Origin of the sequence: Streptomyces sp. YIM 121038 (assembly GCF_006088715.1) — a bacterium.
Classification (GTDB): Bacteria; Actinomycetota; Actinomycetes; order Streptomycetales; family Streptomycetaceae; genus Streptomyces.
The window spans coordinates 9,386,317-9,442,369 of the sequence record NZ_CP030771.1; the positions used below are offsets into that span (position 1 = coordinate 9,386,317).

Here is a 56,053-nt window from a genome sequence, read left to right on the forward strand (position 1 = left end):
GGGACAGCGTCAGCACGATGGGGTCGTTGTCGACGTACACGACCCGGGACGCCGGAGCGACCGACTGGGCGATCTCGTGGAGGTTCGGCGAGGTCGGGATGCCGGTCCCGATGTCGAGGAACTGCCGGATGCCCGCCTCCCGCGCCAGATACGTCACGGCGCGGTCCATGAAGTCGCGGTTGGCCCGCATGTGGATGGGCAGGGCGGGCCACTCCTGGGCCATCACGTCCCCTGCCTCCTTGTCGGCGGGGTAGTAGTCCTTGCCGCCGAGGATGTAGTCGTAGATGCGCGCCGAGTGCGCGCTGGCGGTGTCGATCCGGTCGGCCGGCCATCCGTCGTCGTGCGACACGGCCCCTCCTGTCAGTCGTGATCTCGCTGTGCGATGAGCGGTGCGGTGAGCGGTGCGGTGAGATACGCGGTGTGCCTGTGTGGTGAACCGTTTCGCGGGAGCGGCCCGGGCCGTGCGCGGAACGAGGGAACAGCTCGGCCCCGAGGGACCGCCGTGCTAGCAGAGGAAGTCGGCGTCGCCGGCCTTCACGCTCGCGAGGAAGCGGGCCACTTCACGAGGCGTGAGGATCAGCGCGGGCCCGCCGGGGTCGGTCGACTGGCGGAAGGCCACCCGCCCGTCGACGAGCTTCTTCGCCTCGAGGCAGGCGCCTCCGGCGTCGTCGCTCCAGGGCTTGCGCCAACCGTGGGCGCCGAGCTCACGGGAAGGCATGCCGTTGCGTATGGGGTGCACTCACAGCTCCTTACGGATCGCGCCGAGCAGGGCTTCGGTCTTCCGGGCGGGCGCCGCCTGGGCGCCCAATCGGTCCAGGGCCTCGCGGTAGACCACCACGTCGTCGCCCTTGTCGAGATAGACGGCCCCGACCAGGCCGTTGACGTAGACGATGTCCGGTAGCTCCGGGGCCTTGAACCGGAAGATGTGGAACGCTCCCGCCCGCATGGCCGGGTGGGGGCCGTTCTTGAAGGGCATGATCTGCAAGGTCACGTGGGGCTGCGCCGTCACCGCGATCAGATGGTCGATCTGCGCGCGCATCACGGCGCCGCCGCCGACCGGCCAGCGCAGGACGGTCTCGTCCATCACGACCCACAGGTGCGGGGGAGCGGCGCGGGTCAGCAGTTCCTGACGCTCCATGCGCAGGGCGACCTGGCGCTCCGTGACGTCGGCCGGGGCGTGCGGATTGCCCGCGCTCAGCAGCGCGCGGGCGTAGTCCTCCGTCTGCAGCAGGCCGTGGACGAACTGCGACTCGTAGGCGCGGATCTGGTGGGCGGCCTGCTCCAGGCTGAGGTAGGCGGCGAACCAGTCGGGCATCACGTCGCGGTACGAGTGCCACCAGCCGCGCTGGTTGGCCTCGCGGACCGACTGAAGGAAGGTGTCGATCTCGCGCTGGTCCGCGACGCCGTACGTCCGAAGGAGCTTCTCGACGTCGGAGAGGCGCAGCCGCGCCACCTTGGCGGCTTCGAGCCGGCGGATCGTCGAGTGGCTGACGCCGATGGCCTCGCCCGCCTGCTCGTACGTGAGACCGGCGCGCGTGCGCAGGTCCTCAAGCCGCTTGCCGAGGATCATGCGCAGGACCGAGGGGGCGCCGCCCCACGCCGTTTGCGCTGTCATGCCCCACCTCCCCGCACCTGTACCGCCTCCCCGCACCTGTACCGCGGTCGTGCCCGCCCAGGGCGTCTCACCGGTGCCTCGATCGCAGTCTGTCACGATCATCGGCTGATGTGAGCAGCTTGCGCGTGACGAATTGAAAATTTCAACTCAGCGGTTGCAGTTCGCTCTTCACAGGTGTCACAGTGGATGTGCTGTCAGGAACGCCAAGAGCCCGTGATGATCACGGAGTTGACAGTCCGTCATGACAGAACGGGCCAGGACGGGCCCAGGCCATGACTCGCCCGCGGCGGTGCCGGTCCGGCGCCACCGCCTCGGCGGCCCGACGACGGGCGGAGGGCGAGCACGTACGCGTCGTCACGCCGTGGTGCGTGGCCGACACCGTCGGTGAGGCGACGGCGAACGAAAGGCGACCCACGTGGTTTCCCCCACCCACCCCACGCCTTCGGATCTCGTGCCGGGGCCCCTGCCCGCGCACCGGTCGACCGTGTTCCGTTTACCGGCCGTCGCCGCCTCCGTACGGGCGGCTCGTCTGCACGTACGCGAGCGGATGACCGAGTGGAACCTCGCTCCGGAAGTCGGTGACGACGCGGTCCTGTTGGTCTCCGAGCTCGTCACCAACGCGATCGCGCACGCCTTCGGCGACCACGTGGTGTGCCGGTTGTGCGTGACCGGACAGCGGCTGCGCATCGAGGTCGAGGACCAGGCCCGAGGGGACACGGTGCCCGCGCAGCGCCCACCGGACCTCGACCGGGAGAGCGGGCGCGGCCTCGCGCTGGTGGACGCACTGGCGCGGGACTGGGGCGTCACGCCGACCGGCGGCGGCTCCGGCCAGATCGTCTGGGCCGAGCTGGCGCCGGTGGCACCGGACTTCGGCGGCGCGGACGCCTGACGGTGCCTCCGGGCGCCCGGGCGGTCCGTTCGGCACCGGCACGTGCCTGACAGACGCGTGCCGGTGCCCCTAGGTTTTCCCCGTGGACGCGCTCACGTGGATCTCGGCGGCCGTGGCGTTGGCCAGTGCCGCGACGACGGCGTTCCTGGGCTACTGGCAGCAGCGCCGGACGGCCGCGGCCGAGCGGCTCAACTACATGAACCAGTACGGGGCGTCGCTCGCGTGGGCGGCCTTCGACCTCCAGAGCCGCCTGTACAACATCCTCCGCGGCAGATACCTGGCCTTCTTCCTGCTCCACGGCACCGAGCAGGACGCGGAACTGGCCCGGCGCAGCACCGTCTACGTCATCGCCGAGTACCTGGGCTGGGTCGAAATCCTCCGGCGGGACGTCCAGTTCCTCGACCTCGGCGGCAGCGGCCCCAACCGCGGCGTCATGAACCAGCTGTCCCGGATCGCCGAGACCCTCAACAGGTCCACCGCCCACCACGACGAGCTGCGCCTGTTCCGCATCCAGCAGCGCGCCATCGGCAGCCTCATGATCCACCCCGACAGCGAGCCCGGCCGCAGACGCTGCCTCGACTACGCGGAGTTCTGCGAACGCCTCGACGCCGACGAGCGCTTCAGGGGGTGGTTCTCCGCGGCGCTGGCCGACGTGGACGCGATCGCCGCGGACGGCGCGCCCTCCGCGCCCCGCCTGCGGGCGTTACAGCGCCAGCTGGTCGAACTCGTCGACCTGCTCGACCCGGACGCCGTACGGTTTCCGCAGTTCCACCTCCAGAGGTTCGGGGACGGCGAGGAGGGCCCGGCCCCCGCGGACGTCTGGTGACCGGCTCACCCCGGCACGACGCACCGGAAGACCTGCCGCGAGCCGCCCTCCGGTCCCGGCTCCGCGGCCTCGGCCGGGGTGAAGCCGAGGCGGGCGTAGAAGTCGCGCGCGCCGCTGGTGACGGCGCCCGGGTGGTCGGCCCCGAAGGTGATCACCTCGATGGTGCCCGGCCCCGGGCCGAACCGGCGCCCGGCCTCCGCCATCAGCGCCTGCCCCACGCCCTGGCCGCGGGCCTGGGCGGAGACGACGAGCCAGTGGACGTGGTGCGTCGGGGCGCTCCCGCCGAACAGGAGCCCGCCCAGCAGGCCCGTCCCGGAGGGCGCGGCGGCGACCAGGGCCGAGGATCCGGCGATGTGTTCCCGTACGGCGCGGTGGAAGCCGGGCTCCTCCACCATCGGGCCGAACCAGTGCTCCACCTGGGCCGCCAGGCTCAGGAAGCCGGGGAAGTCGTTCTCAGTCGCGAGTCTGACGATCATCGGGACAGTCTCACAGGAGTGCGGGCGGCCTGTGCCCCGTGGGGGGCCTCAGCTGTCGAGCAGCCGCCACGCCGTGAGGGCGAGGGTGGCGCGGATCAGGCCCGCGGGCGTGGTGAGTTCGATGCCCAGGGCCTTGCCGATCAGATCGAGGCGACGGGCGACGCTGCTGTGGTGCAGATGGAGCCGGTCGGCGGCGCGGCGCAGTGAGCCCGTGGCGCAGTAGGCCTCCAGCGTCTCCAAGTCCTCGGGGGCGCCGGCGACGAGGCCGATCGCGGCCACGTCGGCGTTGCCGCGCGCGGCGTCCTGCGGCACCTGCGCGAGGAGCGCGAGCGCGCCCAGGCCGTCGTAGCGGACGACCGGCCTCCGCTCGGTGGCGAAGCGCAGTGCGGTCCGGGCCTCGCCCCAGGACCGTTCGGGACTGTCGGCGGTGCCGATGCCCGCGCGCACGCCCGCCGGGAGGCGGTCCACGGCCACGGCACTGGCCAGGACGACGCCCACGTCACCGAGCGGGGCCGCCTTCACCGGGCGGTCCGGGCAGAGCGCGGCGCTGATCCGGTCGAGCGGAACGGACGAGCGTACGGCGACGACGCGCAGCGGCACACCGGTGGCGAACCCCAGCAGGCGCAGCGCGCGGGCCCTGGCCGCCGCGTCGCTGTCGCCGCTGATGGCGAGCTCGACGAGGGCGGGGTCGGCCATGGTGGTACGGGCCGGACCGTACCGCTCGACCACCGCCGCGGCGGCGATGGCGAGCCGGTCGAGGAGGACCTCGTCGAGCGGTCCCGCCGGGCCGGTGCGCTCCAGCCACACCGCGCCGATCTCCTCCTCGTCGAGCGTGATCGGCGCCGTGGAGGACGCGGTCGGCGCAGGGGCGCTCGCCGCGGTGCCGTCGGGCGAGAAGTGGATCGGGCGCCCCGCGCCGTGCAGCCGGATCCCGGCCGGGCACTCGGCGAGGCCCGCCGACGCCCGCGCGAGCGCCGGGAGGTCGACCCGCCGCCGCATCAGCGTGTCGTAGAACATCACGACGCGGATCGCGCCCTCGACATGCGAATCCAGCTGCGAAAGACGTGCGGCCAGTGCCTCCATGAACAGGAGAATAAGCGCCGGTCGGGGCACGGCCCCCGGCGGAGCGCGCGCCGCGTCCGGGGGCGGCGGCCCGGAGTTCGGCGGCCGTACGGCCCGCTGCGGGAAAGGATCGCGGCACGGACAGCGCGACCAGGCCGTTCTCGCCCCGCAGGGACGCCCGGGACGGCCGGAGATCGTAAGATCAACTTCCGGTAAGTGGCATACGGGATTCCGGCGAGGGGCAGTGCGATACCCGATGATCTACGACGGGCGCACGCGCTCAACACGCGGCAGACGAGCGGTCGCTGAGCGCTGCCGGAGCCTGACCGAGGCCCGCTGGTTCGGCCTGGCGGTCTTCGTCCTCATCCTCGCCAACGCCGCCGTCCTGGGCGTGGAGACGTACACCGGGGTCGTGCACCACTGGCACGAGGAGCTGAAGCTCGTCGAACACGGCTTCCTCGTGCTCTTCACCGCGGAGGTCCTCCTGCGGCTCGGCGCGCACGCCGACCGGCCCCGCGCCTTCTTCCGCGACCCGTGGAACCTCTTCGACCTCGCCGTCGTCCTCTGCGCCTTCCTGCCGTTCGCGCGCGAGAACACCACGGTGCTGCGGCTGCTGCGCCTGGCCCGGGTGCTGCGCACCGCCCGGTTCCTGCCGCAACTGCGCATCGTGCTGGTCGCGGTGGGCCGCAGTCTGCCCGGCACGGTGAGCTTCCTGCTCGTCGGCACGCTCGTGCTCTACGTGTACGCGATGGTCGGCTGGGTCTTCTTCGCCGACGCCGACCCCGAGCACTTCGGCTCCATCGGCCGCGCCGTGCTCACCCTGTTCCTCCTGATGACCCTCGACGGCCTCGGCGACGCGGTCCGTGCGGGCCTGGAGATCTCCCGCTGGAGCATCGTCTACTACGCGACGTACGTCCTGATCGCTTCCTTCGTCCTGGTCAACGTCCTCATCGGCGTGGTGATCACCTCCCTCGACGAGGCACGCACGATGGAGGAGCAGCACGAGGCACGGCAGCGGCGGGACGCGGACGCGCCGCCGGACGAGGCAGCGGACGCCGAGCACGAGCTGCGCTCCCGCATCGCCACCGCACGCCGGGCGCTGGACGAACTGGAGGAGAGCCTCGAACGCCTGCCGGGGGCGCGCCGCTGAGCCCGTACGGGGCTCACGCCGGTTGCGGCACGACGGCGACCGGGCAGACGGAGTGGTGCAGGAGCGTGTGGGCGACCCGGCCGAGGTGCGGGCCGTGCCCTCGCCGGGCGCCGATGACGAGCAGGTCGGCGCGGGTCGAGGCGTCGAGGAGCACCAGGTGCGCGGCGCCTTCGACGACTTGCTCGAGCACCTCGACGGAGGGGCGGTCGGCCACGGCGTCGCGCACGGCCGAGGCGAGGCCGTCCGCCGCGCGCCGCTCGTGGCCGTCGGCGTGCTCCCCGGGCCCGTGACCGGCGGCGCCGGACCCGTGCAGCGGACGGCGCCACACCCGTACGGCCTCCAGGACGACGTGGCGCCGCTCGGCCTCGTCGACGGCGAACCGGACGGCCGCCGGGAGCCGCTGCTCGGGCACGCCGACCACGACGCGCTGCCGCGTCCCGGCCCTGGCCTGGTTGTCGTGACGGCCGCGGAGCACGATCACCGGGCAGCCGGCCTGAGCGGCGACGCCGAGGCTGACCGAACCGAGCAGCAGTTCCACGAGGCGGCCGCGCCCGCGCGAGGCCAGCACCAGCGCCACGGCGTCGTGGGCCTCGCGCAGCAGCGCGGGGACCGGATCCCCGTCGCTGATCCGGACGGAGAGCTTGAGGTTCCCGTCGCGCCGGTGGGCCCGCCGCGCGGCGATGTCGACGACGCTGTCGGCCGGTTCCCCGGCCGACGGCCCGCCCCGTACGTCCGCGCGCGGGAGGTCGTCGCCCTCCCGTGACGCGGCGTGCACGAGGCGCAGCGGTACTCCGCGCACGGCGGCCTCGTCGGCGGCCCAGTCGACGGCGCGCAGGCTGTGCTCGGACCCGTCGATGCCTACGACGAGGGGGAGTTCCATGCACCTCACCTCTTCCGAGGACGCTCAGTGGCGCGTTCCTGTGGGCATCGAGCGGTGCGGAACGGGCTCCGGGGCGCTGACGGGACGGTGCCCCACGGGGCCCCTTCTCGTGTCAGTGTCGCGTGTCATCCGCCGTCCGGACAGGGGGCGCAGGTCCCTGCGGTCGGGGGAGACATACGGTGTCACGAGTCACGTCGCTCCACCAAGATGCTCAGATTCCGTACGCCGGTCACGCACGGTGCTGCGGCCCGCGCGGCGCGGTGGGACGCTTTCGGCAGGCAGCGTACCCACGGCTGTCCAGGGGGATGCGATGCGGATGATGCGACGCCTCAGGGGTGCGGGCGCGGTGGGCCTCGTGGTGGCTCTCGTGGTCTGCGGCGCGGCGGGCTGCGGCGGTGGCGGCCGGACTCCGTCGGATCAGCGAGGTGGCACCGACGGACCGGCGTCCCCGCCCACCTCGGCGCGGTCCGGCGGTTCGAGCGCGGAGGCGCCCGGCGACCGAGGAGGCGGCACCGGCGATCACGGCGGAGTCGGGGACGCAGGGGGAGCGGGCGGTGGCGACGGCGGCGGCGAAGGCGGGGACGACATCCCGCCGGCCTCCGCGCCACCCGTCGCGCCCGGCGAAGGTGAGATCAGCGGTATCGGGGTGTACCCCGGCGAAGACATCGGCGGCGTCGACAGCAGCAGCCCCTCCGTCGACGGGACGGCGGGCAGCACCTCCAGCTCGCCGCCGCAGCCGTGCGGCGACTCCGGCGGCGGAGGCGGTTCGTGCGCCCCGTCGGCCGCACCCGGGTCTTCCGCGATAGCGCCACCCACGGCGGGCGGGGAATCCTGAAGGGGGTTCCTGACGCCGGTTTTTGGGGCGGCGGGCATGCCCTCGTCGTGATGTCGGGCCGCGGAGGCGGTCGGCCCGCGGACTGTGCCTCCGGCACGTTTGGAGATGGAGGTCGATTGCTGGATAGAGTTGTTCCCTCTTGATTCATCACCGCTGGTCGAGGGGGCGATCGGCGGTCGGTGGACGACTGACGTCCTGGGGAGGGCTTGCCGCGCATGAGTCGTCGCTCTAGTGGTCTGGTCGGTGTCTGGGCCGAGGCGCAGCGCCAGCAACAGCGCCAGAGGGAAGCCGAAGCCAGGCTGCGGAGGGAGCGGGAGCGGGAGGCTCGTGCCCAGCAGCGCCAGCAGGCCCGCGACTACCGGGAGTACCGCCAGGCGGAGGCCAGGCGGCGGACCGAGGAACTGGACTCCGAAGTCGATGCGCTTCAGGGCCTGTTGGCGTCGGGGTGTCGCGGCCCCGCCTTCAGGGCGGCCATGCTCCTGCGGGCCGAGGAGGTCGAGCCGTTCTCGCCGGGGCACCTGGCCGTGCCGGTCACCATGCCGGACCCGAACCAGTACCAGGCCCAGGGCGGTTGGACGGCCGGCCGCCGCGCACAGGCACAGGCCGAGGCGCGGGCCAGGTTCGAACACGACTGGCAGGCCGCGCAGGCGGCGGAGACCCGGCGGCAGCAACAACTCGCCGCACTCCACCACCAGTACGCGCAGTGGGCCGAGAGCCAGCTCGCGGAGGTGCGCGGCTACAACGCGAGCATCGCCGAGGTGTCCGCGGGAGTGCGGCGCGGCGACCCCGAGTCCGTGGTGGAGTACTTCTCCGCCGCCCTCTACGCCTCCACCGCCTGGCCCGAGAGCTTCCCGCGCCGGATCTCCGCGGCCTACGATCCGGCGGCACGACAGCTGGTCCTCGACTGGGAGCTCCCGGGCTTCGACGTCGTCCCCGAGACGAAGTCCGTGCGGTACATGGTCACCGCCGACGAGGAGAAGGAGACACCGCGCCCGGTCAGCCAGCGCCGGTCCCTGTACCGCGACGTCCTCGCGCAGTGCCTGCTGCTCGTCCTGCACGACCTCTTCGCCGCGGACGAGCACGGAGCCCTCGAGTCGGTGGCGCTGAACGGATTCGTGGACGACCACGACCCGGCGACGGGCAGGCAGACGCAGATCTTCCTGGCCACCGTGATGGCGCCGCGCTCCACGTTCACGCAGATGCATCTGGAGCAGGTGGACGCGGTGAGCTGCCTGGCCGACGGGCTCAGGGGCCAGCTGACGGCACGGCCCGACCAACTGGTGCCCGTGCGCCTCGGGCGCAGGCCCGACGACGTGGGCAACCACGTCGTGACCCACGGCGGTGCCGGTGACGAACCGGATCTGTACGACATGGATCCGATCGTGTTCGAGTCGCTCGTCGCGGACCTCTTCCGCGCCATGGGCATGCAGGCCGTGATGACGCAGCGCTCGAACGACGGCGGGGTGGACGTCGACGCCCTGGACCCCGCCCCGATCCGCGGCGGCAAGATCGTCGTACAGGTGAAGCGCTACCGCAACACCGTGCCGCCCACGGCGGTGCGCGACCTGTACGGCACGGTCCAGGACCAGGGCGCCAACAAGGGCGTGCTGGTCACCACGTCGGGATTCGGTCCCGGCTCCCACACCTTCGCCAACGGCAAGCCCCTTGAGCTGATATCGGGCAGCGAGCTCGTCGACCTGCTGCACCGGCACGGACTGCACGGCCGCCTCGGCGAGCGCACCGCGCCCGCACCGGCTCCGGCCCCCGCGCCGCAGCCGGAGGACCACAACGTCCTGGGCATGTCCTGGTCCGGCGCCGTGGCCCTCGACGTGTGCGCGCTCGTCTGCTCGGGCCACCGCGTCCTCAGCGACGACCACTTCGTGTTCTTCAACAACCCCCGGACGCCGGACGGGGCGGTCCGCGCCCACCCCGCCACGCCGCCCGACAAGGCCGCCCTCCGCGTCTCCTTCGAAGCGCTGCCCGAAGCGGCGGACCGGCTGGCCCTCGTGGCCGCGATCGACCCCGAGACCAATCCCGACGCGGACCTCTCGGGCTTCACGGACGCCCGCATCCGCCTGCTGGATCCCGCCCTGACCGAACTCGGGCAGCTCGAGGTCTCCGACGGCCGCGCGGGCGAGACGGCCCTGGTCCTGGGGTCCTTCCGCCGCCGGGCGAGCGGCGACTGGGACTTCGTCGTGGGAGGCAAGGGATACCCGGGCGGCCTGGAACAGCTGCTGCCGGACTTCGGGATCGCCGTGGAGTAGGGCTGCCGCGACGGCCCGCCCGCGTCCGGAAGCCGCCGCTCGGGGCATGATCGAGGCGGCGGCATCCGGCCGCGCACCACCAGACGCGCCGGGTCTCACGCGGTGCCGACAGGTCCGTCCCATAACCTCGTGCGGGGAGACGTTCGTGCAGGGAGACGTCAGCTCCCACGTGTCACCCCTGGGAGGAGGCGATGGTGCTCGGAAGGGGCATGCGGTTGCTCGTGGGCGCCCTGGTCGTGGCCTGCCTGGTGCTCATCGGCCCCAGTACGCCGAGCGGTGCCGTCTTCGGCGGGTCCCAGCCCGTCGAAGCCGTCCGGGACGTCGTGCCGAACCGGGTCATGACCTGGAACATCTGCAACCCCTGCGGCGAGCAGAACAACGTCGGCCGGGCAGCGGAGATCGCCGCCCACGCGCCCCAGGTCATCGGCATGCAAGAGGCGTGCGTACGGGACGTCGAGAGGATCCGCGACTATCTGGAGGACCTCCACGGGCTCGTCTACCACGTCGAGTACGGTTCGGTGCTCCGCAAGCGCGGCCGCTGCGGGGGATGGCCGTGGAGCCCGGGGGCCTTCGGCCAGGCCATCCTCTCCGCGGCACCGATGACGGACCGCGTGAACGTGGAGTACCCCGACGGCGGCTCCGAGGACCGCGGCTACATGGCCGTCACCACCCAGGTGGGCGGCGAGTCCGTCCGGGTCTTCAACACGCACCTCGCCCAGCGCAGCCAGGAAGCGGTCCGGGCGGACCAGGCCGGTGTGCTCGCCACGGAGGTGGCCCGGCACGACCGCGCGATCGTCCTCGGTGACTTCAACGCCGTGCCGGGCGCTCCCGAGCTCCACCGGATGTGGGCACTGGCCACGGACACGGATCCCCAGTGCCACCCCTCGCTGGTCGGCGCCTGCAAGCCGACCACGGACTGGAACCTCAAGTTCGACTACGTCTTCCTCCGGGGCATCGCCCCGCTCGCACATCGTGTGCACCCCAGTGCGTACTCCGACCACCACCTGGTGCAGAGCGACCTGGACCTGACCTAGCGCCCCGGGCCGCGGCCGTGCGTCGGGGGCGCGTGGCAGAGGACGGCATGAGCGGGGCGTGCGCCGGTAGTGCGCTGCCCTGCTGAGTGTGCGGTCGCACCACGCTGCGCCCCCCTGGCCGGAAACGGCTGAGGGCCGGTCGTTCGTCTCAGGAGTGGGAGCCGAGGGGGCGCGGCCGGGGGCCGTGCGGGCGTGGGGGGACACGGCCATGAAGCGGACGGGACGAGTACGGAACTGGCGACTATGGGGGGCGCTCCTGGGAGCGGTGCTCCTCGTCGTCACAGCGGCGATGCCCTGCGTGGCCCTGGTGGGCGGCGATACGGACCGGGCCGTGGCCGCCACCGGGACGGATCCCACTCCGGGGCCCTCCGGCACGGCCGCGTCCCCCTCGGGGCCGCAGCCCGATCCACAGCCCACGGACACCGAGTCCGGCGACCCGGAGCCACCGCCCGATCCCGTGGACCCGACCCTGGGCCCGCAGGGCGAACAGGTGCCGCAGGGCGGGTCGTTCACGGCGACGGGCAGCGACTTCGACTGCTCCGACGGGGAAGGCCTCGCGGGCCCGCTGACGTTCACCGTGCAGGGACGGACGCCGGTGAGCGTGACGGTCGACGACAGCGGAGGATTCGCACAGCAGGTCTCCGTGCCGACGGACGCCGCCCCGGGACAGTACGAGATGACGGCGTTCTGCTCGGCCGTGGCCGACGGACCCACCGCCGAAGCCGTGTTCACTGTCGTGGCGGCGGCCCGGCCCGACCCGCGGCTCTCCCTGTCGTCCGACGCCGGAGAACCGGGCGACCACCTGACCGTCAGGGGTACGGGCTTCCTGTGTGACGCGGGAGCCGGGGTGGACGTCCTGTGGGACGGGCAGTCCGTCGCGGGCGGCACGCCCTCCGGGAGCGGAGGCTTCGCCGTCCCGTTCCACGTCCCGGCCTCCGCCGCGGAAGGGGGCCACGAGGTGACCGCGACCTGTCGCACCCCGCAAGACGTCCGGGCCTCGGCGACCTACAGGGTGAACCGACCGGTCGCCACACCCTCGGAGGACCCGCGGGAGGTCACGATCCACATGTCCGACTACCCGGCCGCCTGCGTCAAAGGGGCCATCGTCATCGGCGGCCGCCGACTGGACACCTGGCTGGACTCCGACTCGACCGAGGGCACGGCCGAGCGGGGCCGTTGGGAACTGATCGACCTCCACGCCCGGATCCCCGCTGCCATGACGGGCCGCCGGGACGTGAGCCTCGACTGCCCGGGACGGGAGCGGGAGAAGGCCGGAGAGATCACCCTTCCCGCACGGGACCCGCTGACGCTCTTCCAACTGCCCCTGGGATCCACCCGCTTCCCCGAAGGGAAGACAGGGCCGATCACGCCGACGCCGTCGAACAGCCCCACGCGCACGCCGGGCGGCGGCTCGGGCACGCCGGACGAGGACAAGGGCCATGACCACCCCGGTGGCTCGGGTTCCCCGCACGACCACGACAAGAAGGACCCGAAGGGCGAGGACGGGCACGGCTCGACCAGCAAGGATCCGGACCTCGGGCTCGTCGGCGCCCTGCGCACCCCGGCCGACGTCTCCTGGGCCCTGAAGGACCTGGCCGGATCGGTCGGCATGGCCGCCTGGTTCCTGGTGGTGGTCCTCCTGCTGGAGAGGGCCTTCCCCTCCCAGCTGGCCGACAACGCGCTGGGCCGCTGGTGGCTCCGCCGCCAGGAGCAGCGGCGGGCCCGGCCGCCGCGACTGCCCGGGTGGCTCAGGGCGTGCGGCTTCGCGCTCCTCGGCGGCTCCCTGGCCGTCTGGGCCGACACGGACACCACGGTGAGTCCGTCGACCGCGATCAAGATCGCCGGTGCGGCCGTGGGCATGCTGGTCATCCTGGTGGCCTACGAGAAGACCAAGGACTCCCTCCAGCACCCGCGCAGGGACGGCATCCGCTCCGAGCTGCGGGTGGTCCCCGCGGGCCTGCTGCTCGCGGGCCTGATGACGGCGATGTCCCGCTTCCTGGAGTTCCCGGTCCCCTACGTCTACGGCCTGGTCGCGGTCTATATGGCCCTCAGGTCGCCCCGCCGAAGGCCCGACGACCCCGACGACGGCCTGCCCAAGGGACAGGCGATCCTGATCGGCGGGATCTGCGTACTGTTCGCCGTGGTCCTCATCTGGGTCCTCGGCGCCCCCTTGCTGGAAGCCGCGCAGAAGGAGCACGCCGGGCCCGGAAGCATCCGGTACGTGCTCGCCTACGCCGTGGGGCTCGCGGTCGTCGCCGGCATAGAGGTCGTGGTGTTCGGTCTGCTCCCGCTGTCCGGCATGGACGGGCGCAGCCTGAAGGAATGGAGCAAGCCCGCCTGGTACGCCCTCTATTTGGTCGGCCTGACCTTCTTCTTCCACGTGCTGCTGCACAGCCTGCACCCGGGGGTGGGCAGCGAGCTGGCCGTCGACGGGGACCTGCGCTGGTGGACGCTCGGCATAGCCACCGCCCTGTTCCTGGCCTTCGGGGCCGTCTCCACGGCCTTGCGGTGGTACGTGGGGCGTGTCGAGCGGCGGCCCCGGACGGCCTGACGCCGATGGCGCCCGGCGGGCCCGCGGCCCGCCGGGCGCCCATGCGACCATGGCGTGTCATGACCACAGACGGGGGCCCCACCGAAGGCGAGCACGGGGCGGGCGGTTGGCCCGACACGGCCGGTGACACGGCGCTCACCATCAAGGTTCCCCAGGCCGATCCGCTGGTCCGGGCCGGGTTCCCCGCCCATGTGACCGTGCTCTACCCGTTCCTGCACGAGAGCCGCATCGACGCGCCGCTCCAGCGGGAACTCTCCGCGCTCTTCGCCGGGCACGACGCCTTCACCCTGACGTTCGCCGAGTTCGGCCGCTATCCGGGAGTGCTCTATCTGGAGCCGTGGCCGCGCGACCCGGTCCAGGCACTCACCAAGGACCTCACCCAGCGGTGGCCCGAAGCGGTCCCCTACCGGGGGATCTTCGGCACCGGACTCGACCCGCACCTGACGATCGCCACCAGCGAGGCGCCTGCCGCGCAAGAGGCCGCGTACGACGAGCTGGAGCGCGAACTCGCCCCCGCGCTGCCGCTGGTCTGCCCCGTACGCGCGGTCGAGCTCATCGCGTGGGACGGCGTGCGGTGGCAGGGCCGGGCCCGGTACCGGCTGGGGTGACGGCTCACTTGGGCGCGCGCCCCGTGCGCAGCATGCGCAGGACGGCTCGCTCGACGGGCCCCCGCGTCGCCGGGATCCCGTACGTGCCGGTGGCGCCGAGGCGCGGCAGGACGGCGGCCACGGTGACGCCCTCCTCGTACAGCTCGATGACCCGGGGGTTGATGTACGAGGCACGGCAGACGGCCGGAGTGTTGCCGAGGTAGGCGGCGACCTCCTGGACCGACCGGCTGATGGCGCGCTTGCGGGCCCGCTCGCTGTGCGCGGCGCCCTGGGACACGGCGAGGGCCACGGCCGCCATGACGGTCGCGTGCCAGGTCCTGAAGTCCTTGGCGGTGATCTCCAGACCGGCCAACTCCTTCAGGTAGGCGTTGACTTCGTCGCTGCTGAGCTCGTGCCAGTCGGGGCGCTCCCAGTAGGCGAACAGCCGGTCGCCGCCGCTGCGGCGGTGTGCCAGCGCGCTGAGACTGCGGCACGCGGGCGGGTCCGCGACCGCTTGCACCTGCTCCTTGCCCTGCTTGGAGGGGTAGGTGAACACCACCTCGCCGCGCTCGCGGCGGGTGTGCTCGCGCAGCAGCGTGGTGAGGCCGTAGGTGTCGTTCAGATCGGCGTAGCGGTCGCTGCCGATCCGGAAGAACCCCAGGTCGAGAAGGCGTACGGCGGTGGCGAGGACTCTCTGCCGGGTGAGCCCGCGGTCATCCAGGTGTGCCTCCACGGCCTGCCGCACCTTCGGCAGGCGGGCCGCGACGTCGAGGACGTGCTCGTGCTTGGCCCGCTCCTGTTCGGCGCGGAACCGCGGGTGGTACAGATACTGGCGGCGCCCGGCGGCGTCGGTGCCGACGGCCTGGAGGTGGCCGTTCGCCTTGGCGCAGATCCAGACGTCCTGCCACGCCGGAGGGATCACCAGTGCCTTGACGCGCTCCAGCTCGGCGCGGTCGCGTACGGGACGGCCGTGCGGATCGAGGTACCGGAAGCCGCGCCCGTGCCGTTTGCGGGCGTAGCCCGGCTCGGTGGGGCGGCTGTGGGAGAGGCGCACACGTACCTCCAGGACCTCGCGGCGGGCGGCCGTCGGCGCGCTTCAGCCCGCCGCGTTGTCGACGCGCAGGCGCACCTGCTCCGCCAGGCGCCGCAGGCTGTCGTCCAGCGCGGCGTCGACGGCCTCCTGGCCCGGGTCGTGGCTCTCGTCGAGGAAGGTGAGGTGCACCGTCGCCTCGCCGGAGCCGCCCTCGCCTCCGGTGACCTGGAGCCAGCCGGTGTAGCTGTCCTGGTCGCGGGTGCCCCATTCGAGCCGCATCTGCTCGCGTCGGACGCGCAGCTCGGCGGCGGTGTCCTCGTCCGTGCGGTCCTCGTGCACGGTCACGTCGGGGAGGTGCCCGGCCCGCACGTGGAGGGCACCCGGCAGCCAGCTGTCGAGCCCGTCGACGTTGGCGGCCTGGTCGAAGACGTACTCGGGCGGCGCGGGCATCGTGCGCGAACGCTCGTACTCGGTCATGGCGGTCCCGTCCTCGGGTGGCGGCCGTACGGCGGGACGGGTACCCGCCGTACGCGAACATGACCCCCTGGGGAGCCTCAGTGGCCGAGGGCCCGCTTGAGTTCCTTCTTGTTCATCGACGAGCGGCCCTCGATGTTCTTCTTCTTGGCCTCCTCGTACAGCTGGTCACGGGTGGGGCCCTGGGAGCCGCTGTGCGAGCGCTCGCCGCCGCGCTGGTACGCGGACTTCTTGTCCTGCGTCGAGGTCTTGCTCGCGGTCTTGGACTCGCCGGAGCGCGCCCGCTCCTTGTTGACCGTCCGGGCGGCGATTTCCTTCGCGCGCTTCGTGGACTCCCCGCGCTGCTCCGCGCTCTCCTTGATGTGCTCGTACTGGCGCTCACGCTTCTTGCTGGATCCAGCAGGCATGGGACGACCTCTCTCGGGTTTCTGTCTCCTGCGCGGTGACTCCCGTGTCCGGTCACTCGCTCGGGTCCGCGTGCGGTGCCGCGCTCGGGCTCGTGGCGGTCGACGGCCTTGCGGTCGACGGCCTTGACCAGGCCCCGTCGACCGCGCGGACGCGGCGCGCGGCGGTGCGGCGCGAGGTGCGGGCGGCTGCCGGCGGACGCATCCCTGGGCAGCGGTGCCGCTTCGCTGACGCGCCTCCTGTCCGAAGCACGCTGACCGTCTGCCCTTCCACTCTCCGGGCAAACGGACAAGGCCGCCTCTCGAGACGTCGAGAGGCGGCCCCGGGGGACACCGGTGACACGTGGCGCGGCCCGCTATCCGAGGCCACCGCCTCCGAAGCTGCTGCCGCGCCCCTTCCTGTGGTCCTTGGGGTCCTGTGAGGGGCTGGGGTGCGTGCTCGACTGGCCGTAGCCCTCTTTCAGCTCGTGCGGGGTGAGCCAACCGCCGTCGTGCGGTACCTCGTCCGGGTCCCGGTACTCCCGGACCTCCCTGACGGGCCCGTCCTCGGGGAGGTGCGGCTGTTCGTCCGGACGCGGCCGCCTGGCCTCCCGCGTCTGGACGCGGCGGCCCCAGATGAAGGCGGCGATGAGAACGCCGACCACGGCAAGACCGGCAATCCACATCAGCAGCGCCGTGCCGGAGGAAGCAGCGAGTTCCCACTCCATGGTCTTCATATGAGTGTTGTACCCGCCCCCGTCCGAAAAATAGCCAGTCATTTATGCCTCCCATATATTCGGGCGGAGATCCGCTGTTTCGTACTACGCGGCTTCGGATTTCCGTACTATGCGGCTTCGGAATAGGTATTCACTTTCCAGAGGCCGGGTGCCCGGGCCCGCTGAGTTCCGGGGCGGCCCGCATGCGCCGGACGGGATGGAGTTGCGGTCGTCGGGTGAGGGACCTCGGCGTGCTGGAGTAGCCCAGAGAGCGCCGCTCGGCCGCTCTCCTCTTCGGTCGGGCCCGGCCCGGTGCCCCCTTGGGTCAGCCGAGTGATTCCTCGGGGTGGGCCTGCGTCTGGAGCCGCCAGTACTCGCCCGGGCAGCCCGCGGGGAACGGCGGGAAACGATGGCCCTTCACATCGGTGCTCCAGTGGTGCCCGCCGCCGCAGTCGCATTCGTAGATCCCGCTGGAAGGCACGATCTCACCGGGATGCCATGTCCTCTTCTCCTCGCTCATGACTCCAGGTCTACGTCGGCCGTCCGCACTCCGCGACCCGGGCACGGGGGAGCGTCTTGCGGCCACGGCGGGCCGCACCGGCTCAGCGCAGCACGGCCGCCAGCAAGTCCGTGCCCAGCGCCGACAGGTCCGGCACGTTGAGGGCGTGGCGGACGTAGCGACCGTGCCGCCGGGAGGTGAGCAGGCCCGCGCGGCGCAGGACGGCGAGGTGGCGGGAGACCTCTGGGCGGGAGAGCTCCCAGGCGTGGGCCAGCTCGCCGGTGGTGTGGGGCCCGCGGGCCAGGGTGCGCAGCAGCCGCAGGCGCAGCGGATGGGCGAGGGCGTCGAGGCGCAGGGTGACCGTTTCCAGCGATACGGGCTCCGCCGGGCTCGGCCCGGCCACGGGGTACTGCACCACCGGCTGCCACCCGGGCGCGTGCACCACGACCAGGTGCGGGCTGCCGAAGACGCTGGGGATGAAGGTGACGCCCGTGCCGTGGGCGGAGGTCGCCTTGTCCTGGAGCTTGTCCACGACGATGCAGCCGCCGTCCGGCGCCAGGGCGACCGCGCCCGAGGCCGACGCGAGGGCCGCTCCGACGCCCTGGCGCCGCAGCAGGTCGTGCTTGAGGCGCAGGTCGGTGGCGAGCCGCACGGCGACACCGGTCCAGGCGGCGTCGAAGAACGCCTCGGCGCACAGTTCGAGGGTGTGGCGCACCCGGGCCCGCACGGCGTCCGGGTCGGCGAGCAGCCGCTCCGCGAAGGCCTCCTGCCGTGCGCCGCGGGCCTGGGCCAGGTCGAGGGCCCGCTCGCGCGCCCTCGCGTCGGTGAGGGGCGACGGCGCGGCGGAGCGCAGCCGGTCGCTGCCGCACGTGGTGACGAGCGCGGCGGTCACATAGGCCTCGTCGTCGATCCGGTCCACGTCGTCCAGCTCCTCGGCGAGGGTCGGCCGGGGCCGGGCGGGGAGCAGGAAGTCGGCCTGGGAGGAACGCCAGAGGAACTCCGCCTCCCGCAACCGCTCGGCCAGCTCCGGACGCAGCCCGGCCCGGACGTCCCCGGCCCAGGCGGCGAACTGCGGATGGTGCCCCGGCTCGGCCAGCACGTGCAGCATCGCGGTCAGTTCGGCCAGCGGGGAGGCGGCGAACCGCAGTCGCTCGGGCGGCAGACCGCTGATGTCGATCCTCAGCGTCATCCGCTCATCATCACCGGCCGGGTCATCCGCCATCATCACCGGCCGGGCCATCCGCTCATCATCACCGACCGGCCGACGGGCGACGGCGTCGGTTGACGGTGTCCGTCAACCGACGAGGTCAGCGGGGTCGCCGTACCCACCGTTGGCGCCATGGCAACCACCACCAAGATCGATCCTCGCGCCCTCGTCCGCGCCTTGGGCGGTCCGCGCTACGCCGTCGCCCTGGCCGTGGACGCGCTCGGCACCGGCCTGCTGCGGCCCTTCCTCCTGCTCTACGGCGTGACGGTCCTGAAGCTTTCCGCACCGGCCACCGGCATGGCCATGACGGCCGGAGTCGTCGTGGGCCTGGTGTGCATGCCGGGAGTGGGCCGCTGGCTGGACCGGGGCGCACGCAGCACGGTCGTGGCGGCCTCGATGCTGGTACGGGTCCTTGGCGTGGCGCTGCTCCTGGCCACCCCGGCGGGGCACGGGTGGCTGTTCGCGACGGCCGCGCTCTTCCTCGGCGCGGGCAACCAGGCCTGGCCCGCCGCGCACGCGGCGCTCGTGGCCACGGTCGCCCGGGGCCGGGACCGCGACGCGGCCCTCGCCGCGGGCCGTGCCCTGCGCAACGCCGCCCTGGGCGTGGGCGCGCTCATCGCCACCGCCTGCCTCGCGGGCGGCACCGCCGCGCTCCAGGCGCTCGCGGCCGTCACCGGCCTCGCCTACCTCGCCGCGGCGGCCTTGGCGTGGTCGGTGCGCCTCCAGGCGCGCCCGGCGACCGCCGACGACGCGCACGAGCACGACGGTCCCGCACCCCGGATGCGCGCGCTCCTCGCCGCCAACGTGATCTACGTCTTCTGCCTCAACGTCCCCGAAATCGCGCTCCCTCTGGTCCTGGTGACGCAGTTGCACGCCTCCCCGGTCTGGTCGGCGGCCATCTTCGTGGCCAACACGGTGCTGGTGGTCACCCTTCAGGTGCCGCTCACCGTCCTGCTGTCCCGCTACTCCCGGCGGGCCGTGCTGGCCGGTGCCGGTGCCGTCCTCGCCGTCTCCTACGTCGGCTTCCTCGCGGCCACCTCCCTGGGGCGCGGCTGGGGAGCCCCGGCCGTCGCCGCGGTCTCGGTGGTCTGCACCCTCGGCGAGATCATCTACGCGGGCAGCGCCACCGCCCTCGTCACCCATCTCGCCCCGGCCCGCGCCCTCGGCCGTGCGCTGGCCCGCTTCGAACTGTCCACGGGCTTCGGCCTCGCCGTCTCGCCCATGGCCATCACCGCGCTGGCGCCCCACGGCCCGACGGCTCTGTGGGGCGGTCTCACCGCCGCGACGCTCGTCTCGGCCGCGGCCGTCGCCACGGAGAAGGACGGCGGAACGCGCCCGAGGGGCCGCGCGGGAGCCAGCTCATGAACCGAGGGGCCACAAGCGATGCCGCCGGCCTGCGGACTGGTGCCAGTGCGGTGCCACGGCGGGCCCATGCGCCCCCGCGAGAGCTGTGGCATATGCCGCACTCCCGAGGTGGGGTGTCCCAGGCGGAGTGCCCTGACCTGCGCACTTGTGATTCTGTCGCGAGGTGGCGCCACGGATGATGGCCATGGCGCCATAAATGGCTCGCCATGGCGCCACGGGTGTGCCATGATGGCGGCATGAGGGGGCGCCCCTCGGTCTCACCGGCCGAGGGGCGCGCGTTTCGCGGAGAACCATCGAAGGGGTCGGACCATGGAGACAGCGCAGAGCCAGCAGCAGGTGGCAGCACCGGGCGCCGTCACCGCCTTCGCCCGCTTCGTGCTCTGCGGCGGCGGCGTGGGTCTCGCCTCCAGCTTCGCCGTGGCGGGCCTCGCCGCCTGGCTGCCCTGGGCCCTGGCCAACGCGCTGATCACCGTGGTCTCCACGCTCCTCGCCACCGAGCTGCACGCCCGCTTCACCTTCGGCAGGGGCGGCCGGGCGACCTGGAGCCAGCACATGCAGTCGGCCGGGTCCGCGGCGGCCGCGTACGTCGTCACCTGTGTGGCGATGTTCGTCCTGCAGCAGCTGGTGGCGGCGCCCGGCGCGGTCCTTGAGCAGGTCGTCTATCTGTCGGCCTCCGCGCTCGCCGGTGTGGCGCGGTTCGTGGTCCTGCGCGTCGTCGTCTTCGCCCGGAGCCGCTCGCGGGCCGCGGCCCCCGCCGCCAGCCCCGCCGCTCCCGTGCACGCCACCGTGGCCCGCGCCGCGGTCCCGGCCCGACCCGCGGTGCTCTGCCGCGCTGCCTGACCGCTCCGCTCGACCGGGATGTGCGGACCGGCACGTTCGGACCGGTACGGCCCCGCAGGGAAGACGTACGGCGTCGAGAGCCCGGCCCGTCCGCCAACGGGCTCAGATTCCCTACGCCGAGCACGCACAGTGCTGCGGACCGCGCGGCCCGGTGGGATCCTTTCGGCAGGCAGCGCAGCGTACGTACGGGCTGTCCAGGGGGATGCGATGCGGACAAGGCGACGCGTCAGAGGTGTGAGCGCGACGGGCCTCGCGGTGGCCCTCGTGCTGTGCGGAGCGTCGGGCTGCGGGGGCGGGGGAGGGACCCCGTCGGACCCGGGCGGCGGCTCCGACCGGTCCGCCTCCGCGCCGTCCGGAGAGCCCGGCGCGAACGCGCCCAGCGGCCACGGCGGCGGAGACCGCGGCGGCGGCGCGGGCGAAGGCGGGGACGAAGGCGGGGACGACATCCCGCCGGTCTCCGCACCACCCGTCGAGCCCGGAGGCACGGGCGGCTCCGTCGGCGGCATCGGCGTGTACCCCGGCGGAGACACCGGCGGCAACGGCGGTGGGGAACCGACCGCGTCCGGGGGCCTTTCCGGCGGCGCCACCACCGACCCTCCGCCGCCCCCGTGCGGCGACCCCGGCAGCGCGGCCGCCACCTGTCCGCCGTCCACCACGCCCGAAGCCTCCGAGGACGTCCCGCCCACGACGGGCGACGGGTCCTGAGCCGCCGATGACCGCACCGGACCCACCACGGCGCAGACCAGGCCGTACGACACCACCGCGGGGAGCGGGCCCGCGCCGCCGTCCCCTGCCCCGGCCCCGCGGGCGCGGCCCCGTCCGCCCGGCCCCGCGCCCGCCACGGGCGCGTCAACCGCCGGACGCACCGTCGGACACGCCACCGAACGTGCCCCCCGACGCGCCCTCGGACGCCGACACCGGCGGTCACCTGGAGTACGCCAACTCCCTGCTCGGCGCGGGCTCCTTCGTCGTGGCGCTGATGCTCTACGCGGGCTACCTCTACGTCGAGGCGTTCTACAGCTACTTCCACCTCGGCACGTTCGCCGTCGGGTTCGACTCGCTGGAGTTCGCCCTGCGGAGCCTGCGGCTCGTCACGCTGCCGGTGTTCGCCGCCCTCGCGGTGCTCGTCCTCATCCCGTACGCGCCGGAGCTGATGGCCCTGCTCGGGGTCCCCGAACGCCAGGTGCGGGCCGTGCGGGCGTACGGCCACACCCTCGCGCGGCTGCACCCCTTCCTCATCGTCGCCGGGGTCGTCCTGGTGCCCCTGTGGCACCTGCTCCGCGGCCTGAACTGGATCGCGCCGCTCTGCGTCGCCGTGGGGCTGCTGCTCGGACAGACCTCGGCGGCGACCGCCCGCTCGCCCCGGCGGCGACGCACGTGGGAGCGAGCCGTGTCCCTCGTGGTCGCCGGGGTGTTCCTGATGTGGGTCGTGGCCCTGGCGGCCAGTGACCTGGGCCGCCACGACGCGCGGCGCACCTCGCACCGCCTCGTGAACCGCGTGGCCATCGTCGTCCTCAGCACCGAACGCCTCAGCCTGACCGGCCCCGACGTCGTCGCCGAGGACCTCGGCAAGGGCCTGCGCTACCGCTACCGCTACAGCGGCCTGCGACTCCTGGTGGAGCGCGACCACCGCTACTACGTCCTTCCCCTGGGCTGGCGGGAGGACAGGGACGCCACCTTCGTCATCGAGGACGACGACACGGTCCGCGTCGAACTGCGGCCCGGCGCCCGCGCCGAAGGAGCGGCCACGCGGGGCTGACCGACCGGAGGTCAGGACGGACAGAAACCGTTGGTCGAGGGAGCGGCAAGGTCGTTACCGTGAGATCGTGCTGCCTCCCCGACAGCGAAGCACGGCCATGACCATCCCCGGACGAGACGTACGCGCCGCCTTCCGACTGGTCGGCCCGGCCGTTCGCCTGCCCGGCGGGGAGGGCCGGAGCGTGCGCGTGGGCGACGTGGTGCTCAAGCCGACCGGCCCGGACCCCGAGTTCGCCGAGTGGCTGGGCGACATCATGGCCTCGGTGGTGGCGGACGGCTTCCGTGTCGCGCGGCCCCTTCGGGCCACGACGGGGTCCTGGAGCCACGACGGCTGGACCGCGTCCCACGTCGTCGCCGGGGCCGAACCCGACCACGCCGCCGCACCCCGCTGGGGCGAGATCATCGCCGCGGGGCGCGCCTTCCACCGCGCGCTGGCCCACGTGCCCCGGCCCGGCTTCCTCGACCGCCGCCGCGACTGGTGGGCGACCGGCGACCGGGTCGCCTGGCAGGAGCAGGACGCCGACCCGCTCCCCGCGGTGCGCGCGCCGTACACCGCACTGACCTCGTTGTTCGGGCCGAAGCCGCAGGCCAGCCCCCAGCTCGTGCACGGCGACCTCACCGGCAACGTCCTGGTCGCGCCGGGTCTGGCCCCGGCCGTCATCGACTTCTCGCCCTACTGGCGCCCACCGGCCTTCGGCGAGGCCGTCGTGGTGGCTGATGCCCTGATCTGGCACGGCGCGGGCCCCGGCCTGCTCCACGAGGTCGTCTCCGCGAACGGACCCGACGTCGTCCCGTACGTCGCCCGCGCCCTCGTCTTCCGTCTCGTCACGACCAACGAACGCCTCCGCGCAAGGCCGACGGAGCAGTCCCGCGCCACGATCGCCGAGATCCGCCGGTACGCGGACGCGGCACGGCTTCTCGCCGACATCGCCTCGCGCCCCGGCGGTTGACACCGTCGGCCGACCGCCGCCGGAAGCGCACGTCCGTCAGCTGCCGATCGTGGCCAGTGCCGGACGGAAGGAGGAACGGGCGCCACCCACCTGCTGCGGCACCGACCACGTATTGCCGACGAGCCTGCTCCACCAGACCTGCTCGTCGCCCGTGACGCCCTTCCAGGTCGCGTAGAGGTATCCGGAGTTCACGGCGAGGGCGGGGCCGACGCTGCTGCGTGCTCCCGGCACCCCGCGCGGGCTCAGCCACGTGTTGCCGGAAAGGCGGCTGTACAGGATGTTCTCCTCGGCGTCGGTGGACTTCCACGCCAGGTACAGGCCCCCCTCGGGAGGACTGGCCAGGGCCACCCCGGCGCGGGTCGTGGCGGCCGGTACCGCTTCCGGGCCGGTCCAGTTGTTGCTGCCCGAGCCGCCGCCCAGGTACCTGTTCCACCAGATCCGCTCGTCGCCCTCGGAGCCCTTCCACACCATGTGCGGTACGCCGGTGCCGTAGCGGTCGAAGGCCAGGGCGGGACCGAAGCTGGAGTTGGCGCCGGGAACGACCTGGTTGCCCGACCACCCTCCGTTCCATCGGTTCCACCAGATCCGCTGGTCGCCCGTGACGCCCTTCCAGGCCTGGAACACGCCCGCGTACGGGGCGAGCGCCGGGCCCACCGAGCCGTTGGCGTCGGGCACCCGCTCCGGCCAGGTCCAGGAGGAGCCGTCGAACCGGGCCACCCAGATTCCTTCCTCGCCCGAGCCCCTCCAGGTCAGGTACAGCGGTCCGCCGGGCGGCCCGGCCAGGGCGACCCCCGCGCTCGACAGGGCGCCGGGCACGCGCTGCGGTACGGACCAACTGCCGTTGTCCCAGCGGTTCCACCAGACCTGCTCGTCGCCCGTGACGCCCTTCCACGCCATGAACGTCGTGCCGTCGGGCACGCCGTTCCTCCCGCGTGCGGATCGCTCGGACGCGTGGGTGCCCGGCGCGGCGATCGTCGGTACTCCGGCCGCCACCGCGGCTGCCGCGCCCACGCGCAGCACTTGGCGGCGGCTGGGTAATGCGTGTGTCTCTGAGTCCTTCAACGTTCCCCCTCGGCTCGTGAACTCCGTCAACCCGCCTCTCCGTGGTCGCGGGCACACCGACTATGCCGAGGGGCACCGGCGGAGGACCAGCCCCCGTCCCGCTCAGCGGAACGGGCGGCGAGGCGGCCCTGGTCAGCGCCGGTCGCGCGTCGGCCAGGTCCGGCTATTTGGCCAGATAGCCGCCGTCGACCACATGGTCGCTGCCCGTGACGTACGAGGCGTCGTCGGACACCAGGAACGAGACCAGGGCGGCGACCTCGGCCGGGTGGGCGGTGCGGCGCAGGGGGAGGGAGCCGACGAGGCCGTCGACGGCGTGGGGCGGCAGCTGTGCCAGCAGGGGCGTGTCGACGACGCCCGGTGACACGGACAGGACGCGCAGCCCCCGGTCGGCGTACTCGCGGGCCGCGGTCCGGGTGAGGGCGAGGACGCCCTGCTTGGCGGCGGCGTACGCGGCGTGGCCGCGGAAGCCCGAATGCGCCGCGATGGAGGCGAGGTTGACGATGACGCCGCCCGGCGCCATCGCGGGGAGCTGACAGCGCAGCGCGTGGAAGACGCCGTAGAGGTTCACCTTCATCACGGTGTCGAAGTCGTCGGGCGAGAGGTCGGCCAGCGGGTCGAGCGGGCCCATGACCCCCGCGCTGTTGACCGCGACGCGCAGGCCCGCGCGCAAACCGGCGGCCTCCGTGACGACGAGGCCGACGCTGTCGGGGTCGGTGACGTCGACGCGGCGGGGCAGGGCGGTGCCACCGGCCGCCGTGATCTGCCCGGCCACCCGCCGCGCGCCCTCCTCGTCGAGGTCCGCGACCACCACGAGGGCGCCCTCCGAGGCGAGCCGCGCCGCGCACGCGGCACCGATCCCCGAGGCGCCACCGGTCACCAGGGCGACCCGGTCGCGCAGCCGGGCGGGCCCCGGGCCCGGGTCGGCCGACGGCTGTGCGTGCGCTGTCATGTGGGGCTCCTCGCCAGGGCGTACGGGACGGGTCAGGACGGGCGGGCCTGGGCGCTGAGCAGCAGCCGGTCGGGGCGCAGGACCGTTCCGGCCAGGGGACGCACGGGGGCGGAACCGGCCGGGCGCAGACGTCGGCGGGCCGTGAACGCGGCCAGGGCCAGGGTCAGTTCGGTCCAGGCGAAGTCCTCGCCGAGGCACAGGCGACTGCCCGCGCCGAAGGGAAGGTAGGTGTGGCGCGGCGCCTTCGCGGCGGCCCGGCCCGGCCAGCGGTCGGGAGCGAAGCGGTCGGGCTCCTCGTACAACTCGGGGTCGTGGTGCAGGGCGTACGGGCTGAAGAACACCTCGGCGCCCGGCGGGAGCCGTACGCCGCCGAGGGTGACCGGCCGCACCGCGCGCCGCATCAGCAGCCACGACGGCGGATGCAGCCGCAGCGCTTCGGTCAGCACCTGCCGGGTGTAGACCAGGGCGGGCAGGTCGCCGAAGGCGCAGGGGCGTCCGGCGAGCGCGGTGTCCAGCTCGTCGTGGAGGCGCCGCTGGACATCGGGGCGGCGGGAGACCTCGTACAGCGTCCAGGCCAGGGACGCGCTGACGGTGCCGGTACCGGCGAGGAAGAGGGTGATGAGCTCGTCGGTCACCTCGGCGTCGGTCAGGGTGCCGTCCGGGCCGCCGGTGAGCAGCAGCGTCGACAGCAGGTCGCCGCGGTCGTGGCCGGTGGCGCGATAGGCGTCGACGACGCGCTGCTGGACGGCGACGAGGCGGCGCAGCGGGCCGTCGTCCGGGGGCCGCCACGCCGGAAGGAGCGGGAGGCGCTCGGCCCAGGCGTGCAGCGGGGACAGGGCCAGGCGCATCGCGTGGTACTTGACGGACAGCCAGTCCTTGACGGCGGCGTGCAGGTCGGGGTCCTGCGGCGCCGCGAAGAGGGTGCGCAGCAGGATGTCGAGGGCGAGGCGGTCGATCTCCGGCACCAGGTCGAGCGTCGTCCCGGGCTCCCAGGCCGCGGCCCGGGCCAGGGAACGCTCGGCCATGACGTCGGCGTACCGGGCGATCCGGTCGTGGTGGAAGGCCGGTTGCAGCAGGCGGCGGTGGCACAGGTGACGGTCGCCCGCGGCGGTGATCAGGCCGTCGCCGAGCGGCACGCGCAGCGCGTCGAACATCGCGCCCTTGTCGAAGGAGCGGGCCTGCGACGTCAGCACCTCCCGGACCAGGTCCGGCGAGGAGACGACATGGACCGGGCGGGGGCCGACGTAGATCTTCGCCACCGGCCCGTACCGCCGCAGCTCGCGCACGAACCGCAGCGCGTCACCGCGGAAGCGTCCGGCGTGCCCGGTCAGTGGCCGCCTGCCGGGTACGACGGGGGCCCGGACGCTCCCGGGCAGTGTGTCGGGCCGCATGTCAGCCCTCCTGCGGAGCGTGCGCGGCGGCCAGACGTCGCTTCCCGGCGAACAGGCCGTCCGCGGCGAACGCGTGGGTGTGCGTCGGGAAGTGGGTGAGCAGCGGCCGGGGCCCGTACATGAGCGGTACGCCCGGCCAGGTGCCGTCGGCGCGCTGGGTCTCCAGGAGGTAGGCGAGCCCCTCGGCCCAGTGGCCGGCGTCCAGGAGGCCGCCGCGTTCCAGGGCGGCGAGCGCCAGGCCGGTGGCCGCGGGGGCGCTGGGGCCGCCCGCCTCGACGGGCCAGCCGCCGTCGGGGTTGCGGGTCTCGGCCAGCGCCCGGGCGGCGGGGTGACCGACCTCGAGGGCCGCGGCGCCGACGGCGGGCAGGACCTCGGCGGTCGCGTACGGCAGGCCCCGGTACCACCCGGCGTGCCAGCGCCCCTGGGTGCGGAGGCGCTCGGCGAGCCAGCGGCGTGCGGTGGCCGACCGCGTGCGGTGGCGGCCCTGGTGGCGGTCGAGCGCGGTGACGACATGCGCGATCACGTCGTCCACGGGAGGATCCCCGGCGGACTGCCAGGTCCGCCACAGCCCGTCGGGCGTCTGCTGCCCGGCCAAGTGGCGCAGCGCGGCCCCGACCGTCGTGCCGGGCACGCCGCTCGCGCCGCCCAGCGCGATCAGGGCGGCCGCGGTGGTGTCGTTGTCGGACTCGACGCCCGAGCGGTACGGCCAGCCGCCGTCCGGGTTCTGCGCCTCGACCAGGAACGCGACGGCGGCCGGAAGGCCCCGGCGGTCGAAGGCCGCCGCGCCGCGAAAGGCCCGCACGGTCAGCGCGGTGTCCCAGACGTCGCTGGTGGCGAAGCGCCAGGTCCCGTCGGGGTGCTGGCCGGTGATCAGATTCCGGGCGGCGCCGAGGGCGGCGGCCGTGCCGGGCGCGGCGGCCTGGAGCGCGAGCGCCGCGAGAGCGGTGGTGACCGGGTTGGCGAAGAAGTCGCCCGCCGGGGACTGCTCGTCGGCGATCGCACGGGCGGCGCGCCGGGCGGCCGGCCGGTTGCCGTGGGCCGCCTCCACCAGGGCGTGGGCGGCCCAGAGTTCCACCCGGGTCCAGCGTTTGAGGCGCCCCGGGGTGGCGAGGGCGGAGGCCAGCAGGGTGCGCAGCGCGGCGGGCCCGGTGCCGCCGTGCGTCGCCCGGCCCGTGTGCAGGGCGATGGCCTGGATCAGCCGTGCACGGGCCGACAGCGCCCGGTCCGCGAAGGAGGGGTGGCTCACGTCTATGGGACCGCCGGTGCCCAGGGCGAGTGACAGCAGCGCCGCCTCCACCGCCTGGGCCACCGGATGGTGGTCCTGCGGAACGGCCCCGCCCGCGAGCCAGACCCGGCCCCGCTCGGCCGCCCGGTCGGCGCCGGGGTGCGGCGAGCGGGCCAGGGCCAGCGTGCACAGCGCGGTCTCGGTGATGCGCGGCCCCGGCAGGGACGACCACGAGCCGTCGGGCCACTGGGTGGCGAGGGCATGCCGGGTGGCGAGGCCGAGCGCACGGTCCACGGCGGTGGCGAGCGCGGGCGGCAGGGGCCTGGCGCGGGTGGGCGGTGTGCGGGGCGGGAGCGGGGCATCCGGCGTGGGCGCCGAGTCCGACGGCGGTGGTGGCTCCGATGCCGGCGACCTGCCCGGCGCGGGTGACGTACCCGCTACGGGCGACAAGCGCGACACCTCCGCGTCCGGTAAGGGCGGTAACGGACATCCTGTCGACATCGGGCCTCAATCTCTCGCGATTCCGTCGGCCGCGCCGGATCCGCGGCGTCGGGACGTACGGTCAGCGGCGTCGGGACGTACGGGTCAGCGGCACGGCCCAGCGTCTCGGGTCAACGGCACGGGTCAGCGACACGGGTCAGTGGCACGGCTCAGCGCCGTGGCCCCCACGCTCGGCGCGTACGTAGCCTGAACGACGTGGACACCTCATTACCGAACGGCCACCCTCCCTCGGAGATCGTCTCCATAGCGGACACATGCTCCACCGCGTTGCGGAACATGCCGCGCCTGGAGATCTGGCTCAAAGGGCGCGGGCTGCCCATGGACCCCGCGCTCGTTCCGCTGATGTGCCTTCAGACGGCGTTCATGACGCCCTGGCTGCCTTCGGAATCGAGCTACCTGATCTCCCGGCTCACGGTCTGGCTGATGGCGATCGACAACGTCCTGGACGCGCCGGACCACGGGGGACCCGGCGGGACCGCCGACCGCGTCCTGTCCTGGCACGGCGTAGTGGAGGAGCGCGGCAGCGGCGGTCCCGACGACGACCCGCTGGCGTGCGCCCTGGCGGAGATCGCCGCGGATCTGCACCGCGACGGCCGCCCCGAACTCCTCGCTCTCTGGCGGGAAAGCATGCATCAGACACTCATCGGCATGCGGTACGAGAGCACGGCGGCCCGGACCGCGCGGGCCGAGGGCGGCCCCGCGCCCCGGCTGGCCGACTACCTGCGGCACGGCACCTGGACCATCGGCGTCGAACAGCAGGTCACCGCCGTGTGGACCCTCCTGGACGAGCCGGACCTGCCACGGCGGCTCCCGGTCCTGCGGAGCGCGCTGCGCGAGGGCGCCCTCGCGATCCGTCTGCTCAACGACCTCCGCGGCCACCAGCGGGAACGGTCCGAGGGAAAGACCGACGCGCTCGCCCTCGGCATGAGCGAGCAGGAGGCCCGCGACCGCGCCGCGGAGGCGCTGGAGAACTGTCGGCGCACCCTGGCCCCGCTCAGCTCGGCCGGGTACGGTTCCGCGGTGGCCCTGGAGAGGGCCGTGCTCTGGCACGCGCGGATGTACCACCACTTCGACCCCGTACGGCCCAGCTCCGGCGCCCCGCTGCCGGACCACGCCACGGACATCCGCCCCACACCGTCCGGCCCCCGGCCGAGGGAGGTCCAGCCCATGAGCGTCCAGCGCCCGGAAGAGGAACTTCTGGACGTCATCGCGTCCGGCGAGGAGTGCGACAACGCACGCCTCGCGGAGTTCTTCGACCGGCTCGAACCGGTCGGCCCCGAACTCCTCGTCGGCACCTGGCGGGGCGGAGGCTTCGAGCACACCAGCGAGAACGCCGCGCTGCTGGCCACGATGCGGTGGTACGGCAAGCGGTTCGTCGACGCCGAACACGTCGAGCCGCTGCTCTGCCGCGACGAGGACGGAACCGTCTACTCGTACGAGGAACTGGGGCTCGCGAGGCTCCACGAGGTCGTCCACCGCGGCAAGCGGTCCACGGCGATGGTCTATGACCAGCTGCCCGTCGTCGACCACTTCCGGCGGCTCACCGACGACGTGCTCCTCGGCCTCATGGACAAGAAGGGGGCGCCCGAGGACTTCTACTTCCACCTCACCCGCGTGGCGTCGCCGCCGCCGAAGCCGCCGGGCGACGCCCGGTAGCCGCCGGGACCGACGGTCCTGCCCGCGGCGACGCCGGTGTGCATCCTTCGGCCTACCGGCGGGTCCGACCGGCGGACGATGTCCCGGCCCCGGGCGCGGGCGACGCTGAAGGCATGAAAGACATCGTCGCCATCGTGGGGTGGGTCGTCGGCATCCAGGGCGCCCTGGGGGTCCTGGGCCGGGTCTTCGGAGGGGACTCCTGGGGCCTCATCCAGAAGTGGTGGGACGTGCCCACGGCCGGGTACGCCGCGCTGTTCGTGGTCGGGGCCGTGCTCGCGGTCTACGGGGAGTCCGGCAAGGCGCGGGCGCGCCGCTAGGGCCCGGGTGCGGGGTCCGGCGCCGGGCGTCGCAGCAGGGTGCCCAGGCGTTGCAGGCCTTCCGTGGTGGTGAGGGACTCGCCCGTGGAGTCCGCGGTGCGCATCAGCGGCGTCATGACCGTGACGTCGGGCTGCCGGGAGCCGAGCGCCGTGTACAGGCGGGCCACGTACTGGGCGACGGCCGCGGGACTGTCCGGGTCCTGGAGGTCGCCCGCGAACCGCGCCGCCTCGTGCATGGTGCGCTCGGCCTCCTCGGGCCGGTCCGTCGCCCAGAGCACCAGGGCCAGCAGAATGCCCGACATGTGGTGGCGCAGGGCGCTGTCCGTCTCGGTGGCGCAGGCGAGGGCCGTGCGCAGATCGGCCTCCGCCGCCTCGTGCCGCGCCGCGAGGAAGGAGAGCCAGGCGCGGGTGTGCAGGGCGCGGGCCCGGTACTCCGGATCCCCGTGCGCGCGGGCCCGCTCGGCGGCGGCCCCCGCGATCCTGCTGATCTCCTGGTAGTGGGCGCGGCCCATGAAGTGCCCGCTCACCCCGACGACCCCGAGCAGCTCGACGGCCGTGCGCAGGGCCTGCGGACCCCAGGGGAGCAGCTGGTTGACCGTGGCGGTGAGCAGCGCGTGTTCGGCGCCGAACCACTCCCGGACCTCCTCGGCCCCCGCGAAGGCCACGCCCGAGTGCCGCACGGGCCGCAGCCAGGCGCGCGGGGTCTTCGCGGGCACGACGGCCCGCGCGGCCCGCAGCGCGGTGGCGATCAGCAGCTCCGCCACGCGCACGAGCGCCGCCTCGCGCTCCTCGGGGCGGTCCGTGTCCCCGGTGCCGTGGCGGGCGTACAGCCGCAGCAGGTCGTGGAAGCGGTAGCGGTCCGGGGTGTGCGACTCGAGCATGCCCGCGTCCACGAGCGTCTCGGCCAGGTGCTCCGCGGTGCGCTCGTCCGTGTCCAGGAGCGCGGCCGCCACGGCCAGCGGGAGGTCCGGCGCGTCGGACAGGGCGAGCAGGCGGAAGGCGCGGGCGGCGTCGGGGGACAGCGCCCCGTAGCCGAGGCGGAACGTCGACGTCACGGCCAGGCCTCCGACGCGCAGTTCGTCGAGCCGGGCACGCTCGTCCTTGAGGCGTCGTTCGAGCGAGGCGATGCTGCGGCCGGGGCGGCCGTCGAGCCGGGACGCCGCGATCCGCACGGCGAGCGGCAGTCGCCCGCAGGCCTCCACGAGGGCCCGCGCCGCCTCCGGCTCGGCGGCCACCCGCGCGGAGCCGACGATCGCGGCGAGCAGCGCCAACGCCTCGGACACGGGCGGTACGTCGAGGTCGAAGCGGTGCGCGCCCGGGAGCGCCAGATCACGGGAGCGGCCGGTCACCAGGACGGCGCAGCCCGCCGTGCCCGGCAGCAGGGGGCGGATCTGCTCGGCGTCCAGGGCGTTGTCGAGGACGAGCAGCACGCGCCGGTCCGCGAGGAGGGTGCGGTAGAGCGCGGCCCGCTGTGCGAGGCCCAGCGGGATCCGGTCGGACGGGGTGCCCAGGGCCGCGAGGAAGTCCGCGAGGACGCTGGCGGGGTCGGCGGGGGTGCTGCCCGCGCCCAGATCCACGTGGAGCCGTCCGTCGGGGAACACCTCGCCCAGGGCGTGCGCGACGTGGACGGCGACGGTGGTCTTGCCCACGCCCGCCGTGCCGCTGAGCGTGCACACCGTGACCGCGTGGTCCTGGCCCGTGCCGCCGCCCGCCAGGACGGCGCGGATCGCGTCGACCGCGGCGCCGCGGCCGCTGAAGTCGGCGATGCCCGCCGGGAGCTGCTGGGGGAGCGGCCGGACCGCAGCCGCGGCCGCCGGGCCGGTGGCCCGGCCCTGCTCCGCGGGCCCCAGCAGGCCCGGGTCGGCCGTGAGGATCCGCTGCTGGAGGTCCGCGAGCGAGGCGGAGGGCGCGACTCCCAGTTCGGTACGCAGGGCCTGCCGCACGGCACGGTGGACGGCCAGGGCCTCGGCCTGGCGCCCGCAGCGGTAGAGGGCGAGCATGAGCAGTTCGCTCAGGCGCTCGCGCAGCGGGAACTCGGCGGCCATGGCCTGGAGTTCCGGCAGGACTCGCGCGTGCATGCCCAGGTCGATGGCGTGGCCGAACTGTGCCTCGCGGGCCGTGGACCGCAACTCCTCCAGACGGTCCCGCTCGCGCTGCGCCCAGGGGCCGGGCACCCCCGCGAGCGCGGTCCCGCGCCACCGGCCCAAGGCCCCGGCCAGCCGTTCGTGGCGGGCGTGGACGCTGCCGCTCCGGTCGGCCGCCTCCTGCTCGAACCGGACGGAGTCGACCTCGACGTCCTCGGCCCGCAGCGCGTATCCGCCGGGTACGGACAGGAGGACCCGACTGCTCTCACCGGCGTGCCGACCCGGTTCGAGCGCGGCCCGCAGCCGCGAGACGTAGGTGAGGACCGTGCGGTGCCCGGTACGCGGCGGCTCCTCGCCCCACATGCCGTCGATCAGCTCCGCCATCGAGACGGCCCGGCCCTCGGCCAGCAGCAACAGGGCGAGGACGGCCTGCTGCTGCGGCGATCCCACGCCGATCGGCTCGTCGCCGGCCCGGCCGTCCACGGGCCCGAGCAGCCGAAAGGAGAGTCTGCCCTGCCGGTCGCGCACCTGATGTTCCTCGCCGAGCTGTTCCCGCGCCCCGCTCGGTGATGAGCTGGGCTCCCTGCGTTGACTCTAAGTCATGTCGACGTCAAGGCAGGACGACGGCCGCCCGAGCGGGCCCTCCGGCAGGCGCCGCTCGGTCGGCCGTGGCGGCACGCGGCCTCGGGCTCCGAAGGGCCTTCCGCGGACGTCTGCCGCGGACGCCTCCCGCGGGGTTCAGCCCCGGGCCTGCACGCACACGTCGAGGGAGTCCGTCAGCCACAGGTGTGACGCGCCGAAGGTGACGGGGTCACCGCTGGCCTCGGCGACCAGGTGCCAGTAGCGGCGCATGCCGCGGTCGTGGTCGGCGGCCACATCGGCCAGGAGTCGGCGCCGGAACCGCGGCGTGTCGGTGGTGCCGCGCACCGCCGCGTGCACGGCGACGAAGCGGTCGAGCTCGGGGCCCACGCGGGGTGCCTCGCCCGCCCGCACCCGGGGCCTGGCGAGGGCGCACGCGTCGCGGATGCCGTGGATCAGCTCGTCCTCGTCGGCGATGAGTTCGGCGTTGGCCCGCGCCATGGCCAGCAGGCCGCGGGTGAGCACCCGGTCGCCGGTCAGGGCGACCAGCTCGGCGAACGCGACGACCTGCGGCGGCGTCGGGTCCGCGGGCGGCTCCGGCACCGCCATGGTCACGAAGGCGGAGAGCGTCGCCTCGGACGCCGGGGCGACCCTCGTGCGCTTCCAGAAGTCGATCAGCGCGTCGCGGGCCGCGCCCCCGCCCGCCACGGCGGCGAGCAGTTCGAGGCGCGCGGCCCGGTCGGCCGGTTCGGCCTCCTCGACCGCGCGCAGCGAGGCCCGTCGCCAGGCCATGTCGGCGAGCTGCACGTCGAGCGCGGCCCGCTCGGCGGCGACGACCTCCCCCACGGAGCGCTCCCCGGCGAGCACGTTCCTGATGGACGGCAGGCCGAGGCCGAGGCCGCGCAGCCTTCTGACCAGACAGAGCCGCTCGACCGCCGACGGGTCGAACCTGCGGTGACCGCCCGTGCTGCGCACCGAGTCGACGATGCCCTCGTCGCAGTAGAAGCGAACGGTCCGCACCGGCACGCCGGTCAGCCGTGCCAGGTCGCCGATGCCGAGCGTGCCATCGAGTAAAGGCACTTGAACCTCCACTGGACTGGAGCTCCTACCGTACCGGCGTAGCCGCATGGGAGGAGATTTCGTGATGTCGTCGACGCTGCACACCGCACGGCTCGTGGAGGGCCTGCGGGAGCAGACCGGAGGGTTCGTCCGCGCGGTCGCGGGAAAGCCCCAGGACACCCGGGTGCCGACCTGCCCGGAGTGGCCGCTGCGCACCCTCGTCGGGCACGTCGGCCAGGAGCACCGGTGGGCGGCCGAACTGGTGCGCAAGGGTGAACAGCTGCCGGTCCCCGACCCGTGGGAGGCCGATCCCGGCACCCCGGACGACTGGGCCGGGTGGCTGCGCGAGGGCGCGGACGACGTGATCCGGGCGCTCGGGGAGACCGGCGCGGACACCGTGGTGCAGACGTTCCTCGGGCCCCGGCCCGCGGTCTCCTGGCTGCGCAGGATGCTCAGCGACACCTGCGTCCACCACTACGACGCCGCGCACGCCACGGACACCGCGTTCGAGGTCGCCGACGACCTCGCGGCCGAGGTGCTCAGCGAGCATCTGGAGCTCCTCGCCGCGCCGGCCTGGGAGACGCTCAGGCCCGCTGCCGCCGAACTGCGCGGCCGCGGCGAACGGATCGGATTCCGGCCCCCTTCCGGAGCGGGCTGGGTGATCACCCGCACGCCCGACGGCGTGCGCTGGCGGCGCGGCCACGCCGACGCCGACACGGTGGTCTCGGCCGCCGTCGCGGACCTCCTGCTGGTGGTGAACCGCCGTATCCCGCCGGAGGACGCCCGTGTGACGGTGACGGGCGACCGCGCACTACTGGACCACTGGCTGTCCCACTCGGCGCTGTGACCCGGGGAGGGATTTCGTTGAACGGGCAGAGAAGGAGCGGGTCTTGGTCTACACCAATCACCTCGATCCCAGTACCCTCATGCGTGGCCAGTAGCACACCATCCCCCCACCCAGGTTGCGTGCTGGCACGGGCGACACCCCCTAGAACTGCCCCCAGCAGCCGGGTGACCTCCCCTTCGCCGCCTCCAGGAGGATCACGGTGAACGTACGCACCAGAAGCTCGGCGATCGTCGGCGCCCTCTGCCTCGTCGCTTCCCTCGCCCTGACCACGGCCTCCGCCGACGAGCGCGCCGCCCCGCCGCGAGCGGCGAAGGTCGCGCTCACGAAGGTGGCCACGGCCCAGAACCCCATCGCCGGAGCCGCGGGCCCCGGCGGCACGGTGTGGATAGCCGAACGCGCGGGCACCGTCAGGCCCTTGGACGCCAAGGGGCTCGGGAAGCCCGTCCTCGACATCTCGAAGGAGACCACCACGGACGGTGAGCGCGGCCTGCTGGGCATCGCGTTCGACAAGGGGTTCGCACACTTCTACATCTCGTTCACCAACCTCGAAGGCACCAGCGTCGTGGACGAGTTCGCCGTGCGGCACGGCAGGATCCGGCCGGACACGCGGCGCACCGTCCTCACCCAGACGCAGCCGTACGCGAACCACAACGGCGGCGACATCAAGTTCGGCCCGGACGGCTACCTCTACATCGCGTTCGGCGACGGCGGCGCGGGCGGCGACCCGCACGGCAACGGGCAGAACCTCGACACCCTGCTCGGCAAGCTGCTGCGGATCGACCCGAGGGGCGGCAAGCCCTACGCGATCCCGCGGGACAACCCCTTCGTCAACGACCCGAAGGCGAGGGACGAGATCTGGTCGTACGGGCTGCGCAACCCGTGGCGGTTCTCCTTCGACGCGGGCACGGGCGACCTGCTGATCGGTGACGTCGGCCAGAGCGCCTGGGAGGAGATCGACTGGGCCCCGGCCAGGAGCAAGGGCGGCGAGAACTACGGCTGGTCGCAGATGGAGGGCACCCACCCGTTCCGCGGCGGCACGGAGCCCGCGAACCACGTGCCGCCGGTCCACGAGTACGACCGCAACGGCCTCGGCTGCTCGGTGACCGGCGGCTTCGTCTACCGGGGCAGGGCGATCCCGGCCCTGCGGGGGCAGTACGTCTACAGCGACTACTGCGACGGCACCCTGCGCACCCTGAAGATCGAGAACGGCAAGGTGACCGGCGCGGGCGACCTCGGCGTCAACGGCGGCGAGGTCGTCTCGTTCGTGCAGAGCCGCAGGGGCGAGCTGTACGCGCTCGACATCGGCGGCAGCATCCACCGCGTCGACCCCGCGTGATGCCCGCCCCGGGCGGACGCGGCGCGTAGGCGAGCGCCCCGGCGGCCGGCGCGGCTATCCGGGCCGGTGCTCCTCGGCCCTCCCGAGGGCCGCCAGGCGGGTCAGCGCGGGCATCGCCGCGGCCAGCGCCCGGCGGTCCTCCGGGGCGAGCCGCTCGACGAGCGGGGCCAGGTGCCGGGTGCGGTCGTCGTGGCGGGACCGGCCGATGCGCCGGCCCGCCTCGGTGATGTGGACGAGGACGGCGCGTCCGTCGCTCGGGTCGGGGCGGCGCTCGACCAGACCGTCGCGCTCCAGGCGGGTGATCAGCTGGGTGATGGCGGGCTGGGTGATCTGCTCGGTCCTCGTCAGCTCGGTCAGCCGCCGGGGGCTGCCGCCGAAGGCCAGGGTGTCGAGCACCGACAGGGTCGTGAAGGGGTGCTTCTCCAGCGTGGGCAGCCGGATGTAGAAGCGGTTGAAGTCCTCGAGGGCCGCGGTGAAGGCGTCCACGTCCAGATCGGGGGTGTGCGGGGCGGCGCTGCCCTGCGCTTGGTCGGTGTGCGCGTTGTCGTCCACGGCCGAAATATATCGCGTCTCTTATATAAGCTGTTTATGCTGTTGTGGCGGGTGCCTCGCGCTGCGGCGTGCGGTGGAGCGTGCCCGCCGCTTCCGCACGTCGCGTCACGTCCTGGCGTACCGGACAGGGACGCCGTCGCGCGGGAGCGCCCCACGCAGGGACGACCGAGGAGAGACCATGACTGTCCGCATCGGCATCAACGGCTTCGGCCGGATCGGCCGCAACGTCTTCCGCGCGGCGGCGGCCCGCGGCGAGGACCTGGAGATCGTCGCGGTCAACGACCTCGGCGACGTCGCCACCATGGCCCATCTGCTCGCCCACGACTCCCTGCTCGGCCGCTTCCCCGGCGAGGTGAGGGCGGAGCCCGGCGCGATCCGCGCCGGGGACACCACCGTCCGGGTGCTGGCCGAACGCGACCCGGCCGCGCTGCCCTGGGGCGACCTCGGCGTGGACGTCGTCATCGAGTCCACCGGCGTCTTCACCGACGCCGCCAAGGCCCGCGCCCACGTCGACGGCGGCGCCAAGAAGGTCATCGTCGCGGCCCCGGCCAGCGGCGAGGACATCACGGTCGTGCTCGGCGTGAACGACGACGCGTACGACCCGCTGCGCCACACGATCATCTCCAACGCCTCGTGCACCACCAACTGCCTCGGTGTCCTCGCCAAGGTGCTGCACGACGCCGTCGGCATCGAGTCCGGCATGATGACCACCGTCCACGCCTACACCCAGGACCAGAACCTCCAGGACGCCCCGCACAAGGATCTGCGCCGCGCCCGCGCCGCCGCCCTCAACGTCGTGCCGACCTCCAGCGGCGCCGCCCGGGCCATCGGCCTCGTCCTGCCCGAACTCCGGGGCCGCCTCGACGCGTTCGCGCTCCGCGTGCCCGTCCCCGACGGCTCGGTCACCGACCTGACGGTCACCACCACCCGGCGCACCACGGTGGAGGAGGTCAAGGCGGCGTACGCGGAGGCCGCGGCGGGCGCGTACAAGGGGCTGCTGAACTACACCGAGGCCCCGCTCGTGAGCACCGACATCGTCGGCGACCCCGCCTCGTGCGTCTTCGACGCCGAGCTCACCCGTGTCGTCGGCCCGCAGGTGAAGGTCGTCGGCTGGTACGACAACGAATGGGGGTACGCCAACCGCCTCATCGACCTGGGGCTGCTGGTGGGCGGCTCCCTTCCCGCGTGAGGAACTGCGTGGCGGCCAGCCGCCGGTAGAGGGCGTCGCCCGCCAGGAGTTCGGGGTGGGTGCCCACCGCGCGCACCCGGCCCTCCTCCATGACGACGATCCGGTCCGCGGCGGCGACGGTGGACAGCCGGTGGGCGACCACCAGGACGGTCGTGGTGCGGGCCGCCTCGGCCACGGCGTCGCGCAGCGCGGCCTCGTTGGCGGCGTCGAGCTGGGAGGTGGCCTCGTCCAGGAGCAGCAGCCGGGGGCGGCGCAACAGGGCGCGCGCGATGGCGACCCGCTGCCGCTCACCGCCGGAGAGCCGGCCCCCGCGGTGCCCGACGGGGGTGTCGAGGCCGTGGGGGAGCCGCTGGACCAGCGCGTCGAGACGGGTGCGGCGCACCACGTCGTCCACCTGGGCGTCGGTGGGGCACGGGACGCCGTAGACCAGGTTGTCGCGCAGGGTTCCGGCGAGGACGGGGGAGTCCTGCTCGACGTATCCGATGGCCGTGCGCAACCGCGCGAGCCGCCAGTGGCGGACGTCGACGCCGTCGACGAGGACCTGCCCGCTGTCCGGGTCGTGGAAGCGCTCGATCAGGGAGAACACGGTGGTCTTGCCCGCTCCGGACGGTCCGACGAAGGCCGTCGTGCCACCGGCGGGCACGGTGAACGACACGTGGTGGTGGGCGGCGGCCCCGCCGTCGCGGTAGGCGAAGCACACCCGGTCGAAGGCCACGGTCGCGGGCCCCGCGCCCGCCCCGGGCGGCACGGCGGCGCCGGGGCGGGCGTCCACGGCCTCGGTGGCCATCGCCTCGACCTCGTGGATGCGCGCGGCCGCCGCCGAACCCATCTGGAACTGCCCCACGGCCTCGGCCAGTTGACCGACGCGCGGGGCCAGCGAGAAGAGGTAGAGGAGGAAGGCGACCAGCGTCGCGACCGAGACGGCGCCGGAGGCCACCCGTGCGCCGCCGACCCCCAGCACGACCAGGAACGACAGCTGGACGGCCAGGGCGGAGGCGGTGGCCGCCGTGGACTGCCAGACCGCGGCGCTGACCCCGGTCCGCCGCGCCCGCTCCGCCACCGCGTGCAGACGGTGGCTCTCCTGCTGCTCGGTGCCCGCGGCCTTCACCGTGCGGAAGGCCCCCAGAGCGCGTTCGAGGCCGGACCCCAGGGCGCCGACGGCCTCCTGGGTCCGGCGGGTGGCGCGGCCGATGCGGGGGGCAACCGCGCCGACCGCGAGCCCGACCAGGGAGATCACCAGCAGCGTGACGCCGAGCAGCACGAGGTCCAGCAGACCCATCAGGACGAGGGTGGCGAAGGTGATGACGGTTCCGGTGACGGCCGCGACCGTTCCCTCGACGGCGATCTGGCGCAGCAGCGTCGTGTCGGACGTGGCCCGGGCGATCAGGTCGCCCGGCTCGTGACGCTCCCACTCGGGCACGCGCAGCCGCAGCAGACGGTCCGTCAGACGTTGGCGCGTGCCGCACAGGACGGCCTCGGCGCCGCGTTCGAGGACGTAGTAGCCCACGCCGACGACGAGCGCGCCGCACAGCACGAGCACGCCGAGCAGCGCCAGCGGCCCGGCCGTGGAGCGGCCCTGCGCGAGCCCGTCCACCAGCCACTTGGCCGCCAGCGGCTGGAGCAGCGCGAGCCCGCCGCCCACGAGGTTGAGCGCGGTGCCGGTGGCGAGGGCGGCCCGCTGGGGGCGCAGCGTGCGCAGCAGGGCCCGGCGGCCGGTGCCCGCGGGCGCCGCCGCTCCGGGGCGCGGGGGCACGTCGGCTACTCCACGGTGAAGAAGCGCTGGAAGTAGTCGTGGGGGCAGTCCTCGCCCACCAGGACGCCCTCGGCCTCCACCCAGGCGTGCGCCGCGAACGGCGGACGGGTGCGCACCCCCACGCACCACGTGGGCCACTGGCCGCGCATGCGGCACAGCAGGACCGTGGCCAACGACCGTGCCAGACAGCCCTTCTGGCCCGCGCAGGAGAGGCTGACGGTGACCACGGTGGTGCGCGCCGCCTCGGCCTCGGCGGCCGTCGCGGGCCGGGCGCCGCGGCGCAGCCGGGTCAGCAGCGCGCGGATGCGGCCCGGCGGCCGGGTGGCCAGCAGATGGGCCAGTGCCACCGCGCAGCGGGTGGCGAGCCGTCCCGGAAGCGGCACGGAGCGCGGGTCGTGGGGAACCGCTTCGGACAGGGTCATGCGTCCTCGCCCTCCAGGCTCACAAGCCGCGCCGAACGCAGCTCGTCGACGATGCGGGCGACGTCCTGTGCCGCGGTTTCGGCGCTCACGTCGTACTCCCCGGTCAGGGCCCGGACCGCGTCGTCGGTGCCGCGGCCGCGGACCAGGCAGCGCAGGACGCAGGCGGCGGTGGGGTTGAGGGTCCAGTACTCGCCGCTGCGCTGGTCGAGCAGCGCGGCGCCGTACTCGGTCTCGGTCAGCAGGACGGTGGGCCGCAGTGCGAGCGCCATGTCTCACTCCTCGGGCGTGCGGATGAACCGCGAGCGGTGGTGGTCGTACGGGTGGTGCGCCGAACGGTCACGGACCGGCGGGGGCGGGTGCGGTCCGCCGGGAGCGCAGCCACACCTCGCAGGCCACGGTCGGGTGCAGCAGGTCGCTCTCCAGCTCCGCCGAGAGCGGCCGGGCGCACCAGGCGCGCAGGACCCGCGCGTCGATCAGGCCGAGCCGGGCCAGGCGGGACTGGTCGCACAGCGCGAGGAGACCGGCCCGGTGCGCCCGCAGCCCGGCCTCCTCCTCGAAGGTGGCGTTGGCCTTGGTGGCGCGGGTGCGCACGGCCTCGGGCACGGTGCCGCGCATCGCCTCCACGATCAGCGGCTTGTAGCGCCAGGGCGTGATGCGCTCCTGCGGCGCCACCGCCAGACAGGCCTCGACGACCTGGTCGTCGTAGTAGGGCGCGGCGAAGGTCACGCCGTGGGCCGCGGAGATCTGGTCGATGTACCGGGCGGTCCGGGACAAGGAGGCCATCGCGGCCAGTTCGCGGTGCTCGCCGTGCCCGCGGCCGAGCGGCCGGGCCGACGGCGCCCGGGCCCGGAGGAGTTCGCGCACGGCAGCGACCGCGTCGGGCGTCGCCCAGGGCGGCATGCGCGGTGGCACGGCCCAGTCGAGCAGCGGTTCGTCGACGGCGGGCGGTGGGTCGGTGAGGTGGTCGGCGACGCGGTACAGCCAGGAGCCGTAGCCGCGCCGGTCGCACAGGGCGCGCAGCACCCGCCGCCGGGGCCAGCGGTACTTCGCGGTGTAGCCGCGCAGCTGGCGGAGCGCGGCGGCCGGGTGGCCGGGCAGCAGGGCGTGCAGCCGGGCGGGGGTCCCGGCGAGGAGTTCGTCCCCGCCGAGACCGCTCAGATGCATCCGGGACCCGCGCGCGGCGGCCAGCTCCAGCAGGCACATGCGCCGGTTGCGGTCCACGGTGATCGCACTGGGGCCGTCCAGGACGTCGTCGAGCGCGTCCAGGCCGTCGTACGTCATCGGCACCGCGTCGGCGGGGACGACGTGGTGTTCGACCGGGCCGCCCCCGTCGACGGCCACGACGGCGCCGAGGGCGTCGATGGTGCGCCGGGCCCAGTGCACGTCGTCGCCGAGCACGTCGTGCTGGGCCACGGTGTAGGCGACGACGGGCGTCCCGGAGCGGACGGCGGTGCAGCACACGGCGGTGGAGTCGAGACCGCCGAGGTCGGCCGTCACGAGGTCGCGGCCCCGCGTACGGACGCGCACGGCGGCGCCGAGCGCGTCCCGGAGGGCGGCGGCCCCCACGGAGAGGGGCACCTCGCCCGCGGGCGGGGACCACCAACGGGTCTCGCGTGCCGCTCCGTCGGGGGTCAGCGTCAGACTGTGGCCGCCCGCGACCGTGTGCACGCCGTGCCACAGGGGCTGCCCGGACAGCGGGTGCAGCATGTCGGGGGTGAGCAGCTCCACCGCGAGGCGCCGCTCGTCGAGCGGGGCGCCGATCAGGTCCGCCAGGACGTCGGCGCGGTCGCTGGCGAGCGTCACCGCGTCGCCCGCGGCGCCGGTCCTGGCGTGGTGGACGCGTCGTACGCCGATGGCGCCGCACCGTACGCGTACCTGTCCGGCGACGGAGCTCACCAGGTGGAAGCTGCCCGGCCAGGCGGCGGCGCGGCGGTCGAGCGCGGCGGGGGAGTCCGCGACGGCCGCCGCCCGGTCAGCCTCCGCGGAGGACACGGCGTGCTCGCCGATGACCGCGATCCGCGCCCGGCCCCGGCCCCCGCACGTCGCGGTGCCCGGTGCCCAGCGGCCGATCAGCCACGGCCGTCCGGAGGCGTGGTGCAGCCGGCGCGTGGTGTGGGGGAGGGCGGCGCGTGCGGCGGGGGCCGCGGCGTCGGTGTCGGGCAGGACGAGGAACCAGGCGGGCGCCGCCCGGAGGGAGAACAGCGAGTCCACGGCATACCCCTTCGCGGGTCGCACGGACCGCCGGTGAGCGGCGGCCCGTGCGACGGACGGGCGGCGGCGGAGGGGCCGGGCGGCGGCCAGGAGCCACCACCCGGCGTCGGGCCGACCGCAGCGCCGACCGGATCGGATCAGAGGAGCTGCTTGAGACCCAGAAGGTCCTTCGGACCCCTGATTCCCGCGCCGGTCACCTTGCGGAAGCCACCGGCCTTGGCCAGTGTGGGGCGTTCGTAAGTGCGCATGAGAGTCTTCCCTCCTGCTCGCTCGTGTTCGGGGACGGACGTGCCGCAGGTCACCTGCCATGGAAATCCGGAATGAAATTGAGCGGTGCCTGTGCATTTCGCCGACTCGCTGCATGCCTTCCTGAAAGTCAGCGAAATGCAGAGATGCTGAAATTCCGGAGCCACTTCGTCCGGTCCGCGCGGAACGTGTTTCTGCCGGAGAAGTGCGTCGTGCTCCGTGAATTCCTGTCCGAATTTCCGGTGCCCTACGTTAGGGAGAGGGCCACATCATCACAATGGGTCGCGCAGGGTGCCGCGTTGCACTGTGCCGGGCGTGCGCCCTGGACGGCCGGAGTGCGCTCCCGCGTGTGCGCTGCCGGTGGCAGAGGTGCGGAAAACACCGACAGGGCCCTGGAGTTACTCGAAGTCGCAGCCCGGGTTGGGTGCGTCCTGCGAGAAGGGCGCACCGTGCGGCAGGACGTAGAGGACCTGGAGCACGAGGTCGGTGGTGCCGCGGTTCTGGCCGAGGTGCACGTGGTCGGCGCCCGGAGGCTCCTGGAGGGTGCTGCCTTCGGGGTGCACCCCGCTCGAGGCGCAGGTGGCGTCGAAGTGGCTGAGGGTCCCCTGCTTGACGCGGGCGTACAGCGTGCCGTCGTGGTAGTGCCATCCCGTGGCCTGACCGGGCGGGATGGTGACCTCGCGCAGGACGTAGTCCCGGTCGCCGACGGTGGTCCGGGCGATGACGTTGCCGACGACGCCGGGTCCGCCGGGCGTCGCGTGGGCGGCGCCCGCGGGTAACGCGAGAGCGATGAGGACGGCGCCGATCGCTCCGAGCCGTGACAGATGGCGCATGACGGTCCCTCCAGGGTGGTGTGATGGACAGGCGTCCCCCCCGGCGGCCACCGGGCGGGACGGTGGTCAACAGTGTGGTGCCCCCGCGGTAGGTGAGTCCGCCGAACCGGGCACGGCACCGGATGAGCACCACCGGCGCCGCGCCCGCACGCCACGTCGCACGAGCGGAGCCGCCCGGAGGAAAAGGGCGGCTCCGCGGAGGCGGGCGTCTCAGCCGAACTGGCCGGGCTGGTAGTCCCCGGCGGGCTGCCGGTTGATGACGTTGATGCGGTTGTACGCGTTGATCAGGGCGATCAGGGAGATCAGCGCGGCCAGCTGGTCCTCGTCGAAGTGCTTGGACGCGTCGGCCCAGGCCTCGTCCCCGACCCCGCCCGCGGCGTCCGCGGTACGGGTGCCCTGTTCCACGAGCTCGAGCGCGGCGCGCTCGGCCTCGGTGAAGACCGTGGCCTCCCGCCAGGTGGCCACCAGGTTGAGGCGCTGGGCGGTCTCACCCGCGTGCGCCGCGTCTGTGGTGTGCATGTCGGTGCAGAACCCGCAGCCGTTGATCTGGCTCGCGCGGATCTTCACCAGCTCCTGCGTGGCGGACGGGAGCGCGGAGTCCGACACCACCTTGCTCGCCGAGTTGATGTGCCGCAGGACCTTGGCCCCGAGTGCGTTGCCGAAGTAGTTCAGACGCGCGTCCATGGTGTGCTCTCCTCGCCGTAGGGGTGGTTCACCAGTACTGACCGGACCGACCCGGCCGGTTGTGACAGGGCGAGGTGGGTGACCTGTGCCACATGCGCGCGGTCCGCCGAAGGCGCGGGGGACGTCACCCCGCGGCGGGCTCGGCCCCGCGGTGGGCTCAACGCGCCATGTACCGGTCGAGTTCGCGCGCCCGCTCCCGCAGCCGGGCCGACCACTCCTCGTCCTCCAACTCCGCCGCGACACCGGCCCGTTCGGCCAGCGCGAGCACCGTGGCGAGGAACCCGTCCGTCAGGGCGAGGACGACGGCGTGATGGGTTCTGCGGTGGTGGGCCACCAAGGCGTTGACGAAGTCGCCGAACGCATCGGGGTCGATGTGTGACTCGTCGTTCTCCATCGGGCCGACGCCGGAGGGCACACCGAGCTCGGCCTCGAAGACCTCCACCTGGCGCAGGAACAGCCGCGCCGCTCCGCCGGAGGGGTTCCACAGCGTCTCGTCGCCCATCTCGAAGTACTGGCTCACCTGGGGCCTTTCGGATCGGGTGGCAGGCAGCGGGATCAACGGCCAAGATCGTACGGCGTACCGCGACCCAGCGTGATCAAACTGTGGAACTTCGCCCCGGAAAGCCAACTTCTCACGACCAGGTCGTCACTGTCAGTAGTTTGTGGTTGTGCTCGACACGAGGAGTCGTTCGGTGGTCGCAGGGGTGCGCGCCCCGCGCCGGAACCCCTCGCGGCCTTCTCGCGGACTCCTCGTGGTCTCCTCACGACTGTCCGGAATGTGCGGGTGCCGTTCGCCGCGTCAGTAGCATTCCCGGTAGCTGTACGAGGACGCGCCGTTACCGGGCACGGGGGACTGGAGGACTGGTGGACGCGCGGAACACACGAGCCGACGTCATCGCGTCGGGGCAGGGGCAGGGGCATGCCGCCGCGTCGCAGTCGACGCGTCAGCTGCGGGCCACCGGGATCGGGGCGGTGGCCGTCCTGCTGTGGGCGTCACTGGCCCTGGTCACCACGCTGACCGGGCGGATCCCGCCGTTCCAGCTCACCGCCATGGCGTTCCTGGTCGGCGGGCTCCTGGGGCTGCCCCGGGCCGTCCGCGGCGGCGCGGCGCTCGCCCGCGGGCTGCCCGGCGGTGCCTGGGCCCTCGGCATCGGCGGCCTGTTCGGCTACCACTTCTTCTACTTCCTGGCCCTGCGCAACGCCCCGGCGGTCGACGCGGGACTCATCGCCTATCTGTGGCCGCTGCTCATCGTCGTGTTCTCCGCGGCCCTGCCCGGCGAGCGGCTGCGCTGGTGGCACACGGCGGGCGCGGTCCTCGGGCTCGGCGGCACCTTCCTGCTGGTCACCGGCGGCGAGGGGGTGCACCTTCGGGGCGAGTACCTGCTCGGGTACGCCGCGGCCGCCGTCTGCGCGGTGGTGTGGTCGGCGTACTCCGTCGCCAACCGCCGGTACCCGCAGGTCCCCACGGACATGGTCGCCTTCTTCTGCCTGGCCACGGCCGCCCTCGCGGCCGTCTGCCACCTGGTGTTCGAGGACACGGTCCGGCCCGACGGCTGGCAGTGGCTCGCCGTGCTCGCCCTGGGGCTCGGCCCGGTCGGCGGCGCCTTCTACGTCTGGGACCACGGCACCAAGCACGGCGACATCCAACTCCTCGGCACCTTCTCCTACTTCGCCCCGCTGCTGTCCACCGCGCTCCTCGTCGCCACCGGCCGCGCGGACGCGAGCTGGCCCGTCGCCGCCGCCAGCGTGCTGATCGCCGGTGGCGCCACCCTGGCCTCGGCGGACGCCCTGCGAGCGGCGCGCGAGCGGGGCCGTGCCGGGCCCAGCCGCCCGCGAAGGGGCTGAGCCCGGCCGGGTCAGGCGTCCACCGGCCAGGTGCCCCGGCGGACCATCTCCACCACCTTGTCGGCGCCGTTGGCCCGCACCAGCAGCTCCAGACGCGCGCGCTCGATGTCCTCCGCGCTCCACCGGTCGGTGGCCATGGTCCCCTTCTCGTGCGACCAGCCGTTGTCGTAGTGGCGTACGACGTAGTCCTTCTGGAAGTCCCACATCTTCGTGCCCGGCAGCGGCGTGACGATGAAGGGGTTGGCGTACGCCATGCCGTGGCCCATGAGCGTGACCGCGTAGTCGATGGTCTTCTCGATCTGCTCGAGGGACTCGATGTACGGCTCGTCCCCGGGCCGCTCGGGCGGGTTGACGAACCCGAGCATGAAGCCGCCGGTGACCTGGATGCCGTACTCGGTGAACATCTCCACGATCTCGCCGGTCGCCTTCTGGAAGGCGTTGAGCCGGGGCTTGCCCGACTCCACGAGGCTGTCCTCGTTGGCGCTCTCCACCGCGAGGTAGACGCTGTAGCAGCCGCCGTCGGCCATGGCCTTGATCAGGTCCCGGCAGGTGAGCCCGGCCCGCATCGCCGCGAGGACGTTGCGGAAGTTGGGGTTGCGCCGCTCGGCCTCGTCCATGCCGTCCGCGAACTCGGCGCCCAGGTGCAGCAGCACGAGGTTGAACAGGCTCAGGCCGCCCTCCTCGACCCACGGCAGGTCGTGCTTGCGCAGCAGCTTGAAGGTCTCCATCGCGTACAGCGGGTCGTGCAGCAAGTGGTCGTCCTCGATGAGGACTTCGGTCACGCCGTGCTTGCGTATCTCGGCCAGGTGCAGATCGAACCAGTCGGTCCCGAGCGCCCGCCACGGTCCGTTCACCATCGGGATGTAGCAGAAGTCGCAGCCCACGTTGCAGCCGATGGTCGAGAAGATCTGCGCCCAGGAGCCCCGGTCGCGCACCCGCTTGCCCGAGGAGTGGTAGGCCTGCTCGTACTGGCGCATGTCCAGCATGCCGAAGTCGGGCAGCGGCATCATGCCGAGCCGCTGGTCGAGGCCCTGGCGCTTGGGCAGGATCCGCATGTACGGCGACATGGCGGTCGTCCGCACGACGGTCCCGTCGGCGCGCCGGTAGGCGACGCCCGGCACGGCGTCGACGTCGCCGTCCGGTTCGGTCAGCGCCTGAAGGAGCGCGGTGAAGGTCTGGTCCGCCTCGTTGATGACCACGTAGTCGAAGGGGGAGTCCGGCACGGCGTACTGCCAGTCGCCGCTGGGGTGCGCGCCGCCGGTGACGGTCACGATGTCCGGGGAGATGTCCTTGACCAGGTCGGCGAGGGCGCGCGCGTTGCCCCACTGGACGGTGTAGATGCACTGGACGCCGACGACATCGGGGTCGAACTCCTCGATCAGGGAACGCAGTTGCGCGTCGTCGAGGCCGTAGCGGACCAAGGTGCTGCCGCCCCCCAGGTCCACGAGCCGGCGCTCCTGCTCCCACCCGGCGAAGGGCGAGTCGACGATGCGGACGTCGAAGCCGGAGAGCCGGGCGTTCGCCGCGATGCGCAGCAGGCCGATCGGCGTGCCCGCCCGCTTCATGACCTCGAACGTGTCCAGGCCGAGCGCCCGGAAGCTGCTCCGTTGCGGGGAGGGCTCCACGACGCGGGTGTACGAGGGGACGAGGAGCAGCACGCGGGGCGATTCCCCGCGGGCGCGCCGCCGGGTGCCGGACTTCGACGTCCGCAGGGAGGGTCTGCCCAGGTGCCGCAGGGCAGCGCGCTCGGGCGCGCTGGAGAACTTGATGGACGGTTTCTCTATGAGCACGGGCGCATGGGCATCGGTTCGCGTCATGAGCGCTCCATCTTTCCGCAGGATGATGTCACCGGTGAGTTCGCTTGATCCGTCCGATCGACGTGTTCGCTTGATCCGCTTTCCTGGCCTGGCCGCTGGATCTTTCCGCTGGATCTTTCCCGCTTGACCTGTCCGAATCGAACGGAGAATTTGTTCAGATCGTGACCGTCTCCTCACCGTGAGGACAGGGTTCCGCGGTGAATGGCGTGAATCAGTACATGTGGCTCTGTCCCAGTGATCTGCGAGGATCCGATGCCCCGCAAGAAACGACCCAGGGAGGCCCCCGTGCCCCTCACCACTCCCGCCGGCTCCCGTCTCGGCCGTCTGCTCGCCGTTGGCGGCACCGCCGCCGTGCTGGTCCTCGCCGGGGGCGCCGCCGTCGCCGCGCCCGCGCCCGCAGGGCGGACGGCACCCGCCGTCGGCGCCGCGGCGCACTCCGGTCCGTACGGTCGACTCCGCACCGTGGCCGCACTTTCCGCCGACCGCCTGGCCACCGCCGACCTCGTCGCCGCGGCCAAGTACGGCACGGGCAGCCCCATCGACGACCCCGCCCGTGAGCAGCAGGTACTGGACGCCGTGGCGCGCCAGGCGGTGGCAGCGGGCGGGGACCCGGAGGCGACCGTGCGCGTCTTCCGCGATCAGATCGAGGCGAACAAGCTCGTCCAGCGCGCCCTGCACCGGACGTGGGACGCCGACCCCTCGACCGCACCCACCGAGCGGCCCGACCTCGGCGAGGTCCGCGAGGAGATCAACCGCGTCAACGGGGAGCTCGTGCGCGCCCTCGCCGCGTCGACGCCCGCCCGCACCGCCCCGCACTGCGGCGGGCTGCTGACGGCGGCCGCCGTGCACGTACGGCACGAGAAGGGCCTGGACCCCTTGCACGCGACAGCGTTGCGGAGAGCCTTGCCGTCCGTGTGCGGATAAGCAAGCGGTGGCGAGAAGTCACCCCTGAATGGATGCACGTCGGCATACACCTCCCCCAGCACGTACGGAAAATGCGACCCTGAGGGATCAGCCGTTGTGCGGCCGGTGTGAACCGAGCGTGAGGGAGTGTGCATGGGCGAAGTCTGGGTTGACGCGGGAGATGCGGCAGGGGCGGGTGCGCTCGCCGGATGGCTGCGGCGCGACCCCGGAATGGCGCGGTCGGGCATCGAGATCGAGTCCGGGGGATCCGCCCCTGCCGAACCGGATGGCGCGGACGGCGCGATGGGCGCCGTGGAGATGGTCACCGCCGTCTTCGACAGCACGGTGGGCGTGCTGTCGCTGCTCGTGGCCGTCGCCGCCTGGCGCCGCCCGCGCGGCGCCAAACCACCCCTGGTGCGGGTCATCGAGGACGACGGAACGGTGGTGGAGGGAACCGCCCAGGAAGTACTCGACACCGTACGGGCACGCCGCGAGCGCCAGCAGTCCGAAGCATGACCGTGCGCCTGTCGGCCCACACGTCCTCCCGGGCGGTCCTGATCGGGGTGCACGCCTACGCCGAGGAAGCCGGGCTGTCCCCCTTGCCCGCGGTGCGGCGCAACATCGGCGCGCTCCGGGAGGTCCTGTGCGACGAGGTCGGCTGGGGCCTGTCGTCCGCCAGCTGCCGCGTCCTCGGGCCCGAGGCCACCGGCGGTGACGTCATGCGGGCCATCGACGAGGCGGTGCGCGAGGCGAGCGACACCCTCTTCGTCTACTACGCCGGGCACGGCCTGCTCCACCCCGACCGGCCCACCGAACTCCACCTGGCCCTGCACGACTCCAACGAGCGGCAGATGTGGCGGTCGCTGCCGTACGCCTACATCCGCGACGAGGTGCGCGCGGCCCACCGGCAGCGCCGGCTGAAGTGCGCCGTGGTGCTCGACTGCTGCTTCAGCGGCGCGGCCGTCGAGGGAGGCATGAGCCACCCCGAAGCGCTCCTGAAGCAGGCCGCCGACATCGACGGCGTCTGCGTGCTCACCTCGAGCGCCGCCACCGAACTGGCCTACGCGCCGCCCGGCGACGAGCTGTCCGCCTTCACCGGCGCCCTGGTCGACCTGGTCCGGACGGGAGTGCCAGAGGCCGGGCCCGTGCTCGACTTCGGCACGCTCCACGCACGCCTGCACCAGCGCCTGAGCGCGCGGCAGCACCCCCAGCACCCCCAGCTCGGCACCCATAACTCCGGCGAGCGGATCGCCGTCTTCCGCAACCGTGCCTACGTCGAGCAGGCACCGGCCGAGGAGCACCGGAACGCGGCGGCGCCGCAGCCGCCCCCGGCGGAGCGCCTGTTCGGCCGCGACCGCGAGCTGCGGGAGCTCGCCGAGGACGCCGCCGAGGGGCCCGGGCTCCTCGTCATCCACGGGCCGCCGGGCGTGGGCAAGTCGGCCCTGGCCGCCGAGCTCCACCAGCGGCTCACCGGCCGCCGCCCGGGGCACGCCGAGGCCGGTTTCCCCGTCGTCCTCCTGGACGACGTCACGGACGCCGCCGAGGTGGCCCGGACGGTCGAGTCCTGTCCCGACGCGCTCGTCGTGGTCACGAGCCGCGCCTCGCTCACCGAGGCGCGGCCCGGCACCCGCCGCTATCCGCTGGCTCCGCTCGCCCTGCGGGACGCGGTCGAGATGATGCGGCACCTGTGCGGGCTGACCGGGCACGACACCGAACTCGCCGAGATGGCCGGGATGCTGAGCTGCTTCCCGCTCGCCCTGTACTCCGTCGCCGCCCGGCTGCGCCGCACACCGCCCGACCTCATGCTGGACGCCATGCGCGAGTCGGACCGGCCGCTGCAGCACCTGCGCTGGGACGACGACCGCGTCCGCGCCGCGTACACCATGTCGTACGAGGCGCTCGACGAGCGGCAGCGGCACGTCCTGCACGCCTGCGTCAGCCACCCCGGACCGGACTTCGACCGGCACTCGGCGGCGGCCCTGAGCCGGATGCCGCCCGGCATCTGCGGACTGATGCTGGAGGAACTCGTCGACGCGGGGCTGCTCCAGCGCAGCGACGGGCGCTACGCGTTCCACACCCTCTACCGCAGCTACTCGCAGACCAGCACCGAGGAGCAGGCCCTGCGCCGCACCTGGCTGTATCTGCACCTGCGGCGGCGCCTCAAGGTCACGCGCGAGGGCGGCGCCGACCAGGGCTGGCGCGTCGCGGCCCTGCCCGAGCTGCGTGCGGCCGCGCGGGCGGCACGCCGGGACCGGTGGACCGTGGCGACCGAGCTGACCTGCGAGGTGGCCGACGCCCTGCGCGAGGAGCGGTGCCTCGAGGAGGCCAGGGAGGAGGCCGAGGCCGCCTACCGCTACGCGGCGGGCCGCGCCGACGGCCGGGGCATCGCCCGGGCGCGTGGCTGCCTGGCCCTCCTGGGCGGCGAGCACGGCCCCGGTGACCAGCGCCAGCGCGCCCGCGAAGTGGCCGCCGTACGGCAGGAGGTGACGGCCGAGCTGCGCCGGGCGGCCGCCACCGCGCGGCAGCGGCCGGGCGGTACGGCGGAACCGGCCGATCTCGGCCATCAGTTGATGAGCCTCGCCGAGCGGGCCCTGGTCTCCGGGCTCGTCGACGACGCCATGCGGTTCCAGGCCGAGGCCCACGCCTGCTTCGAGGAGGCGGGCGACGGCAGGCTCCTGGCCGAGTGCCTCGTCGGGCAGGCGGCGCTGCACACGTTCGCCGGGCGGTTCCCGGCCGCGGCGGGCCTGGCCGACCGGGCCGCCGAGCTCCTCGCCGCCCACGGCGACGCGGAGGGCGCCGCGCACGCCCACGCCTCGGCGGCGGAGGCCCTGCGCAAGGCGGACGACCTCCCGGCGGCCGCCCGGCACGCCTGTCGCGCGCTCACCCAGTTCGAGGCGGCCGGTGACCCCGCCAGCCTCAACTACGCCTACCGCCTGGCCGCGAAGGTCGAATGGGCGCGGCAGAACCACGCGCTGGCCCGTGAACTCCTGGACAAGGCCCGCGAGCTGCCCCGCTACCCCGGCGCCGCCGAGGAGGGCCCGTCCACCCAGGCCATCGCCCACCCCTCGCGGGCCGCCCGGGCCGAGCGACCGCTGCCGTACGGGGTGGCCCAGGACGGAAGCCCCGTAACGCGGGTGGCGCCTGAGGCGCAGTACCGCATGTAATACACCTGACACCTGACACCTGACACCTGTGCCGCACACGGCACTCGTGTGCACGCAACGCCCGTATGGAAAGCCGCATCTTCCCCTTCCTCTTCCTCAGTGACTAAGGACGGCCCGCATGGCCAACAGTGCTCTTCTGGTGATGGACGTTCAGCGAGACGTGGTGGACATCGCGCACGGCAGAGGCGCGTTCGCCGCAGGCGCGTACGGCGGAGGGGCGGGTGACAGCTCGGAGTACCTCTCCCGCCTGGGCAAGGCGATCGACGGCGCCCGAGCCGTGGGCATCCCCGTCATCTACGTGGTGATGGGCTTGCGCGCGGACAAGGCGGAGGTGAGCCCGCGCAACAAGATAGTCAGCACGGTCGCGCAGGCCGGCCTCTTCACGGAAGGCAACCCCGGGAACGAGATCCACCCGGACATCGCCCCCCAGGAGGGCGACGTCGTCGTCACGAAGCGGCGCGGCAGCGCCTTCTCGGGCAGCGACCTCGACCTGGTCCTCCGGGCCCGCGACATCGAAAGACTCGTCCTCACCGGCATCGCCACCAGCGGCGTCGTCCTCCACACCGTCTGCGCAGGCAACGACCTGGACCTCGACCTCACCGTCCTCGGCGACGCCTGCCTCGACCTCGACCCCGAAGTACACCGATTCCTGACGGAGAAACTGTTCCCGCAGTGGTTCGACGTGCTCACGGTAGAGGAATGGGTCACGACGATCGCCCCGTGAGGCGGCCGCCCACGGGGCCGACCGGGTGGGCGGGATGGGCGCGGGCGGACGTAACATGCCGCGAATGACGACGACTCCGGCATCGGCTTCGGCCTCGGCTGATGAGGCACTGCGGCCGTTTCGCATTGATGTGTCCCAGGGCGACCTCGACGATCTGTACGGGCGTCTCGATCGCACGCGGTGGCCGGACGAGCTGCCGGGGGTGGGCTGGGCCTACGGCGCTCCGCGCGGCTATCTCCAGGAGCTGGCGCACTACTGGCGGCACGCGTACGACTGGCGGGCGGCCGAGGCGGAGCTGAACCAGTGGCCGCAGTTCACCACCACGATCGACGGCGCGAACGTGCACTTCGCGCACATCCGGTCGCCCGAACCGGACGCGACCCCGCTGCTCATGACGCACGGCTGGCCCGGCTCGATCGTCGAGTTCGCCGACGTCATCGGCCCGCTGACCCGGCCCCGCGCCCACGGCGCCCCGGACGCGGAGGCCTTTCACCTGGTGCTCCCCAGCATCCCGGGCTTCGGCTTCTCCGGGCCCACGGTGCAGACCGGCTGGGAGCTGAAGCGCGTGGCCGCCGCGTTCGCCGCGCTCATGGAGCGCCTCGGGTACGAGCGCTACGGCGTCCAGGGCGGCGACTGGGGGGCGGGCATCTCCAGGGAGCTCGGCCGCACCCGGCCGGAGCGGGTGACGGGCGTCCATCTGAATCTGCTGCCGAACGCGTTCCAGGCCACGGAACCCACCCCGGAGGAGCTCGCGCCGCTCGACCCGGGGGAGCGGGAGCGCGCCTCGGCCTCCTGGGCCCGCTTCCAGGCGTGGAGCCGCGACCGCCAGGGGTACGCCGACATCCAGGCCACCCGGCCGCAGACGCTCGCGTACGGCCTGACCGACTCCCCGGTGGGGCAACTGGCCTGGATCGTCGAGAAGTTCAAGGAGTGGACCGACTCCGAGCACCGGCCCGAGGACGCGGTGGACCGCGACCGGATGCTCACCAACGTGATGCTGTACTGGCTCACGGGCACGGCCGGTTCGTCCGCCCGCATCTACTACGAGCGCGCCCACGCGGACTACTGGGGCGCCCCGCCCGAGCCGTCGGCCACCCCGACCGCACTCGCGGTCTTCCCGCACGACAACTTCATCCCCCTGCGGCACATCGCGGACCGCACCAACAACGTCGTGCAGTGGACGGAGTACGACCGGGGAGGCCACTTCCCCGCACTGGAACAGCCCGCGCTCCTCGTCGACGACATCCGGAGGTTCTTCCGGAGCCTCAAGGACTAGGGGCTGCCGCCCCGGACCGGACGTCGGCAGTCGGCGGGCCCTCAGGCGCGGTCGTGGAGGGTGACGTGGTAGCCGTCGGGGTCGGCGAAGGTGAAGGTCCGGCCGAAGGGGCCGTCGACCGGCGCGGAGACGATGGTGTGGCCGTCGGCGACGAGAGCGTCGTGGATGGCCTGGGCGTCGGTGGCGTGGAGCCAGATCGCGGCACCGATGCCGGGCCGGGCAACGGATGCGAGGTCGGTGCCGGGAAGGACGTCGCGGAGTGCGAACGCGATCGGCTTCGTCTCGAAGACGACGGCGTGCGGCGGCCCGGTCGGGGAGCGGACCAGGCCGAGGTACCGCTCGTAGAACGCCTGCGCGGCGTCGAGGTCGCGCGCTTGGAGCGAGATGAAGTCGGGGCCGGTGACGGGCATGGTGATGCTCCTTCTCTCCGTGTCAGTATCCTGACACAGGTCACCCTATGTCAGAATGCTGACATGAATCAAGACGGTGTCGACCTGGAGACGTCACTGGGCTACCTGCTGAAAGAGGCGTCGAGCGTTCTCCGCTCGGCCATGGAGGAGGTGCTGCGGCCGCTCGGGATGAGCGTGACGCACTACTCCTGCCTCGAACTGCTCGCCCAGCGGCCTGGCTTGTCGAACTCCGAGCTGGCGCGGGGCGCGTTCGTGACGCGGCAGTCGATGAACGTGCTGCTCCAGAACCTGGAACGAGAGGGCTACGTGACCAGGCCCGCGGAGGCGCCCGTCGGGAAGGCGCTCCCCGCGCGGCTCACGCCTCGCGGTCGGCAGAGCCTGGAGAAGGCGACCGCGGCGGTCCGGTCCGTCGAGGTCAGAATGCTGTCCGGCATGAGCGAGACCGAGCAGTCGGACGCGTTCCGGGCCCTGAAGGGCATGATCCACTCCCTGCGCGAGGGGAACGCCGGTCGCTAGCCCGTTCCCCGGTCCCTGCGCGAGGGCAACGGCGTTCGCCAGCTCGTTCTCCGACGTACGTCCCCGGCGGTCCGCCGGGCGATCCGGCGGCCGTGTCTTCGCCGGGTGTCAGGCCAGCAGCCGTGCGAGCGCGGCCATTTCCGTCTCCGGGTCCACGACGGGCTGGATCACCAGCTCGTCGACCCCCGCCTTCTCCAGCGCGTTGATCCGCTCGGTGACCTCGTCCCTGGTGCCGACCAGGCCGAACCTGTCCACCAGGGAGGGCACGATGAGCTCCCGGTCCTCGGGGGCGAGCCGGCCCAGGTAGTTGCGGTAGAGGGCCTGGTGACGCTCGGGATCGGTGGGCGTGGTGCCGCGCAGCCGGAGCAGGCGGTCGACAGCCGCGGCCTCTTCCGGAGGGAGGGCCGCGCGGAAGGCGGGGTTCTCCGCGCCGAGGATCAGTGCGCTCAGCGCGATGTGCCCCACCGCGTCCTTGACCGGATCGCCGTAGCGGTCCTCGCCGTCGTCGAGGACGTACAGGGAGGACATGAGGTACGAACGGGCCTTGGCGGCGCTGTCCGCGTCCCGGGCCGCCGCCTGCCGGGCCTGGCCGAGGGCGGTCCAGGCCGCGGGGTCGTGGAGTCCGAAGGAGATCACTCCCGCGCCGAGCCGCCCCGCGACCGCGGCGGCCTTCAGGCCGAACGCGGCGACGACGAACTCCACGGGATCCTGGGTGTTGACGTACGGACCGGCGTGCAGGAACCGCACCCTGCCGACCCGGGGCCCCTCGCGGTAGTCCGTCTCACGGCCCGCGGTGAGATCCTGCAAGGCGGCCGTGAACGACTCCAGCTCCGCCGTCCTGGTCGGCCGCATGCCGAGCGTGCGGCGGGCCGTGTTGCCGGTGCCGACCCCGCAGACGACGCGGCCGGGGGCGAGGGCGTTGAGGGAGCTGACGGCCGCCGCCGCGGCGGGCGCGGAACGCAGTGCCGGTGAGGTGACACCGATGCCGAGCCTGATCCGGCGGGTGGCCTTGGCGCAGAGGGCGAGGCTCACGAACGGGTCGCCGTGGACCATCGGCGTGTCGTACACCCAGAAACTGTCGAAGCCGAGTTCCTCCGCGCGGGCGGCC

54 protein-coding genes (2 of these 54 running past the window's edge) are annotated in these 56,053 nt (G+C 73.5%); 24 read left to right on the top strand and 30 right to left on the bottom strand.

Going from position 1 to position 56,053, the window contains the following annotated elements; translation table 11 throughout:
- The 3 genes from C9F11_RS39685 to C9F11_RS39695 form a co-directional block, all read right to left on the bottom strand.
- Positions 1–349, bottom strand: partial view of an SAM-dependent methyltransferase gene (locus tag C9F11_RS39685; protein WP_138964963.1) — the 5' end (the start) only. Its footprint begins 470 nt before the window's first position; the window shows 349 of its 819 coding nt (coding positions 1–349); it begins with the start codon at positions 347–349; its stop codon lies off the left edge, out of view.
- Positions 350–505: 156 nt separating this feature from the next.
- Positions 506–718 carry a DUF397 domain-containing protein gene (locus tag C9F11_RS39690; protein WP_138967539.1) on the bottom strand — a complete coding sequence of 71 codons (213 nt, stop codon included), beginning with the start codon at positions 716–718 and terminating at the stop codon, positions 506–508.
- Positions 719–739: 21 nt separating this feature from the next.
- Positions 740–1,615 (bottom strand): helix-turn-helix transcriptional regulator, encoded by an 876-nt coding sequence (locus tag C9F11_RS39695; protein ID WP_138964965.1) that lies wholly within the window; start codon positions 1,613–1,615, stop codon positions 740–742.
- A gap of 484 nt (positions 1,616–2,099) precedes the next feature.
- Here C9F11_RS39695 and C9F11_RS39700 point away from each other — a divergent pair, with 484 nt between their 5' ends.
- Both C9F11_RS39700 and C9F11_RS39705 read left to right on the top strand, forming a co-directional pair.
- Positions 2,100–2,504, top strand: a complete 405-nt coding sequence (locus tag C9F11_RS39700; RefSeq protein WP_171076001.1) for an ATP-binding protein — start codon at positions 2,100–2,102, stop codon at positions 2,502–2,504.
- Between the two features lie 82 nt (positions 2,505–2,586).
- Positions 2,587–3,330, top strand: coding sequence for a hypothetical protein (locus tag C9F11_RS39705; protein ID WP_138964973.1), 744 nt, complete (start codon positions 2,587–2,589; stop codon positions 3,328–3,330).
- A 5-nt stretch (positions 3,331–3,335) separates the two neighbouring features.
- Here the strand turns inward: C9F11_RS39705 and C9F11_RS39710 are convergent, their stop codons facing one another.
- The gene (locus tag C9F11_RS39710) at positions 3,336–3,806 is read right to left on the bottom strand and encodes a GNAT family N-acetyltransferase (protein WP_138964975.1); all 471 of its coding nucleotides are present in this window, start codon (positions 3,804–3,806) and stop codon (positions 3,336–3,338) included.
- Positions 3,807–3,854: 48 nt separating this feature from the next.
- Positions 3,855–4,889: a helix-turn-helix domain-containing protein gene (locus C9F11_RS39715; protein WP_138964977.1), complete on the bottom strand. Its 1,035-nt coding sequence runs from the start codon at positions 4,887–4,889 to the stop codon at positions 3,855–3,857.
- A 235-nt stretch (positions 4,890–5,124) separates the two neighbouring features.
- Between C9F11_RS39715 and C9F11_RS39720 the strand changes: the two genes are divergently transcribed.
- Positions 5,125–6,018, top strand: a complete 894-nt coding sequence (locus C9F11_RS39720) for an ion transporter (RefSeq protein ID WP_138964979.1) — start codon at positions 5,125–5,127, stop codon at positions 6,016–6,018.
- A 13-nt stretch (positions 6,019–6,031) separates the two neighbouring features.
- Here C9F11_RS39720 and C9F11_RS39725 read toward each other — a convergent pair whose 3' ends face one another.
- Positions 6,032–6,898 (bottom strand): universal stress protein, encoded by an 867-nt coding sequence (locus tag C9F11_RS39725; RefSeq protein ID WP_138964981.1) that lies wholly within the window; start codon positions 6,896–6,898, stop codon positions 6,032–6,034.
- 1,050 nt (positions 6,899–7,948) lie between these two features.
- Between C9F11_RS39725 and C9F11_RS39730 the strand changes: the two genes are divergently transcribed.
- The 4 genes from C9F11_RS39730 (at position 7,949) to C9F11_RS39745 (ending at position 14,190) form a co-directional block, all read left to right on the top strand.
- Positions 7,949–9,997 (top strand): restriction endonuclease, encoded by a 2,049-nt coding sequence (locus C9F11_RS39730; RefSeq protein ID WP_171076002.1) that lies wholly within the window; start codon positions 7,949–7,951, stop codon positions 9,995–9,997.
- Between the two features lie 191 nt (positions 9,998–10,188).
- Entirely contained in the window at positions 10,189–11,031 is an 843-nt protein-coding gene (locus C9F11_RS39735) for an endonuclease/exonuclease/phosphatase family protein (RefSeq protein ID WP_138964983.1), read from the top strand.
- A gap of 208 nt (positions 11,032–11,239) precedes the next feature.
- Positions 11,240–13,582 carry an FGLLP motif-containing membrane protein gene (locus tag C9F11_RS39740; RefSeq protein ID WP_138964984.1) on the top strand — a complete coding sequence of 781 codons (2,343 nt, stop codon included), beginning with the start codon at positions 11,240–11,242 and terminating at the stop codon, positions 13,580–13,582.
- 59 nt (positions 13,583–13,641) lie between these two features.
- Positions 13,642–14,190 carry a 2'-5' RNA ligase family protein gene (locus C9F11_RS39745; protein WP_138964986.1) on the top strand — a complete coding sequence of 183 codons (549 nt, stop codon included), beginning with the start codon at positions 13,642–13,644 and terminating at the stop codon, positions 14,188–14,190.
- A 4-nt stretch (positions 14,191–14,194) separates the two neighbouring features.
- Here C9F11_RS39745 and C9F11_RS39750 read toward each other — a convergent pair whose 3' ends face one another.
- The 6 genes from C9F11_RS39750 to C9F11_RS39775 form a co-directional block, all read right to left on the bottom strand.
- Positions 14,195–15,223, bottom strand: coding sequence for a DNA topoisomerase IB (locus tag C9F11_RS39750; RefSeq protein WP_138964988.1), 1,029 nt, complete (start codon positions 15,221–15,223; stop codon positions 14,195–14,197).
- A 42-nt stretch (positions 15,224–15,265) separates the two neighbouring features.
- Entirely contained in the window at positions 15,266–15,679 is a 414-nt protein-coding gene (locus C9F11_RS39755) for an SRPBCC family protein (RefSeq protein ID WP_138964990.1), read from the bottom strand.
- Between the two features lie 77 nt (positions 15,680–15,756).
- Positions 15,757–16,083, bottom strand: a complete 327-nt coding sequence (locus C9F11_RS39760; protein WP_138964992.1) for a plasmid stabilization protein — start codon at positions 16,081–16,083, stop codon at positions 15,757–15,759.
- A gap of 353 nt (positions 16,084–16,436) precedes the next feature.
- On the bottom strand, positions 16,437–16,796 hold the full coding sequence (locus C9F11_RS39765; RefSeq protein WP_138964994.1) for a DUF6479 family protein: 360 nt from the start codon (positions 16,794–16,796) through the stop codon (positions 16,437–16,439).
- Between the two features lie 304 nt (positions 16,797–17,100).
- Positions 17,101–17,295: a hypothetical protein gene (locus tag C9F11_RS39770; protein WP_138964996.1), complete on the bottom strand. Its 195-nt coding sequence runs from the start codon at positions 17,293–17,295 to the stop codon at positions 17,101–17,103.
- Positions 17,296–17,377: 82 nt separating this feature from the next.
- Complete coding sequence (locus C9F11_RS39775) at positions 17,378–18,463, bottom strand: helix-turn-helix domain-containing protein (RefSeq protein WP_138964998.1); 1,086 nt, start codon at positions 18,461–18,463, stop codon at positions 17,378–17,380.
- Positions 18,464–18,613: 150 nt separating this feature from the next.
- On the opposite strand from C9F11_RS39775, the gene C9F11_RS39780 reads away from it, so the two are divergent.
- From C9F11_RS39780 to C9F11_RS39800, 5 genes are all read left to right on the top strand, one after another.
- Positions 18,614–19,846: an MFS transporter gene (locus tag C9F11_RS39780; protein WP_138965000.1), complete on the top strand. Its 1,233-nt coding sequence runs from the start codon at positions 18,614–18,616 to the stop codon at positions 19,844–19,846.
- Positions 19,847–20,155: 309 nt separating this feature from the next.
- Positions 20,156–20,686, top strand: a complete 531-nt coding sequence (locus C9F11_RS39785; protein WP_138965002.1) for a hypothetical protein — start codon at positions 20,156–20,158, stop codon at positions 20,684–20,686.
- A gap of 234 nt (positions 20,687–20,920) precedes the next feature.
- Positions 20,921–21,391 carry a hypothetical protein gene (locus C9F11_RS39790; protein ID WP_138965004.1) on the top strand — a complete coding sequence of 157 codons (471 nt, stop codon included), beginning with the start codon at positions 20,921–20,923 and terminating at the stop codon, positions 21,389–21,391.
- Positions 21,392–21,572: 181 nt separating this feature from the next.
- A complete protein-coding gene (locus C9F11_RS39795; protein ID WP_249402075.1) occupies positions 21,573–22,445 on the top strand; it encodes a hypothetical protein in 873 nt (290 codons plus the stop codon).
- A gap of 67 nt (positions 22,446–22,512) precedes the next feature.
- Positions 22,513–23,394: a phosphotransferase gene (locus C9F11_RS39800; RefSeq protein ID WP_138965006.1), complete on the top strand. Its 882-nt coding sequence runs from the start codon at positions 22,513–22,515 to the stop codon at positions 23,392–23,394.
- Between the two features lie 36 nt (positions 23,395–23,430).
- Here the strand turns inward: C9F11_RS39800 and C9F11_RS39805 are convergent, their stop codons facing one another.
- From C9F11_RS39805 to C9F11_RS39820, 4 genes are all read right to left on the bottom strand, one after another.
- Positions 23,431–24,312 (bottom strand): hypothetical protein, encoded by an 882-nt coding sequence (locus tag C9F11_RS39805; protein WP_138965008.1) that lies wholly within the window; start codon positions 24,310–24,312, stop codon positions 23,431–23,433.
- Between the two features lie 307 nt (positions 24,313–24,619).
- Entirely contained in the window at positions 24,620–25,405 is a 786-nt protein-coding gene (locus tag C9F11_RS39810; RefSeq protein WP_346347432.1) for an SDR family oxidoreductase, read from the bottom strand.
- A 32-nt stretch (positions 25,406–25,437) separates the two neighbouring features.
- Complete coding sequence (locus tag C9F11_RS39815) at positions 25,438–26,796, bottom strand: cytochrome P450 (RefSeq protein ID WP_138965010.1); 1,359 nt, start codon at positions 26,794–26,796, stop codon at positions 25,438–25,440.
- 1 nt (position 26,797) lies between these two features.
- Positions 26,798–28,315, bottom strand: a complete 1,518-nt coding sequence (locus tag C9F11_RS39820) for a prenyltransferase/squalene oxidase repeat-containing protein (protein ID WP_138965012.1) — start codon at positions 28,313–28,315, stop codon at positions 26,798–26,800.
- A 402-nt stretch (positions 28,316–28,717) separates the two neighbouring features.
- Here C9F11_RS39820 and C9F11_RS39825 point away from each other — a divergent pair, with 402 nt between their 5' ends.
- Together C9F11_RS39825 and C9F11_RS39830 are read left to right on the top strand one after the other, a co-directional pair.
- Positions 28,718–30,178: a DUF4334 domain-containing protein gene (locus tag C9F11_RS39825; protein WP_249402076.1), complete on the top strand. Its 1,461-nt coding sequence runs from the start codon at positions 28,718–28,720 to the stop codon at positions 30,176–30,178.
- 113 nt (positions 30,179–30,291) lie between these two features.
- Positions 30,292–30,495: a hypothetical protein gene (locus tag C9F11_RS39830; RefSeq protein WP_138965014.1), complete on the top strand. Its 204-nt coding sequence runs from the start codon at positions 30,292–30,294 to the stop codon at positions 30,493–30,495.
- Here C9F11_RS39830 and C9F11_RS39835 read toward each other — a convergent pair.
- Together C9F11_RS39835 and C9F11_RS39840 are read right to left on the bottom strand one after the other, a co-directional pair.
- The gene (locus C9F11_RS39835; protein ID WP_138965016.1) at positions 30,492–33,107 is read right to left on the bottom strand and encodes a BTAD domain-containing putative transcriptional regulator; all 2,616 of its coding nucleotides are present in this window, start codon (positions 33,105–33,107) and stop codon (positions 30,492–30,494) included. The genes C9F11_RS39830 and C9F11_RS39835 overlap by 4 nt on opposite strands.
- Before the next feature lie 210 nt (positions 33,108–33,317).
- Entirely contained in the window at positions 33,318–34,238 is a 921-nt protein-coding gene (locus tag C9F11_RS39840) for a MerR family transcriptional regulator (RefSeq protein WP_249402077.1), read from the bottom strand.
- 64 nt (positions 34,239–34,302) lie between these two features.
- Between C9F11_RS39840 and C9F11_RS39845 the strand changes: the two genes are divergently transcribed.
- Positions 34,303–35,064 (top strand): maleylpyruvate isomerase family mycothiol-dependent enzyme, encoded by a 762-nt coding sequence (locus C9F11_RS39845; protein ID WP_212767875.1) that lies wholly within the window; start codon positions 34,303–34,305, stop codon positions 35,062–35,064.
- 199 nt (positions 35,065–35,263) lie between these two features.
- Positions 35,264–36,400, top strand: a complete 1,137-nt coding sequence (locus C9F11_RS39850; RefSeq protein WP_138965020.1) for a PQQ-dependent sugar dehydrogenase — start codon at positions 35,264–35,266, stop codon at positions 36,398–36,400.
- 54 nt (positions 36,401–36,454) lie between these two features.
- Here the strand turns inward: C9F11_RS39850 and C9F11_RS39855 are convergent, their stop codons facing one another.
- Positions 36,455–36,952 (bottom strand): MarR family transcriptional regulator, encoded by a 498-nt coding sequence (locus tag C9F11_RS39855; protein ID WP_212767876.1) that lies wholly within the window; start codon positions 36,950–36,952, stop codon positions 36,455–36,457.
- Between the two features lie 178 nt (positions 36,953–37,130).
- Between C9F11_RS39855 and gap the strand changes: the two genes are divergently transcribed.
- Entirely contained in the window at positions 37,131–38,141 is a 1,011-nt protein-coding gene (gap, locus tag C9F11_RS39860; RefSeq protein ID WP_138965022.1) for a type I glyceraldehyde-3-phosphate dehydrogenase, read from the top strand.
- Here gap and C9F11_RS39865 read toward each other — a convergent pair.
- From C9F11_RS39865 to C9F11_RS39900, 8 genes are all read right to left on the bottom strand, one after another.
- A complete protein-coding gene (locus C9F11_RS39865) occupies positions 38,098–39,894 on the bottom strand; it encodes an ABC transporter ATP-binding protein (protein WP_138965024.1) in 1,797 nt (598 codons plus the stop codon). The genes gap and C9F11_RS39865 overlap by 44 nt on opposite strands.
- Before the next feature lie 5 nt (positions 39,895–39,899).
- Entirely contained in the window at positions 39,900–40,316 is a 417-nt protein-coding gene (locus tag C9F11_RS39870; RefSeq protein ID WP_138965026.1) for a lasso peptide biosynthesis B2 protein, read from the bottom strand.
- Positions 40,313–40,585 carry a lasso peptide biosynthesis PqqD family chaperone gene (locus tag C9F11_RS39875; protein ID WP_138965028.1) on the bottom strand — a complete coding sequence of 91 codons (273 nt, stop codon included), beginning with the start codon at positions 40,583–40,585 and terminating at the stop codon, positions 40,313–40,315. The genes C9F11_RS39870 and C9F11_RS39875 overlap by 4 nt, the downstream gene beginning before the upstream one ends.
- 67 nt (positions 40,586–40,652) lie before the next feature.
- Positions 40,653–42,527, bottom strand: a complete 1,875-nt coding sequence (locus tag C9F11_RS39880) for a lasso peptide isopeptide bond-forming cyclase (protein ID WP_138965030.1) — start codon at positions 42,525–42,527, stop codon at positions 40,653–40,655.
- 137 nt (positions 42,528–42,664) lie between these two features.
- Positions 42,665–42,775: a keywimysin-related RiPP gene (locus tag C9F11_RS39885; RefSeq protein WP_138965032.1), complete on the bottom strand. Its 111-nt coding sequence runs from the start codon at positions 42,773–42,775 to the stop codon at positions 42,665–42,667.
- Between the two features lie 396 nt (positions 42,776–43,171).
- The gene (locus tag C9F11_RS39890) at positions 43,172–43,606 is read right to left on the bottom strand and encodes a cupin domain-containing protein (RefSeq protein WP_138965034.1); all 435 of its coding nucleotides are present in this window, start codon (positions 43,604–43,606) and stop codon (positions 43,172–43,174) included.
- A gap of 210 nt (positions 43,607–43,816) precedes the next feature.
- The gene (locus C9F11_RS39895; RefSeq protein ID WP_138965036.1) at positions 43,817–44,290 is read right to left on the bottom strand and encodes a carboxymuconolactone decarboxylase family protein; all 474 of its coding nucleotides are present in this window, start codon (positions 44,288–44,290) and stop codon (positions 43,817–43,819) included.
- A gap of 157 nt (positions 44,291–44,447) precedes the next feature.
- The gene (locus tag C9F11_RS39900; protein WP_138965038.1) at positions 44,448–44,810 is read right to left on the bottom strand and encodes a DUF6086 family protein; all 363 of its coding nucleotides are present in this window, start codon (positions 44,808–44,810) and stop codon (positions 44,448–44,450) included.
- A gap of 344 nt (positions 44,811–45,154) precedes the next feature.
- Here C9F11_RS39900 and C9F11_RS39905 point away from each other — a divergent pair, with 344 nt between their 5' ends.
- Positions 45,155–46,135 (top strand): EamA family transporter, encoded by a 981-nt coding sequence (locus C9F11_RS39905; RefSeq protein ID WP_249402078.1) that lies wholly within the window; start codon positions 45,155–45,157, stop codon positions 46,133–46,135.
- An 11-nt stretch (positions 46,136–46,146) separates the two neighbouring features.
- Here the strand turns inward: C9F11_RS39905 and C9F11_RS39910 are convergent, their stop codons facing one another.
- Positions 46,147–47,952, bottom strand: coding sequence for a radical SAM protein (locus C9F11_RS39910; protein WP_138965040.1), 1,806 nt, complete (start codon positions 47,950–47,952; stop codon positions 46,147–46,149).
- A 285-nt stretch (positions 47,953–48,237) separates the two neighbouring features.
- On the opposite strand from C9F11_RS39910, the gene C9F11_RS39915 reads away from it, so the two are divergent.
- The 5 genes from C9F11_RS39915 (at position 48,238) to C9F11_RS39930 (ending at position 54,019) form a co-directional block, all read left to right on the top strand.
- Positions 48,238–48,876, top strand: coding sequence for a chorismate mutase (locus C9F11_RS39915; RefSeq protein ID WP_249402079.1), 639 nt, complete (start codon positions 48,238–48,240; stop codon positions 48,874–48,876).
- Between the two features lie 132 nt (positions 48,877–49,008).
- Positions 49,009–49,371, top strand: a complete 363-nt coding sequence (locus C9F11_RS47790) for a hypothetical protein (protein WP_171076003.1) — start codon at positions 49,009–49,011, stop codon at positions 49,369–49,371.
- Positions 49,368–52,019, top strand: coding sequence for a caspase family protein (locus C9F11_RS39920; protein WP_171076004.1), 2,652 nt, complete (start codon positions 49,368–49,370; stop codon positions 52,017–52,019). Before C9F11_RS47790 ends, C9F11_RS39920 begins: the two co-directional genes overlap by 4 nt.
- 118 nt (positions 52,020–52,137) lie before the next feature.
- Positions 52,138–52,743 (top strand): cysteine hydrolase, encoded by a 606-nt coding sequence (locus tag C9F11_RS39925; RefSeq protein ID WP_138965046.1) that lies wholly within the window; start codon positions 52,138–52,140, stop codon positions 52,741–52,743.
- 64 nt (positions 52,744–52,807) lie between these two features.
- A complete protein-coding gene (locus tag C9F11_RS39930) occupies positions 52,808–54,019 on the top strand; it encodes an epoxide hydrolase family protein (RefSeq protein ID WP_138965048.1) in 1,212 nt (403 codons plus the stop codon).
- 41 nt (positions 54,020–54,060) lie between these two features.
- On the opposite strand, the gene C9F11_RS39935 is transcribed toward C9F11_RS39930, so the two are convergent.
- Entirely contained in the window at positions 54,061–54,429 is a 369-nt protein-coding gene (locus C9F11_RS39935) for a VOC family protein (RefSeq protein ID WP_138965050.1), read from the bottom strand.
- Between the two features lie 63 nt (positions 54,430–54,492).
- Between C9F11_RS39935 and C9F11_RS39940 the strand changes: the two genes are divergently transcribed.
- Positions 54,493–54,945, top strand: a complete 453-nt coding sequence (locus C9F11_RS39940) for a MarR family transcriptional regulator (RefSeq protein WP_138965052.1) — start codon at positions 54,493–54,495, stop codon at positions 54,943–54,945.
- Positions 54,946–55,053: 108 nt separating this feature from the next.
- Here the strand turns inward: C9F11_RS39940 and C9F11_RS39945 are convergent, their stop codons facing one another.
- A protein-coding gene (locus tag C9F11_RS39945; protein WP_138965054.1) for an LLM class flavin-dependent oxidoreductase crosses the window boundary here: on the bottom strand, positions 55,054–56,053 show its 3' portion. It continues 47 nt past the right edge of the window; the window shows 1,000 of its 1,047 coding nt (coding positions 48–1,047); its start codon lies off the right edge, out of view; the stop codon is at positions 55,054–55,056.

What these genes read in the sequence shown, in the direction of transcription:
- C9F11_RS39815 (WP_138965010.1), bottom strand. Translation starts at nt 26,796, where the DNA reads ATGCGGCCCGACACACTGCCCGGGAGCGTCCGGGCCCCCGTCGTACCC.
- C9F11_RS39735 (WP_138964983.1), top strand. Translation starts at nt 10,189, where the DNA reads ATGGTGCTCGGAAGGGGCATGCGGTTGCTCGTGGGCGCCCTGGTCGTG.
- C9F11_RS39740 (WP_138964984.1), top strand. Translation starts at nt 11,240, where the DNA reads ATGAAGCGGACGGGACGAGTACGGAACTGGCGACTATGGGGGGCGCTC.
- C9F11_RS39720 (WP_138964979.1), top strand. Translation starts at nt 5,125, where the DNA reads ATGATCTACGACGGGCGCACGCGCTCAACACGCGGCAGACGAGCGGTC.
- C9F11_RS39745 (WP_138964986.1), top strand. Translation starts at nt 13,642, where the DNA reads ATGACCACAGACGGGGGCCCCACCGAAGGCGAGCACGGGGCGGGCGGT.
- C9F11_RS39910 (WP_138965040.1), bottom strand. Translation starts at nt 47,952, where the DNA reads ATGACGCGAACCGATGCCCATGCGCCCGTGCTCATAGAGAAACCGTCC.
- C9F11_RS39695 (WP_138964965.1), bottom strand. Translation starts at nt 1,615, where the DNA reads ATGACAGCGCAAACGGCGTGGGGCGGCGCCCCCTCGGTCCTGCGCATG.
- gap (WP_138965022.1), top strand. Translation starts at nt 37,131, where the DNA reads ATGACTGTCCGCATCGGCATCAACGGCTTCGGCCGGATCGGCCGCAAC.
- C9F11_RS39940 (WP_138965052.1), top strand. Translation starts at nt 54,493, where the DNA reads ATGAATCAAGACGGTGTCGACCTGGAGACGTCACTGGGCTACCTGCTG.
- C9F11_RS39760 (WP_138964992.1), bottom strand. Translation starts at nt 16,083, where the DNA reads ATGCCTGCTGGATCCAGCAAGAAGCGTGAGCGCCAGTACGAGCACATC.
- C9F11_RS39920 (WP_171076004.1), top strand. Translation starts at nt 49,368, where the DNA reads ATGACCGTGCGCCTGTCGGCCCACACGTCCTCCCGGGCGGTCCTGATC.
- C9F11_RS39715 (WP_138964977.1), bottom strand. Translation starts at nt 4,889, where the DNA reads ATGGAGGCACTGGCCGCACGTCTTTCGCAGCTGGATTCGCATGTCGAG.
- C9F11_RS39725 (WP_138964981.1), bottom strand. Translation starts at nt 6,898, where the DNA reads ATGGAACTCCCCCTCGTCGTAGGCATCGACGGGTCCGAGCACAGCCTG.
- C9F11_RS39755 (WP_138964990.1), bottom strand. Translation starts at nt 15,679, where the DNA reads ATGACCGAGTACGAGCGTTCGCGCACGATGCCCGCGCCGCCCGAGTAC.
- C9F11_RS39780 (WP_138965000.1), top strand. Translation starts at nt 18,614, where the DNA reads ATGGCAACCACCACCAAGATCGATCCTCGCGCCCTCGTCCGCGCCTTG.
- C9F11_RS39775 (WP_138964998.1), bottom strand. Translation starts at nt 18,463, where the DNA reads ATGACGCTGAGGATCGACATCAGCGGTCTGCCGCCCGAGCGACTGCGG.
- C9F11_RS39830 (WP_138965014.1), top strand. Translation starts at nt 30,292, where the DNA reads ATGAAAGACATCGTCGCCATCGTGGGGTGGGTCGTCGGCATCCAGGGC.
- C9F11_RS39890 (WP_138965034.1), bottom strand. Translation starts at nt 43,606, where the DNA reads ATGCGCCATCTGTCACGGCTCGGAGCGATCGGCGCCGTCCTCATCGCT.
- C9F11_RS39895 (WP_138965036.1), bottom strand. Translation starts at nt 44,290, where the DNA reads ATGGACGCGCGTCTGAACTACTTCGGCAACGCACTCGGGGCCAAGGTC.
- C9F11_RS39690 (WP_138967539.1), bottom strand. Translation starts at nt 718, where the DNA reads ATGCCTTCCCGTGAGCTCGGCGCCCACGGTTGGCGCAAGCCCTGGAGC.
- C9F11_RS39810 (WP_346347432.1), bottom strand. Translation starts at nt 25,405, where the DNA reads ATGACAGCGCACGCACAGCCGTCGGCCGACCCGGGCCCGGGGCCCGCC.
- C9F11_RS39785 (WP_138965002.1), top strand. Translation starts at nt 20,156, where the DNA reads ATGGAGACAGCGCAGAGCCAGCAGCAGGTGGCAGCACCGGGCGCCGTC.
- C9F11_RS39730 (WP_171076002.1), top strand. Translation starts at nt 7,949, where the DNA reads ATGAGTCGTCGCTCTAGTGGTCTGGTCGGTGTCTGGGCCGAGGCGCAG.
- C9F11_RS39925 (WP_138965046.1), top strand. Translation starts at nt 52,138, where the DNA reads ATGGCCAACAGTGCTCTTCTGGTGATGGACGTTCAGCGAGACGTGGTG.
- C9F11_RS39885 (WP_138965032.1), bottom strand. Translation starts at nt 42,775, where the DNA reads ATGCGCACTTACGAACGCCCCACACTGGCCAAGGCCGGTGGCTTCCGC.
- C9F11_RS39870 (WP_138965026.1), bottom strand. Translation starts at nt 40,316, where the DNA reads ATGACCCTGTCCGAAGCGGTTCCCCACGACCCGCGCTCCGTGCCGCTT.
- C9F11_RS39765 (WP_138964994.1), bottom strand. Translation starts at nt 16,796, where the DNA reads ATGAAGACCATGGAGTGGGAACTCGCTGCTTCCTCCGGCACGGCGCTG.
- C9F11_RS39935 (WP_138965050.1), bottom strand. Translation starts at nt 54,429, where the DNA reads ATGCCCGTCACCGGCCCCGACTTCATCTCGCTCCAAGCGCGCGACCTC.
- C9F11_RS39875 (WP_138965028.1), bottom strand. Translation starts at nt 40,585, where the DNA reads ATGGCGCTCGCACTGCGGCCCACCGTCCTGCTGACCGAGACCGAGTAC.
- C9F11_RS39930 (WP_138965048.1), top strand. Translation starts at nt 52,808, where the DNA reads ATGACGACGACTCCGGCATCGGCTTCGGCCTCGGCTGATGAGGCACTG.
- C9F11_RS39845 (WP_212767875.1), top strand. Translation starts at nt 34,303, where the DNA reads ATGTCGTCGACGCTGCACACCGCACGGCTCGTGGAGGGCCTGCGGGAG.
- C9F11_RS39710 (WP_138964975.1), bottom strand. Translation starts at nt 3,806, where the DNA reads ATGATCGTCAGACTCGCGACTGAGAACGACTTCCCCGGCTTCCTGAGC.
- C9F11_RS39770 (WP_138964996.1), bottom strand. Translation starts at nt 17,295, where the DNA reads ATGAGCGAGGAGAAGAGGACATGGCATCCCGGTGAGATCGTGCCTTCC.
- C9F11_RS47790 (WP_171076003.1), top strand. Translation starts at nt 49,009, where the DNA reads ATGGGCGAAGTCTGGGTTGACGCGGGAGATGCGGCAGGGGCGGGTGCG.